This is a genomic window from Shewanella phaeophyticola (assembly GCF_025398315.1).
Lineage (GTDB): Bacteria > Pseudomonadota > Gammaproteobacteria > Enterobacterales > Shewanellaceae > Shewanella > Shewanella phaeophyticola.
Map to the genome: position 1 here is coordinate 807,400 of NZ_JAODOQ010000001.1, position 57,671 is coordinate 865,070.

General features: G+C 41.4%; 38 protein-coding genes and 10 pseudogenes (2 of these 48 only partly in view). 26 read left to right on the forward strand and 22 right to left on the reverse strand.

Annotated features, from left to right (window positions below; translation table 11 throughout):
* The 5 genes and pseudogenes from N4T56_RS22910 to N4T56_RS03850 form a co-directional block, all read left to right on the forward strand.
* Positions 1-1,119: pseudogene (locus N4T56_RS22910) on the forward strand (CHASE domain-containing protein) (its annotated part extends 414 nt beyond the left edge of the window); the annotation flags it as partial.
* Entirely contained in the window at positions 1,108-1,566 is a 459-nt protein-coding gene (locus N4T56_RS22915; protein WP_449329054.1) for a PAS domain S-box protein, read from the forward strand. The pseudogene N4T56_RS22910 and the gene N4T56_RS22915, both read left to right, overlap by 12 nt.
* Positions 1,509-3,185: an ATP-binding protein gene (locus N4T56_RS03840; protein WP_261732290.1), complete on the forward strand. Its 1,677-nt coding sequence runs from the start codon at positions 1,509-1,511 to the stop codon at positions 3,183-3,185. Before N4T56_RS22915 ends, N4T56_RS03840 begins: the two co-directional genes overlap by 58 nt.
* Positions 3,166-4,212, forward strand: a complete 1,047-nt coding sequence (locus N4T56_RS03845; RefSeq protein ID WP_261732291.1) for a response regulator — start codon at positions 3,166-3,168, stop codon at positions 4,210-4,212. The genes N4T56_RS03840 and N4T56_RS03845 overlap by 20 nt, the downstream gene beginning before the upstream one ends.
* A gap of 3 nt (positions 4,213-4,215) precedes the next feature.
* Positions 4,216-5,175, forward strand: a complete 960-nt coding sequence (locus tag N4T56_RS03850; RefSeq protein WP_261732292.1) for a diguanylate cyclase — start codon at positions 4,216-4,218, stop codon at positions 5,173-5,175.
* A gap of 32 nt (positions 5,176-5,207) precedes the next feature.
* Here the strand turns inward: N4T56_RS03850 and N4T56_RS03855 are convergent, their stop codons facing one another.
* Both N4T56_RS03855 and N4T56_RS03860 read right to left on the reverse strand, forming a co-directional pair.
* Positions 5,208-5,525 carry a DUF3187 family protein gene (locus N4T56_RS03855; protein ID WP_261732293.1) on the reverse strand — a complete coding sequence of 106 codons (318 nt, stop codon included), beginning with the start codon at positions 5,523-5,525 and terminating at the stop codon, positions 5,208-5,210.
* Positions 5,503-6,060: a DUF3187 family protein gene (locus tag N4T56_RS03860; protein ID WP_261732294.1), complete on the reverse strand. Its 558-nt coding sequence runs from the start codon at positions 6,058-6,060 to the stop codon at positions 5,503-5,505. Before N4T56_RS03860 ends, N4T56_RS03855 begins: the two co-directional genes overlap by 23 nt.
* A 698-nt stretch (positions 6,061-6,758) precedes the next feature.
* Between N4T56_RS03860 and N4T56_RS03865 the strand changes: the two genes are divergently transcribed.
* The gene (locus N4T56_RS03865; RefSeq protein WP_261732295.1) at positions 6,759-7,097 is read left to right on the forward strand and encodes a hypothetical protein; all 339 of its coding nucleotides are present in this window, start codon (positions 6,759-6,761) and stop codon (positions 7,095-7,097) included.
* 38 nt (positions 7,098-7,135) lie between these two features.
* Here the strand turns inward: N4T56_RS03865 and N4T56_RS03870 are convergent, their stop codons facing one another.
* The 3 genes from N4T56_RS03870 to N4T56_RS03880 form a co-directional block, all read right to left on the reverse strand.
* The gene (locus tag N4T56_RS03870) at positions 7,136-7,447 is read right to left on the reverse strand and encodes an EscU/YscU/HrcU family type III secretion system export apparatus switch protein (RefSeq protein ID WP_261732296.1); all 312 of its coding nucleotides are present in this window, start codon (positions 7,445-7,447) and stop codon (positions 7,136-7,138) included.
* Positions 7,448-7,452: 5 nt separating this feature from the next.
* A complete protein-coding gene (locus N4T56_RS03875; RefSeq protein ID WP_261732297.1) occupies positions 7,453-8,256 on the reverse strand; it encodes a hypothetical protein in 804 nt (267 codons plus the stop codon).
* A 101-nt stretch (positions 8,257-8,357) separates the two neighbouring features.
* On the reverse strand, positions 8,358-9,803 hold the full coding sequence (locus tag N4T56_RS03880; protein WP_261732298.1) for a hypothetical protein: 1,446 nt from the start codon (positions 9,801-9,803) through the stop codon (positions 8,358-8,360).
* A 368-nt stretch (positions 9,804-10,171) separates the two neighbouring features.
* Here N4T56_RS03880 and N4T56_RS03885 point away from each other — a divergent pair.
* A pseudogene (locus N4T56_RS03885) lies at positions 10,172-10,905 on the forward strand (MlaA family lipoprotein).
* Positions 10,906-10,948: 43 nt separating this feature from the next.
* Entirely contained in the window at positions 10,949-12,070 is a 1,122-nt protein-coding gene (locus tag N4T56_RS03890; RefSeq protein WP_261732299.1) for a response regulator, read from the forward strand.
* Positions 12,071-12,176: 106 nt separating this feature from the next.
* Here N4T56_RS03890 and N4T56_RS03895 read toward each other — a convergent pair whose 3' ends face one another.
* Positions 12,177-13,685 (reverse strand): peptide MFS transporter, encoded by a 1,509-nt coding sequence (locus tag N4T56_RS03895; RefSeq protein WP_261732300.1) that lies wholly within the window; start codon positions 13,683-13,685, stop codon positions 12,177-12,179.
* A gap of 530 nt (positions 13,686-14,215) precedes the next feature.
* Here N4T56_RS03895 and N4T56_RS03900 point away from each other — a divergent pair.
* The 5 genes from N4T56_RS03900 to N4T56_RS03920 all read left to right on the forward strand — a co-directional run bounded on the left by N4T56_RS03900 (position 14,216) and on the right by N4T56_RS03920 (position 18,032).
* Positions 14,216-14,863, forward strand: coding sequence for an OmpA family protein (locus tag N4T56_RS03900; RefSeq protein ID WP_261732301.1), 648 nt, complete (start codon positions 14,216-14,218; stop codon positions 14,861-14,863).
* Between the two features lie 25 nt (positions 14,864-14,888).
* The gene (locus N4T56_RS03905) at positions 14,889-15,722 is read left to right on the forward strand and encodes a mechanosensitive ion channel family protein (protein WP_261732302.1); all 834 of its coding nucleotides are present in this window, start codon (positions 14,889-14,891) and stop codon (positions 15,720-15,722) included.
* Between the two features lie 65 nt (positions 15,723-15,787).
* Positions 15,788-16,378, forward strand: a complete 591-nt coding sequence (gene tpx, locus N4T56_RS03910) for a thiol peroxidase (protein WP_390904003.1) — start codon at positions 15,788-15,790, stop codon at positions 16,376-16,378.
* Positions 16,379-16,426: 48 nt separating this feature from the next.
* On the forward strand, positions 16,427-17,437 hold the full coding sequence (gene ltaE / locus N4T56_RS03915; RefSeq protein ID WP_261732303.1) for a low-specificity L-threonine aldolase: 1,011 nt from the start codon (positions 16,427-16,429) through the stop codon (positions 17,435-17,437).
* A 226-nt stretch (positions 17,438-17,663) separates the two neighbouring features.
* A complete protein-coding gene (locus tag N4T56_RS03920) occupies positions 17,664-18,032 on the forward strand; it encodes an acyl-CoA thioesterase (RefSeq protein WP_188918998.1) in 369 nt (122 codons plus the stop codon).
* Between the two features lie 89 nt (positions 18,033-18,121).
* On the opposite strand, the gene N4T56_RS03925 is transcribed toward N4T56_RS03920, so the two are convergent.
* Both N4T56_RS03925 and yiaY read right to left on the reverse strand, forming a co-directional pair.
* On the reverse strand, positions 18,122-18,487 hold the full coding sequence (locus N4T56_RS03925; RefSeq protein WP_188918996.1) for a cytoplasmic protein: 366 nt from the start codon (positions 18,485-18,487) through the stop codon (positions 18,122-18,124).
* A gap of 226 nt (positions 18,488-18,713) precedes the next feature.
* Positions 18,714-19,862 carry an L-threonine dehydrogenase gene (gene yiaY, locus N4T56_RS03930; protein WP_261732304.1) on the reverse strand — a complete coding sequence of 383 codons (1,149 nt, stop codon included), beginning with the start codon at positions 19,860-19,862 and terminating at the stop codon, positions 18,714-18,716.
* A 578-nt stretch (positions 19,863-20,440) separates the two neighbouring features.
* Here yiaY and N4T56_RS03935 point away from each other — a divergent pair.
* The 3 genes and pseudogenes from N4T56_RS03935 (at position 20,441) to N4T56_RS03950 (ending at position 25,967) form a co-directional block, all read left to right on the forward strand.
* Positions 20,441-23,505, forward strand: a pseudogene (locus N4T56_RS03935) (EAL domain-containing protein).
* 119 nt (positions 23,506-23,624) lie between these two features.
* Positions 23,625-24,896 carry a DEAD/DEAH box helicase gene (locus N4T56_RS03940; protein WP_261732305.1) on the forward strand — a complete coding sequence of 424 codons (1,272 nt, stop codon included), beginning with the start codon at positions 23,625-23,627 and terminating at the stop codon, positions 24,894-24,896.
* A pseudogene (locus N4T56_RS03950) lies at positions 24,893-25,967 on the forward strand (CobW family GTP-binding protein). The gene N4T56_RS03940 and the pseudogene N4T56_RS03950 overlap by 4 nt, the downstream one beginning before the upstream one ends.
* A 118-nt stretch (positions 25,968-26,085) precedes the next feature.
* On the opposite strand, the pseudogene N4T56_RS03955 reads toward N4T56_RS03950, so the two are convergent.
* From N4T56_RS03955 to nadK, 3 genes and pseudogenes are all read right to left on the reverse strand, one after another.
* Positions 26,086-28,892 (reverse strand): annotated as a pseudogene (locus N4T56_RS03955) (FAD-binding and (Fe-S)-binding domain-containing protein).
* Positions 28,893-29,038: 146 nt separating this feature from the next.
* A complete protein-coding gene (locus N4T56_RS03960) occupies positions 29,039-30,691 on the reverse strand; it encodes an L-lactate permease (protein WP_261732308.1) in 1,653 nt (550 codons plus the stop codon).
* A gap of 328 nt (positions 30,692-31,019) precedes the next feature.
* Positions 31,020-31,898, reverse strand: coding sequence for an NAD(+) kinase (gene nadK / locus N4T56_RS03965; RefSeq protein WP_261732309.1), 879 nt, complete (start codon positions 31,896-31,898; stop codon positions 31,020-31,022).
* A gap of 163 nt (positions 31,899-32,061) precedes the next feature.
* Between nadK and grpE the strand changes: the two genes are divergently transcribed.
* The gene (gene grpE / locus N4T56_RS03970; protein WP_188925219.1) at positions 32,062-32,667 is read left to right on the forward strand and encodes a nucleotide exchange factor GrpE; all 606 of its coding nucleotides are present in this window, start codon (positions 32,062-32,064) and stop codon (positions 32,665-32,667) included.
* A 75-nt stretch (positions 32,668-32,742) separates the two neighbouring features.
* Here the strand turns inward: grpE and dxs are convergent.
* The 3 genes and pseudogenes from dxs to xseB form a co-directional block, all read right to left on the reverse strand.
* A pseudogene (dxs, locus tag N4T56_RS03975) lies at positions 32,743-34,608 on the reverse strand (1-deoxy-D-xylulose-5-phosphate synthase).
* 22 nt (positions 34,609-34,630) lie between these two features.
* Complete coding sequence (ispA, locus tag N4T56_RS03980) at positions 34,631-35,512, reverse strand: (2E,6E)-farnesyl diphosphate synthase (protein ID WP_261732310.1); 882 nt, start codon at positions 35,510-35,512, stop codon at positions 34,631-34,633.
* Between the two features lie 36 nt (positions 35,513-35,548).
* On the reverse strand, positions 35,549-35,785 hold the full coding sequence (gene xseB, locus N4T56_RS03985; RefSeq protein ID WP_261732311.1) for an exodeoxyribonuclease VII small subunit: 237 nt from the start codon (positions 35,783-35,785) through the stop codon (positions 35,549-35,551).
* Between the two features lie 368 nt (positions 35,786-36,153).
* Here xseB and pomA point away from each other — a divergent pair, with 368 nt between their 5' ends.
* From pomA to thiI, 3 genes are all read left to right on the forward strand, one after another.
* Positions 36,154-36,921, forward strand: coding sequence for a flagellar motor protein PomA (gene pomA / locus N4T56_RS03990; RefSeq protein ID WP_261732312.1), 768 nt, complete (start codon positions 36,154-36,156; stop codon positions 36,919-36,921).
* 3 nt (positions 36,922-36,924) lie between these two features.
* Complete coding sequence (locus N4T56_RS03995; RefSeq protein ID WP_261732313.1) at positions 36,925-37,851, forward strand: flagellar motor protein MotB; 927 nt, start codon at positions 36,925-36,927, stop codon at positions 37,849-37,851.
* 346 nt (positions 37,852-38,197) lie between these two features.
* Positions 38,198-39,652: a tRNA uracil 4-sulfurtransferase ThiI gene (gene thiI / locus N4T56_RS04000; RefSeq protein ID WP_261732314.1), complete on the forward strand. Its 1,455-nt coding sequence runs from the start codon at positions 38,198-38,200 to the stop codon at positions 39,650-39,652.
* A 115-nt stretch (positions 39,653-39,767) separates the two neighbouring features.
* Here thiI and N4T56_RS04005 read toward each other — a convergent pair whose 3' ends face one another.
* Positions 39,768-39,992 carry a hypothetical protein gene (locus N4T56_RS04005; protein ID WP_261732315.1) on the reverse strand — a complete coding sequence of 75 codons (225 nt, stop codon included), beginning with the start codon at positions 39,990-39,992 and terminating at the stop codon, positions 39,768-39,770.
* Positions 39,993-40,170: 178 nt separating this feature from the next.
* Between N4T56_RS04005 and N4T56_RS04010 the strand changes: the two genes are divergently transcribed.
* The 4 genes and pseudogenes from N4T56_RS04010 (at position 40,171) to rlmM (ending at position 43,362) form a co-directional block, all read left to right on the forward strand.
* A complete protein-coding gene (locus tag N4T56_RS04010) occupies positions 40,171-41,082 on the forward strand; it encodes a transcriptional regulator GcvA (protein WP_261732316.1) in 912 nt (303 codons plus the stop codon).
* Positions 41,063-41,776 carry an alpha/beta fold hydrolase gene (locus N4T56_RS04015; RefSeq protein ID WP_261732317.1) on the forward strand — a complete coding sequence of 238 codons (714 nt, stop codon included), beginning with the start codon at positions 41,063-41,065 and terminating at the stop codon, positions 41,774-41,776. Before N4T56_RS04010 ends, N4T56_RS04015 begins: the two co-directional genes overlap by 20 nt.
* A gap of 21 nt (positions 41,777-41,797) precedes the next feature.
* Positions 41,798-42,176, forward strand: a pseudogene (locus N4T56_RS04020) (DUF423 domain-containing protein).
* A gap of 97 nt (positions 42,177-42,273) precedes the next feature.
* Positions 42,274-43,362, forward strand: a pseudogene (rlmM, locus tag N4T56_RS04025) (23S rRNA (cytidine(2498)-2'-O)-methyltransferase RlmM).
* A gap of 293 nt (positions 43,363-43,655) precedes the next feature.
* On the opposite strand, the gene N4T56_RS04030 reads toward rlmM, so the two are convergent.
* A complete protein-coding gene (locus N4T56_RS04030) occupies positions 43,656-44,666 on the reverse strand; it encodes an isocitrate dehydrogenase (RefSeq protein WP_261732318.1) in 1,011 nt (336 codons plus the stop codon).
* 380 nt (positions 44,667-45,046) lie between these two features.
* Between N4T56_RS04030 and N4T56_RS04035 the strand changes: the two genes are divergently transcribed.
* Positions 45,047-47,863: a S9 family peptidase gene (locus N4T56_RS04035; protein ID WP_261732319.1), complete on the forward strand. Its 2,817-nt coding sequence runs from the start codon at positions 45,047-45,049 to the stop codon at positions 47,861-47,863.
* 177 nt (positions 47,864-48,040) lie between these two features.
* Here the strand turns inward: N4T56_RS04035 and xni are convergent, their stop codons facing one another.
* The 4 genes and pseudogenes from xni to N4T56_RS04055 form a co-directional block, all read right to left on the reverse strand.
* Entirely contained in the window at positions 48,041-48,808 is a 768-nt protein-coding gene (xni, locus tag N4T56_RS04040) for a flap endonuclease Xni (RefSeq protein ID WP_261732320.1), read from the reverse strand.
* Positions 48,808-50,167: pseudogene (gene ppnN, locus N4T56_RS04045) on the reverse strand (nucleotide 5'-monophosphate nucleosidase PpnN). The gene xni and the pseudogene ppnN overlap by 1 nt, the downstream one beginning before the upstream one ends.
* 62 nt (positions 50,168-50,229) lie before the next feature.
* Positions 50,230-51,786 carry a diguanylate cyclase domain-containing protein gene (locus tag N4T56_RS04050; protein WP_261732321.1) on the reverse strand — a complete coding sequence of 519 codons (1,557 nt, stop codon included), beginning with the start codon at positions 51,784-51,786 and terminating at the stop codon, positions 50,230-50,232.
* A 166-nt stretch (positions 51,787-51,952) separates the two neighbouring features.
* The gene (locus tag N4T56_RS04055; protein WP_261732322.1) at positions 51,953-54,118 is read right to left on the reverse strand and encodes a tetratricopeptide repeat protein; all 2,166 of its coding nucleotides are present in this window, start codon (positions 54,116-54,118) and stop codon (positions 51,953-51,955) included.
* 202 nt (positions 54,119-54,320) lie between these two features.
* Between N4T56_RS04055 and N4T56_RS04060 the strand changes: the two are divergent.
* Positions 54,321-56,167: pseudogene (locus N4T56_RS04060) on the forward strand (M61 family metallopeptidase).
* A 364-nt stretch (positions 56,168-56,531) separates the two neighbouring features.
* Here N4T56_RS04060 and N4T56_RS04065 read toward each other — a convergent pair.
* Positions 56,532-57,089, reverse strand: a complete 558-nt coding sequence (locus tag N4T56_RS04065) for a glutathione S-transferase family protein (protein ID WP_261732323.1) — start codon at positions 57,087-57,089, stop codon at positions 56,532-56,534.
* A protein-coding gene (rdgC, locus tag N4T56_RS04070) for a recombination-associated protein RdgC (protein WP_261732324.1) crosses the window boundary here: on the reverse strand, positions 57,086-57,671 show its 3' portion. 338 nt of this gene lie beyond the right edge of the window; the window shows 586 of its 924 coding nt (coding positions 339-924); its start codon lies beyond the right edge, outside the window — the gene reads right to left on this strand; the stop codon is at positions 57,086-57,088. The genes N4T56_RS04065 and rdgC overlap by 4 nt, the downstream gene beginning before the upstream one ends.

The window sequence follows — 57,671 nt, forward strand, 5'->3', positions numbered from 1 at the left end:
TTAAGAGAGGCCAACGCATTTGGTTGGAGTTATGCTCCTTTAGTGGCCAACGAAGTTTTTGACGAACTGCCTTTGTCGCGAGATTCGACAAAGTTAATCATTAAAGATATTACTCATTTTGATGAGCATGTCGCTTTTTACGAGACACACTTAGATGATGCGAGTCCATTATCAAAATATAATGTTACTGTAGAGCGAGAAGTGTTTGGGCGTAAGTGGCAAATTACGCTCGCTGCTTACCCTAATTTTGTTAGCGGTTTACAGTTAACATCACCTAATATCGTGTTTTCTTACGGACTGATTTTTAGCTTATTATTAGGGGCTTTTATTGGTTATTACACTTATACCGCCAACAAAAGAAAAATTACATTAGCTGACAATGAGCGACGCGCCAATATTGTAGAGCACTCACTTGATGCGATTATTAGCTATGATTGTGATGGGATGATTACGGGATGGAACCAGGGCGCTGAAACCATATTTGGTTATACTCAAGCAGAGGTTCTAGGCTTAAAAAAACAAGCGTTTATTACCCCTGATGATTGTATCGACACTGAACAGACGTTATTTGATAAAGTGTTAGATGGTGAGTCGTTGCTTAATTATATTGGCTTTCATAAGCGTAAAGGTGATGTGTTGTTATCAACCACCATGACATCTTTAGCGATTTATAATGAATACGGCGTGATTGTAGGTGTTAGTCAAACTATCCGTGATATTACTGCAAAGCAAAATGCTGAAAAACAAATTTTAAGCTTAAATGCCAATCTAGAGCGTAAAGTCAGTGAGCGAACCCAAGCACTGGCAAAAGCCTTGTCTGAAAACAAAACTCTGCTTGAAAATATTAACCAGCAATTACTGTATTCTGAAACTGACAAAGATGGGGTGATTTTATCGGTAAATGACTATTTCTGTATTGCTTCTGGTTATTCTCGTGAACATATGATTGGCCAAAAACATTCTATTATTAAGTCAGATCAACATGATGATGCTTTTTGGCGGCAAATGTGGCTAACCATCACGGCAGGGAAAACCTGGCACAATGAAGTGTGTAATCTTGATAAGCAAGGTCAGCCTATTTGGTTCGATACGGTTATTGCACCCATCATGAGCTCCGAAGGTGAATTAGAACGTTGTATTGCTCTTAGGATCGACATTACCGAGCGTAAACAAGCCCAAATTGAAAATAATAAATTAACGTCATTGTTAACAAACGTACTTGATGCAGCATCTGAAATAGCCATCATCTCAACGGACAATAATGGCATTATCACTATTTTCAACCGAGGTGCTGAGTTATTGCTTGGTTACAGCGCGGCTGAAATTGTCGGTAAAGTCAGTCCTGCCATTTTACATTTACCCGCTGAAATCCGTGCAAGAGCTAAGGAGTTAAGCGAAGAGTTTGGTGAAGAAATTGGTTCATTTGATGTGTTTGTCTATAAAGCAAGGAATGTTGGCCAGAAACCCGCAATTGGACTTATATTCGTAAGGATTTCTCGCAGTGTCAGGTGTCTATTTCAGTTTCGGCTATGCGCAATGACGATGGCGAGCTCGTCGGTTATTTAGGTGTCGCAGTGAATATCGACACTATGCTTAAGCAACAAGAAGAATTAGTTTCAGCCAGTAACCAGTTGGTTAAGGCTGCTGAAGTGGCTGAATTAGGCATCTGGAATTACGACGTCATCAATGATGAGTTGCAATGGAATGATCGTATGTTTGCTATATACGATTATCCGATCTCGCTCAAAGAGCAAGGCTTATATTACCGCCATTGGCGTGAGCGAGTGCACCCTGATGATATCAAAATGGCAGAATTAGCTTTACAGCATGCCATTGACACTCGAACAACCTATGAGCCCACATTTAGAATTGTGACAAGTACCAATGAAATTCGCTATATACAAGCGGGTGCTCAGGTGAGTTACGATAAAACTGGCCAAGCAATTCGTGTGGTGGGGATAAACCGTGATGTCACAGAGCAACGTGAGCTTGAGCAGACTTTACGTTTAGCCAAAAAGGCTGCTGATGCGGCCAGTGCCGCCAAATCTGAATTTTTAGCCAATATGAGTCATGAGATCCGCACCCCCATGAATGCGGTGCTAGGTATGTTGCAGCTGGTACAGCATTCAGACCTCACGAGACAGCAGCATGATTATGTAAGCAAAGCAGAAATGGCCGCTAAGTCGTTGTTGGGGTTACTCAATGATATTTTAGACTTTTCCAAAATCGATGCGGGCAAGCTTGAGCTTGATTTACATCCTTTTCAGTTAGAAACCTTAATGCGCGAATTAGCCGTGATGCTCGCGACGAATGTGCATAATAAAAATATCGAAGTTATTTTTGACCTTGATCCAACCATTCCCTACCTCATTGAAGGTGATGAACAACGTTTGCGCCAGGTGTTGCTCAACCTTGCCGGTAATGCAATTAAATTCACCTCTGAAGGTCATGTCATTGTGAGTGTGCTTTGCCATAAGATTGAACAAAATCAAGTTAACATGACTTTGTCGATATCTGACACGGGTATTGGTATATCTGAAGAGCAAAGTAATAAAATTTTTCAAGGGTTTATGCAAGCAGAGTCGTCCACCTCAAGGCGATTCGGCGGTACAGGCTTGGGTTTAGCCATTACGAAAAGCTTGGTTGACCTAATGGGCTCTGATTTGCAATTAACTAGCCATGTAGGTCAAGGTAGTCGTTTTTGGTTTGAGCTGACTCTTAACATTGTCGAGATGAACAATACCTTGTTTTCTATCGACTTACAGGGTAAAAATATTCTGATTGTTGACGACAGTAAAATGAGTCGTAAAATTATCTCCAAAACCTTAGTTGCTCATGGGGCTTACGTAAATGAAGCAGGAAACAGCAAGCAAGCTATTAATTTGATAGAGCAAAGCATCAATGCGACCCATCAATATGATGTGATTATTATGGATTGGCGTATGCCAGGGATGAATGGCTTAGATACAACGCAGTATATTCAACAAATGTTTGATGAGGGCGATGCCCCCGCAATCATCATGCTTACCGCTTATGGTTCGGAAGTGTTGAAACAATCTAAACAGTATCGTCAGCAACCATTTGTGAGCATGTTATCTAAACCTGTTACGGCTAATTTAATGCTTGAGGCGGTACAACAAGCCATAAATGGGGTGTATACACCGCTTGTATCCTCACACTATTGAACATTTAGCATTAGAGTCTGTTAGGGTGTTGGTTGTTGAGGATAACCAATTAAATCGCCAAGTTATTGATGAGTTATTGCGCTTGCAAGGTGCGTTGGTGACACTCGCAAAAGGTGGTGTTGAAGGGGTTGAATGGGTCACACAGTCTGATAAGTCATTTGATATTGTGATTATGGATATGCAAATGCCTGACATAGACGGTTTAGAAGCGACGCGCCTTATCCGTGCTGATGGCCGTTTTAATGATTTACCGATTTTAGCCATGACGGCTAATGCTTCTTTAGCCGATAAAGCGTTATGTTTAGAAGCCGGTATGAACGAACATATCGGTAAACCTATTGACATGACATTATTACTGCCTTGTATGTTGGCGCTGTTAGGCCGAGGTCCAACGACATCAGAGCCAGTGGAGCAGAGGTTATTGTCAGGTTCTCATACCCATAAAGATGATGTACTCGAAAATCCTGAGTCAATATTGCGTCGATTCGGTGGCGAGAGAGCCTTTTTTATTGATGTGAAACACCATTTTGCGATTGAAATGTCTCAACAATTCGTTTTGCTTACTCAAGCGTTTGAGCAAGGTGATAACAACGCCATCAGCACTATTGCTCATACCATAAAAGGCACTGCAAGTAACATTGGTGCAAAGAGACTGGCTGCTTTTGCAGAACAATTAGAGCGTTCGATCAAAAATACTGATAGTGTTGATGCTAGTGATTATTTGAGTCAAATACAGCGACACATAAACGATAGCTTGCATATGTTAGATACTTTGTTTCCTGATGAGGTCATTTCCACAAATGAGGTGGATAAATCACAATATTTGCCGATAGAGAGTATAGACGCTGATAAAAAGGTTAGACTGATGGCATTATTAATAGAACAGAACCTTGATGCAATTGACTATCTTGAAAGTATGTTGATCAATGTTGCTGTTGATAAGCAGTGGTTAAGGTTAAGCAGCCAGGTAAGTCAATTGGAATTTTTAGACGCTATTGATACCTTAACGTCGATTATGAAGGAGTAATGCGTGTTCATTGATGAGTATGTTTTGGGGGCTCCCCCTGAGAAATGTAAGATTTTGCTTGTTGATGATCAGGTCGTCAACATCAAGATTTTACATCAACTATTACAAGATGACTATGATATATACATGGCTCGCGATGGTCATCAAGCCATAGATATGTGTAACAAAGTGAAGCCAGATCTTGTGTTATTAGACATTGAAATGCCTGTTTTAAATGGTTTTGATGTGTGCGCGCATTTAAAAAATGATCCTAATACTCAGGATATAGCGGTAATTTTCATTTCGGGTCACTTTGATGAAGATAAAGAGGTGAAAGGTTTTAAGCTTGGTGCGGTTGATTTTATTCACAAACCAATAAACCCTGTTATTACCAAAGCGCGAGTTAAAAATCAGATTAAGTTGAAATCACAGTCTGATTTATTACGCTCTATTGCGTTGCTAGATGGATTAACGGGGGTTGCAAACCGACGTAACTTTGAACAGGTGTTGCCCGTTACCTGGCTACAATGTTGCCGTGAGCAACAACCCGTAACGATGATTTTATTAGATATTGATTTCTTTAAGTCATTTAATGATACCTACGGCCATACCGAAGGTGATGCTTGCTTACGGCAAGTGGCACAAAAAATTCATGATACGGTTAACCGTCCCTACGATTTCGTTGCCCGCTTCGGCGGAGAAGAGTTTGTGTGTATTTTGCCTAATACCGATTTGGTTGGTGGGACTTATGTGGCTCAACAAATTGTTGACAGTATTGTGTCACTTAAAATAGCCCATGAAAGCTCACAAGTATCGAGTTATGTCACCATTAGTGCGGGGGTTGCGACGATAGTGCCTACTCGTGACGTGACGGCAAATATGCTTATTGAGGCGGCTGACAAACAACTTTATTTAGCAAAAAAACGTGGCAGAAACAGAGTACTCGGTGCACAAGTTTCAACGGCAGAGTTAGCCACGGTTTAGTGGTTATCACAGGGTAAAATATTGCCCTGTGATTAAAATTTATGGCGATAACCTAGTGTATAGGCAATATCTGCACTGTTATCCATGTTTGCAAAGTTCTCAACCAGAGTGAATTCAATCGCACTGGTGTTTAAGTAGTAACGGTAGCCGAGTAAAGCTTCATGAGACGCATCTGAGAAGTTTTCATCCCAGCTTACCAACCCTGCATATCTGTGTATTTCTGCTAACCAACCGTGGCGTCCACTGCGATATTCATAGCCAATTGCAATCGTGGTGAAACGGTCGTCATAACTATTGGTTGATATTGACTCGGTGTCTTCAATAAAGCTAACTCCCAAGCTTGAGTTCACATGATGTGGAGCCATTTTTGTAGCTGTAGTTTATTTGAATGCTTTGCGCAAACGAATCTTCAGCAAATGAGTCACTATCGACAGCTTTGAAATAGAGACTCGCGCCAACAGATAATCCATGATGATCACTTTGTACTAACTGGTAACCTAAGTATGCCGTTAAGGCGTTTTCGAGGGTTTCCCCGCTTAAATCATCAATGTGAATATCATATTCATCTGACCGAATTTGGTTTTGATGCTTGGCTTGATCTTGACGACCATTTTGATCAAACCCAAAAGCGTCATGAAACCACATCGTCAGTGAATCTAAATGGTTATCTGCACTAAATCCCCATCGGTAATTGACATCGAGCATTAGCGCATCAGACATCTGCCATTTAACGCCACCCGTGACCGTATTTTGATAGTAATCAGCCAGCAGTACATCTGACTCAGACCACATGCTCCCGATATTGGCCGTGATATACCATTCTTTCTGGCCATTGGGTAATGAAAATCCTGAGCGCAATAGTGGTGTGTGGTTTATTGATTGCATAGGGGATTGAGCATAAACCCTTAATGGTAGCCGTAATCGTCAAAGTCTACCATCTGAGCTTGAACCGCAGGAACGACTGCTAAACCTGAAAGTGTAACTAACAAATAGGCTTTTATTGACATCATCTCTCTCATTTAATTACGTGAAATCTTGTCCAGCTTTAACACTGTTATTGATTAAGTGAAGCTATATTGTCACGGGTAAAAGTCAGCAAAATTAAACGGCACATTATGATTGCGTACAATATAAATTTGAACGTTTAAAAATGAACTAAATATTCCGATTAATTATATCAAGCATTAACTCAATCACATAATTGCTGATGTTAATTTGTTCGATGGATCTAATTACATCGTATGTAAATATCACTTAGATATTGTAAATTATTGATTGTGGCTTAAAAACAAGCTATAAGTTTTGTCATCCGCACAGTTCTTTTGCGTTCACTTATATTATTGATACTGTGACGATTTGAAATGGACGAAATACTTATAAATGGAATTTATAATGGATTGTATTACCCGGTACTTTTGTGGTGTCTTTGCTGTTAGCTCAAATGCTGATGCTCTTACCGCTGAACTGAACCCTCAACATCTTGTGATAAATAGGTGGTTGGCTCGGTCTGTTACTCTTAATGGTCGGCTCGTTTTTACTAAAGCGAACATTGTCTGTGTTCACCACAGGTTAACGGAGTACTGATGGACTTTATTTTGTTGTTAGGTTTGCTGGTAATTGTCATACCTCTGCAAATGCTGCTTGATATCATTATTGAAAATAATACTGATTTTGAATATAAAAGCGGTGATTACGTGTTGGCGTTTACCCCGTTATTGACGTTTTTTTACCCTGAACATTACCTCTACAGCTTTATCTCACTGGCCTTTATTGTGCTATATGGTATTTCATTACGATTTTACGCCTCATTTAATGAGTGGCTTGCATTTGACCAAGACCGTTTGGCGGAACTCTGTTTAAGTGGCCTAGGTTTGGGTGGACTGTTTATTGTCGTTAAGTTTAGCTATCAATTTTTGTTGTAATCATTAATGTAAGTCATTTATGTTTGTTGAGCGTGTTGCTATGCCTGAGCAACTATTTTTTGATGAAGATTACTCCACTGCTCTGGGAATTTACCGTCTAGCATATAAACAAATGCAATTAACTCAGCAATGAGTAAATAAAGTTCTTTTGGGATTTCTTCACCAAGTTCGAGTAATTGTAAAAACTCGCTTAAATGTGGGTCTTGATGAATGTGAATCCCTACACTTTTAGCGATGGCAATGATTTCATCAGCGACTAAATCCTTTCCTGTTGCGGTAATCTTTGGCGCACTAATGCCGTCGAAACTGAGTGCGACTGCTTGTTGTGTTTTTTTCGATTCATCACTCATGGGGTTTATGCCCTCGTTTTAACCAGATAATGGTCGCCAGGTAATAATGTGGCAGGAATGTGGGTTAACTGAGAGCTAAATGTCCCAGGTGTCAGGCCTATTTGGCTAATTTTTGTTGCCAGTGCACCATTAAATTTATCGACTCTTTCTAGCAGAGATTGGCTGTTGCCTTTAAATTGAATATCTAATTTATCTGCTTTCTTTTGAGCACAAATAAGCAATGAACCCTGTGCTAGATTAAATTTTAACTGTAATTTCCAACCGCCTTTCTCTTGGTCTTGCTCGCTGTCTTGTTCAAACTTGCCTTCAAACTGTTCATCACGCTGATTGATTGTATAAGGTAATGCAAAATACCAGGTCATCGCTTGATTTTGATCTGTGCTCGCTTGTTGGTACATTGCAATACTATTGGCAAGTTGAGCCATCGAATCGGCGCCACTGAGTTTATCAAGCGCACCAAGCAAGCCGGAGTTTCCAGTTAATTTAGCGAGGGTGCGTTGTTGTAATTGGGCTAAGTGATCTTGTAATTTTGCACTGAGCCCTGAGCTGTTTGATTGGGCTTTCACGCCAAGTAACAGTTGAAATAATGTTGTGATGGCGCCGCCAGAATAAAGAGGAGAGCTTGCAGAGTTTGAAGGCAGAATTGACTGCGCGAGGTTTAAACTTGCAAGGCTGTGGAGTTCATGGCTCAGTAATTTGGGATCGCTTAATGCACTTAATGGATGAGGGCTCATCTGCGGTAAATGCTTTAATAATTCAGTGGCCAAGCTATTGGGCAGTTGTAAATTTTGCTGTTGTCTTATTGGCATTGCTCCCGCTTTAGATAAGGCTTTATTCAGCACCTCTATTGGCTGAGGGTCTTTGTTTACTGTTTGCTTAGATTGAGCAGTGTCATCATTGACAGTGGTATTTACCTGGGTAGCATTGTGTTGCGTTGTTTGGGGGGCTGAGCTGCTGATGTTGCTTGAGTGTTCTGAGTCGTTTGTGTTACCTGAGTTGCTGATGTTGCTTGAGTGTTCTGAGTCGTTTGTGTTACCTGAGTTGCTGATGTTGCTTGAGTGTTCTGAGTCGTTTGTGTTACCTGAGCTGCTGATGTTGCTTGAATATTCTGCGTCGCAGGCGTACTTGATGATGGTATGGAAGCACTTGTAAGATTTGCTGTTAACTGTTGCCCTGGTACTTTTTGAGTATGATTAGCGACATCAAGAGGTGCTTGATGTTGAACACCTTGTTGCACATTGCCATTATTCGTTTTTATGCCGCTTGATGGTGTGGTAACGGCCGTCGATAAATTCATCGGTATGTCTTTTGTTGTGTTCCCCTCCAGACTAGTAACCCCAATGCCCAGCCCTGTGTTAGGGCGACTACTCAATGTATTTGTCATCATACTTGCGCTGTTACGACTGCCTTGTTGAGCTGAATTAACCACATCGCTTGTACCCGAACTGCCTGTAGCAGGCTTACTTTGATTAACAGTCGTTTTTGGGGTACTAGTGCTTGGTAACGGGGTCGCTTCAAGTTTTTTTATAAATTGACTAAGAATTTGTGCCGGCTCATTTTTAGTTAAAACAACATTGTTTGCTTGTAAATTGGGCATGACCGCTGCTTGTTTGACTAAGTCTACGTTAACTTTTGCTACAACGGGGGTCAGTGCGAGCTGTAACTGTTGCTGATTAACAACCACTTTAGCAAGGTATTGGCCTTCACTAAGGACAACAGTTTGGGGCAGCTTAATGCTTGGACCATCGGTAAAGGTTAATAGTCCTTGAGAAACTTGCGCTGTCGGTAGTGTGTAGCCTTGTGGCCGAGAGGCTAATGATGTGAGCTGTTGAGTTGACACCCCATTTTGTTGGGCAAGTTCCGTTAACGATGTCGGTAACGTTAAGTTAATACTCTGCGCCAATAACACCAGTTGCGTTGAAATAACACTAACAGTTGGCTGGTTTGTTGTCACTGCGGGGGCAAACTGTTGTGAGGAGTTAGTGGGTTGAGTCGTATTCGACTCTTGAGTAAAGGCAAGGTTAGCTGCTTTTGTCACTGCTTTTACTTGCTCACTGGTCATTACTACTTGAGCGGTTTGTTGTAATAATTTTTGTAATTCAGCGGTCTTTGTCAGTTGATACTGTTGATTTTGAATGGTGATATCAAGATCAGTCGACACCGTAGTTTTTGGTTGTTGTAGCTTTACGGGTAATAATACAGCGTCAAGGTCTGACGTTGCTTTTGGGGTTGTGGTGCTTGCCGTGACTGTTTGCTTTTGTTGAATATCAGGTGACACTTGTTGACTCGCATTCGCCGCTTTTTGCGTTGCAGAGTTGGGTGTGGTTGTTGCTGTGTTTGTCGGTGGCACCGCCATATAAATCCTATTAAGCGAACATTTGGCACAATAATCAAATTAGCACTGAATTTATTTTCATTTACAAATTTTTGATTGATATTGTCAACAGTCTAAGTATCCTTAGCGCTCTTGTTGCCTTTTATTGGGGTAATTGAATTCATGTCGTATGAATCATTGCTGGTAATAAGACAAAGCTAACCCGCTATTGAGATAACAAACTATAAGGCTGCGCCTTGCTCTAGCTGGTTAAATTATATCGACTTGAACAGAAATTGCTTTAATAAAAAGACAAAATTAGCAGTTTATTGAGCAGGCTCTTTTGTCATTTTTAAGAGAGTGTTATGAAGTATAAATGGATATTACTTCAGGCGTTTGTTGTGTTAGGTATGCCTGCGTATGCCCAAGATGATGCGCCTCAAGTTACCCAAGAATCATCGCCCGCAATTGAAATCACTTATAACGATCCTCGAGATCCGTTTGAGGGATTTAACCGCACTATGTGGGATTTCAACTATTTGTATGTTGATCAATATATTTTAAGACCCGTTGCTCACGGCTATAAAGATTATGTGCCACACCCCATTAAAACGGGCATTAATAATTTTGTATATAACCTAGAAGAACCTAGCGCACTGATTAACAATACCTTGCAAGGTAAGTGGATGTGGGCTGCCAATGCGGGAGGGCGTTTTACGGTTAACACCACGATTGGTTTGCTCGGTGTTATTGATGTAGCCGATATGATGGGAATGCACCGTAAACAAGACGCCTTTAATGAAGTGTTAGGGTATTACGGCGTTCCGAATGGATCCGTATTTTATGGCACCGTTTTATAGCTTTTTGTGACAAGAGAAATCGCATCAGACTGGGTGGATAGTCTATACTTTCCTTTATCCGAGTTAACTTTTTGGCAATCAGTATTGAAATGGGCCTTAAAGGCTTGCACTCTCGTGCTGAAGCAATTGACCAAGAAAGGTTATTAGACAATGCTCTCGATCCATACGCATTTGTAAAAGACGCATATTTACAGCATATGGATTACAAAGTGTATGATGGCGACATGCCTGTTAATCAAGAAAACGATGAGTTACTTGACGAATACCTTGATGAGCTAGATTAGCAGGGGCTATATAACCCCTCAGACACTTCTGCGGGGTTGTAGTATGGCGTTAACTGATGTCGAAATCCTTTTTGTTGAAGATGATCCTATATTTCGTCATGTCGTTGCAGATTTTTTGCAAGGGCAGGGAGCTAAAGTCCACCTCGCTCATGACGGTAGAGAGGGTATCGCACTTTTTTCTCAAACAACGTTTGATATTGTTATTGCTGACTTAGGTTTACCTGAGCTCGGTGGTTTGCCTATGCTGAGGCAAATGCAAGATATCAATCCCGCCGTGCCCTCTATTGTGATTTCTGCTAATGATGTTATGGCTGATGTTGTCGAAGCATTACGTATTGGTGCTAGCGATTATTTAACCAAACCTGTTGCCGATTTGTTCATTATTGAGCAAGCCATCATTCAAGCGATGTTAACCGCAGCGACACCAATGAATGCCAGTAGCCAAAATCATTTGCATGAAATGAATGAACTGTCTTACCTGGAGTTAACCGATAACCTACATCTACTTGAACAAAATGCTCAAGCCGCTAAGAGTGTACAGCAACAGCTTTTTCCAGCGTCTCACATCCTTTATCCTAGGGCTGTTATTGATTACAGCTTATTTAAAAATAATGATGTAAGTGCCTATTTTATTGATTCAACTATGGTTGGCGACAGTCATTTAGTCATGTACATGGCGCATTTTCACCCTGAAGATAACAGCGCAGCTTTTGGCTGTGTATTACTTAAAAGTTTCATCAATCAAAAGCTTAAGCTGTTTCGTAACGGCTTGAGTACCACGCTAATTGAACCTGATAATATGCTGAGCTATTTAAATAAGCGTATGGTCAGGTCAGGTTTACATATTCTCACAGATATCATCTATGTTTGTGTCGACCTGCAACAGTACACTGTGTCTGTGGGTCAGGCAGGCAATGGCTTACGTTGTTACTTACGACATGACAATCATTTAATGCCGTTAGTGTTACCCAGCACATTGCAATTGGGCGATGTGAATTGGCATCAAGCTGGCGTGCAAAGACGAACTTTGTTGATGGATGAAAAGCTGTGCATTGGTACCTATCATCAACAGCATAAGCAACAGTTACTGGAAAACCGTTTTACAGGGTTGGTTTATCAAACCGATATTAATGCGGGTGGGTTTATGCAGCTATCTTGTCATTGATTGGGGATATTTCTTAACATGATAAAAAAATCCCCTCCAAGTTAACTTGGAGGGGATTTTTATTGTGATGATATGTTGCTAAGGCATCACTTTTTTGTCGATTTTATTAACGCTTAATCGCTTCATGTTCAGCGGTAACTGCAATTTCTTCTTCTAATGCTTGTTCTTCAGTGTCAAGTTTGCTTTCTGCGCCGTGCATCCAGTCAACCAATTTATCTGACATTAAGTACAAGATAATTGCAGATATAGTCGCGGTTATCGCGATACCCGCAAAGATAGCCATTGCGTTTGCTAATTGCTCTTCAACTGCGCCGCCATGACCAATTAATGAACCGACTAAACCACCAATTTTGTTTGCAGCGGCAATGAATAGGAACCAAGCTCCCATCATTAATGAAGCAATACGCAGTGGAGCAAGCTTAGTCACCATTGATAAACCAATGGGTGATAAACACAGCTCACCCATTGTATGGAAGAAGTAAGCTCCCACTAACCACCACATGCTTGATTTAACAGAAGCGTCGCCGCCCATTTCTATTACAGCGCCCATCATGAATAAGAAGCCAACAGCTAATAGGAATAAACCTAAAGCAAACTTAATTGGCGAGTTAGGTTCATTTTTACCTAGTTTAATCCAAATAGAGGCGATCACTGGGGCGAATACAACAATGAAAATAGCATTCAGTGATTGGAAGTAAGTTGTTGGGACTTCCCATGAGCCAATCATACGATCTGTGAAGTTGTTGGTGAACAAGTTCATTAAACCACCGGCTTGTTCAAAACCAGCCCAGAAGATAATGGTGAACAGGCCCATAACCATAATCACTTTAATACGGTCACGTTCAACTTTGGTTAATGGTTCTTTACGCACTTCGCCTTTAGCTTCGTTCTTGCTTTGCTCAAGTTTAGCCGCCGGAACAGTACCGATATCGCCAAGCAGTTTTTGTGCGAAGATAAATTGAATGATTAACGAGAGAATCATACCAACACCAGCACAGAAGAAACCTGCTTGCCAGTTGTTGATAAATACGCTTTGTCCATCGATCACAACTTCATGGCCGAATGATGTGTATGCCCAGGCAACAATAAAGCCTGAAAGAGCTGCACCTACGTTAATACCCATGTAGAAAATAGTAAAGGCACCGTCACGACGATGATCACCAGCGGGATATAAATCACCAACCATAGTTGAGATATTTGGTTTAAATAGGCCGTTACCTAAAATTAAGGTACCTAAACCAATATAAAATATGGTGGTTTCTAAACCAGGCATCCAGCTATGTGGAGCGGCTAAGGTAAATTGACCAGCGGCCATTAAGAAGCCACCGATATAAATCGCTTTACGTTGACCTAAAACGTTATCAGCTAACCATCCACCAATGAGTGGGGTTAAATATACAAGACCCGTAAATGTACCATATAAAGATAATGCATCAGCTTCAGTCCAGCCTAAGCCGCCTCCAGCTTGGTCACTTTGTACTTTATCGACTAAATAAAGTACCAAGATTGCACGCATAGCGTAGTAACTAAAACGTTCCCATAATTCCGTTGTAAACAGTAAGAACAGCCCTTTAGGGTGTCCAAACATCGTTCCTTGTGGTTTTGCTTCACTCATTAAGTCTTCCACCTTAAGCTTGTGATTGCCTGTGCGAAAATGTCGACACAGAAATAGTTTGTTTGCATTAATCGTCTAGCAGTCCCCTTAAAATTGCCTCTCGATAAAAGAGAATAATTAAAGAAACACACCGTTTAGCGACTTTATTGGTTAATTTTTATAAGAAATAATGTCATTTTGATGCTAAAAGCTGACCAAACACCAAAAAGCTAACCTTATATACCCTTTTAGGGGCGTTAAAGTCAATGTTAATGGGGGGAACAGAGAGATTGAGCGTGTTATAAATTGTTTCAGAGTAAAAAATAAAAACACTTGCTTGTTAATGACTTGTACGAAATTAAAACAATTAAGTTACGTGTGTAAGTGCGGTTTTTACGTTTATGGTCGATAATCTTATGATGTTTTATGGCTTTGGCATTACACTTACTTTGCAAGGTATTGATTATTAAGTATTGTCTTTTAATTCCAGCGAGAAACCGTTAATATACGCCTTATTAACATATCTCGATGCTATGTCGAAGGGGGCTTTAATGATTATTGTTCGAACTTTGACATTGATCTTGTTTGGCTGTTTTATTTCCAGCGTATTGGCTTGGGTTGATAGCGACTTTGATGGTGTGCCTGATAAAAAGGATGCCTGCAAAGATACGCCTGCCAATACCGTGGTTATGGCTAACGGCTGTATTGATACTGACATTATCATCGTTGATGAAGATGCCGAAGACGACGATGAGTTTGACGAAGCAGAAGTCGGCGCCACCATTACCAATAATGCTGCGTTAATTGCCGAGCAGTGTCGTCAACAACCCGATGTGAGTGTCGCGGTAGATTGTTTCGGTTCAATTCTTCAACCTGTCTACTTTGATTTTGATAAATCCAATGTATTACTGACTCAGCGACCTACTTTAGTTAGGGTGCAGCAATATATCGAACTGCATCCTCAGGTGAGTGTTCGGTTAGAAGGGCATACGGATAACATTGGTAGTGATACAGTTAACATGGCGTTGTCGCTAAAAAGAGCGGAAACAATTAAACAATTATTGATTAATGATTATCAGTTTCTTCCAACATCCATTGAGGTTGTTGGTATGAGTAACAAAAAACCGGCAGCGGATAACGCCACAGTAGAAGGGCGTCAGCGCAATCGGAGAGTTGAGTTTATCATTTCGGCAGAATAATTCTGCTTATTTAAGGGAGAGAAAAATGGAACACCTAGAAGGTTTAGACGGACTAATAGAGAAAGCACCAGAGTTCTTTATGACATATGGTCTAAAAGCGTTAGCTGCAATTGTTATCTTTATTATTGGTAAATATCTTGCAGGCGTTGCAAAACGTTTAACCATTAAAGTGTTAAATAACCGTAAGGTTGATGCAACGGTAGTGTCTTTTGTTGCTAACTTAGCTTGGGCATTAGTATTTATATTTACCATTATTGCCACGCTGGGTCAGGTTGGTGTACAAACCGCATCACTTGTTGCCGTTATCGGTGCTGCAGGTTTAGCTGTTGGTTTAGCATTACAAGGTTCTTTATCGAACTTTGCATCAGGCGTGTTGATGGTGTTATTCCGTCCATGTCGTGTTGGCGATTTTATTGAAGCTGCAGGTACTGCAGGTGTCGTTGATGAAATTACTATTTTCTCAACACGCTTACGTACAGGCGACAACAAAATCATTATCGCGCCAAACTCTGCCATCATGAACGGTACCATCACTAACTATTCTGCATTAGAAAAGCGTCGTATCGATTTAACTATTGGTGTGTCTTACACAGCTGATATTGCGACAACCAAGAAAGTTATCGCTGATGTGTTAGATAACAACCAATCAGTATTAAAAGATCCAGGTTACACAATTGGCTTAGCTGAACTTGCTGATTCATCAATTAATTTTGTGGTTCGTCCTTGGGTTAGCACGGGTGACTACTGGCCAACACGTTTTGAATTACTTGAGCAAATCAAAAATGCACTCGATGCAGCTGAAATCGAAATCCCATTTCCACAAATGGATTTACATGTAAAAGAAGTTCCAGCAAAATAATTTGCGGGCGCGATGTTTACTAACAAAAAAACCAGCATTTGCTGGTTTTTTTATCAGGAGTTTTTATGAAACTAATTTCTCGTTTAACTATAACGACAGTATTATCTGCTTTTGTGATGGGCTCGTTGGCCTTTGCCGGCGATAAAACCATGATTACAATGGGCGGAACTCCCGTTGCCCTTGAAGGGAACATACCGAGTATAAATAGCCCTGCGCCATTGTTTAAAGTGGTCGATGAAAAATTTAACCCAGTGAGTTTAAGTGACTTTAAAGGCAAGACAGTGCTGATTAGTGCCGTTCCGAGTTTAGATACTGGTGTGTGTGCATTACAAACCAAACGTTTTAATAAAGAGTTTACTCACTTTGGCGCTGATGTCGTGATGTTAACCGTAAGTGAAGACTTACCTTTTGCTCAAAAACGTTTTTGCCAAACTGAAAATGTAGACAAAATTAAAGTCTTGTCTGACTCTGTTTGGCGTGACTTTGGTGAAAAATACGGTTTGTTAATTAAAGATCGTGGTTTATTAGCGCGATCGATTTTTATTATTGATGCCCAGGGGATTTTAAAATATCACGAACTGGTTGCTGAAGTGAGTGAACACCCTAATTATGACGCAGCATTAACCGCACTTGCAGACATTGCCGCTGGTCAATAATGTTTTCGTCGGCTACCAATACTAGCCTTTAATAGAATAGAGTAATCCATGATTGATTTTCGAAGTGATACCGTCACTAAACCGACTCAAGCGATGCGCGCAGCAATGGCACAAGCTGAAGTGGGTGATGATGTATACGGTGATGACCCTACCGTTAACAGCTTGCAAGAGATGGCCGCAGACATGTTTGGCTTTGATTGTGCATTATTTGTCAGCTCTGGTACTCAAGCTAATTTGCTCGCCCTAATGGCTCACTGTGAACGAGGTGACGAGTATCTGTGTGGTCAGCAAGCCCATAATTATAAATTTGAAGGGGGTGGAGCAGCCGTTTTAGGCAGTATTCAGCCCCAACCACTGAATAACCAAACTGATGGCAGCATTTTACTCAGTGACATAGAAGCCGCGATTAAACCTGATGATGTGCATTTTGCTCGTACTCGGTTATTGAGCTTAGAGAACACCATCGGCGGTAAAGTGCTGCCCCAGGACTATTTGGCAGCGGCACAGAGCTTGGCTTTTAATCGAGGCCTGAAAATACACCTCGATGGTGCACGAGTCGCTAACGCTGCAGTTGCTCAAGGCATTAATATGAGTGACATTACCCAGTACTTTGACTCGGTATCTATTTGTTTGTCAAAAGGGTTATGTGCGCCGATAGGCTCGATTTTACTGGGTGATGAGCGATTGATTGCTAAGGCGACTCGTTGGCGTAAAATGCTAGGAGGAGGGATGCGTCAAGCCGGCATTATCGCAGCGGCGGCAAAATTAGCCCTGACAGATCAAGTGGAACGTTTAGCCGAAGATCACTATAACGCTAAGCTTTTAGCGCAAATGTTAGTTGAAATACCAGAACTTGCAGTAGATGAAAGTTTAGTGCAAACCAACATGGTGTTTGCCACTTTGTCTGAACATATTAACCCCAAATTGTTGGCGCGAACGCTTGCTAATAAAGGCATATTGCTGAGCCCGAGCCATCAATTACGCTTAGTGACTCACAATGACATTAGCACGCCAGACATTAGTACTTTTGTTACTGCATTGAAGCAAGCTATTCGTTAGCTAAGTTAAGTGAATAGCGTTTAAGTAATACACAGTCGGTAACCCGGTCTGTGTATTTTTTTGGTGCGAAGTTGCATTTAATTTGAGCAATATAAATGCATCATTCATATCTGTATTTTTATTTTATTGATTTTAAACAATAAAAATATTTGGCCTGATCGTTGCTACTCATTATGAGGTATATGCCTAGAGGGCATTAATTAATGGATTAACACGCGAGGTCCTTATGAAATATTTTACACGTCATATCGTTATGCCTATTCATCTTAATAGTAGTCAAACTCTATGTTGCGGTCAGCTATTAAGCTGGGTAAATGAAGAAGCGACTATTTTTGCTAGTTGCCAAATGCGCAGTCAGTTTCATATTGCTAAAGTGATTTCAGAAATTAACTTCATGGCGCCAGCCCATGTTGGCGATATTGTTGAATTTGGTTTTGAATTAGTCAGCTTAGGGCAGAGTTCGGTGACGGTGCGTTGTAAAATCCGCAATAAAGTGAATCACGCGCCAATTGCTTTTATTGATAAAATGGTGTTTGTGAATATCAATGAAAATGGTTTACCTATTCCACATGGTATGCGAGCGAATGCTGCTTAAGTGGAAAAAAAGGAGCAAATAAACGGAATTATTTGCTCCTTAAGAAATGTCCTAGTGATACAACAATATAACTAGGTTAAAAAATGGGTTTATTCAACTTTAGCGATACGGTGTTGGTAGTCTTCAATTAAATGATTCATGATTTCATTGGGTGATGCATCTTGACAACATTGGTCAAGCAGGATTTTAAACGTGACTAAAGCGTGGCCATCATTTTTTAAGCGGCTGCTTTGCATTGCAAAATAAGCTTCTTCATTGTCAGCTTTTCTGACCACAAATTGATCGAGTTCAAACGATTTTGTGCCAGAAATATTATGCCATTTGGTGATACGATCTAACGCGATTTCACATGATTGATTCACTTCGATATGGTTGAGCCATGTTGCGGGTTGTTCATTTTCTTTATAGTGCGGGCATCGAACGGTGTAATTATATACATGAGTGATTGCTGTCATTATTTACCTACCTATTCGCTATCTAAGTGATTTCATCATAGTCTTTATTTTTTGTTTTGGTCAATGCTTATTTCGAGAACTTAGATCTATGCATCACTTTTTGCTGAATTATAAATAAGCTATTGTCATCATTAGATATTTGCTTTAAAAGTCGACAATTCATAATGGATAAAAATAACGCTCGCAGCATGCTGCGAGCGTTAAAAAGTAAAGCTAAATTTAACCTTTATAATGCGTTAGTAAAAATTTGACTAATTTCGTCATGGGTTGCTTGTTTAGGATTGGTAAAACCACAAGCATCTTTTAATGCATTATCTGCAAGCGTTGGAATATCTTCCGCTTTTACGCCGAGTTCGGTTAAGTTAGCCGGAATATTTACTGCCACCGATAAGGCTTTTATTGCCTCGATAGCCGCTTGTGCGCCTTGTTCTGCAGTCATTGAGCTCACATCAACGCCCATAGCTTTAGCGACATCACTTAAACGCTCTGGTACCACTTGTGCATTGTAAGTTTGTACATGAGGTAACAATAATGCGTTACAGACGCCATGCGGTAAATCATAAAAGCCACCCAATTGATGTGCCATAGCATGCACATAACCGAGGCTGGCATTGTTAAAGGCCATACCCGCTAAAAACTGAGCGTAAGCCATGTTTTCTCTAGCGTTAATGTCATCACCCCTAGTAACCGCATTTACGAGGTTGGCTTTTATTAACTCAATGGCTTTGACGGCGCAAGCATCGGTAATCGGGTTTGCTGCAATAGACACATAAGCTTCAATTGCATGAGTTAGTGCGTCCATTCCGGTCGCGGCGGTAAGTGCTGCTGGCTTTTCTAGCATTAACTCTGGATCGTTCACTGATAAAATAGGTGTGGTGTTTTTGTCAACAATCGCCATTTTGATGTGTCTGGTTTCGTCGGTAATAATACAAAAGCGCGTCATTTCGCTGGCTGTGCCTGCGGTAGTATTAATGGCCACTAATGGCATCTGTGGTTTGGTTGATACATCGACACCTTCGTAGTCTTTAATTTGACCGCCATTGGTTGCCACTAACGCTATCCCTTTAGCGCAATCGTGCGGCGAGCCGCCACCTAATGAAATAATAAAATCACATTGGTTATTGGTGAGTAATTCTAGTCCCGTGGTGACATTGCCAATTGTTGGGTTAGGTTGAACACCATCAAAAATAACGACCTCAATACCTTGGGTATTCAGTTTGTCTTGTACTCTTGCCACTAGGCCAATACTGACTAATGGTTTGTCGGTCACGATTAATGCTTTAGTAAATCCAAGTGCTTTAATGTCGTTTATTGCTTCATCGACACTGCCTTGACCAAGAATATTGACACTTGGAATAAAGAATTTAGTCGCCATAAGTTGTACCCCTTTATATTAATTTTAAATCTTATTTGTAGTAAAAATACCAACATGGTCCGATGTGTTTTGTGATTTGACGCTAAATATTGATTGGTGGCGCATTAAATATGTGTTCTTTTACTACATTGATCATGATTTTAGTCGAACTGTGATCTTGTGATATATGCGCTTGCGTATAAAATTAACGCTTAAGTGTTATATTGTTACTAACATGGTGTTCTTGCTAAAATTGATGGGGTAAATTTGTGGCTTAATCGCTTTTTTGATGGCGATGTATTTTTCATATTTCTGATGCTGTTTGAGTGCACATACACACATAAGACGAAAGGCATTAAATATCGATATTTAAGCCGCCCGTAGGCGCTATACCAAATAATAAAGATGTTAGCATTGAATCGTGAGAGGTTTTGTCGTTAACCCATTGGTAAATATTCATTATTTTTAATTTATTTATCTGGCATCATGCGGTATAACTAACGCTAGAATTATGGCTATGATTTGATTCTGCTACACTAAATACAGACTGCTAGGATGCATTAAGCTTGATAGGCTTGCGTAAGGGAATTGTCTAGATGATCAATCTGAATATTTTTTTGTCATTTTGTGAAAATGCCGGGCTATTATTAGCGTTGGTATACTTGTATTCGCTTTTCCCATCATATCAACGTCAATCTCACCTCGCATTATGGCAACTCGGTATGGGAACACTAATAGGCATTATTGGCGTTATTATCATGATGACGCCATTAGTGTTCGAGCAAGGCTTGTTATTTGATACTCGCTCAGTGCTATTGTGCCTATCTGGCCTATTTTTTGGTTTGGTGCCCACCTTAATTGCCGCTAGTTGCATGGCTTTTTACCGTTATAATTTAGCCGGTACTGGGATGCTTGTTGGCATCACGATGTTATGTTTCAGTGGTTTATTTGGCTTGATCTGGCGTTATTTTGTCAAACACAAACTGGATGATATTAGCTACTTGAGCTTTTATTTAGTTGGGTTAGCACTCCACTTTCTGTTGTTATTATCTCTTTTTTTACTGCCTATTGAACTTGGTATCGACGCCATAAAGGTTGTTGCCATTCCCATTTTGATTATTTTTCCAATTTTGACAATGGTGATTGGTCGCTTGTTTAGTTCTGTCGTGTTTCGTGAACGCGATATGCAAGTGAGGTTACAAGAGGACTTTTGTTTAATAGTCAATTTGATATTGGCAACATAGGTATTTCAATTACCTCAAAAGCTAAATATTGGCTCAAAGTAAACCCCTATTTATGTGAAATGTTCGGTTATAGTGAGAGTGAGTTGAAAACCCTGACTTGGGCAGAGTTAACTTATCCTGATGACTTAAATAAAGATTTGTTGCTTTATGACAAAATGGTCAAAGGAGAATTAGACGAATATGAAATAGATAAGCGATTTGTCGCGAAAGACGGGTCGATTGTTTATACCCATGTCACGGTTGTGTGCCGACGTAATACTGAAAATAATGGATTTTTAGTGATTGCCGGTTTTTTAGATATTACGCAGCATAAATTAGCAGAAAGTGCGTTATTACAAAGTAAAGAACAACTGGATTTGGTACTTGACAGTAGTGAACTTGGGGTATGGGATTGGGATGTTGTTCAACATACAATGAAGACTAATCGTTATAGTGCCGACATTTTGTGTTGTTCTACTAAGGCATTAAATGATCATCCTAAAATGTGGCTCGCGGCAATTAAACCGCATGATAAATTTAAGTTTTTACGCTCTATTTGCGATATTCGTTTAGGGCATACGGTTAATCAACGCATTGAATATCAATTGACTAATTTACAGGGCGAAACGCGTTGGATATTACAAACTGGCAAAGTGGTTGCTGTTAATGATAAAGGTCAGCCATTGCGAGTGTGTGGTACGGTCAGTGATATCACTGATATTAAACAATTCGAAGAGTCATTAAGTGTTGCTGCATCAGTGTATCAAAACTCCAGTGAGGCGATGAGCGTATTCACTTCACAAGGAATTATTATTGATTCTAATCCTGCGTTTTCAATGATCACAGGTTTTCACCGAGATGAAATCCAAGGGCAACACCTACGTATTTTTCAATCTGAATTACAACCTAAAAAGTTTTACGATAGGCTTGATAAACAACTCAATCAATTAGGTCGTTGGCAAGGTGAAGTATGGATGAGGCGCAAAAATGGCGAAAACTACCTCATCTTATTAACCATTAATGCCATCAGTAAAACCAAAGCACATAAAGCTAGGTTTGTAGCATTGTTTTCTGACATCACCGAGAAAAAACAAACAGAAGAGTTAATCTGGCGCCAAGCTAATTATGATGCATTAACGGGATTACCAAATCGTAGAATGCTAATGGCGTTTTTGAGTAAAGAAGTGCTGCATAGTGATAGGCAACATAACCATTTTGCATTGATGTTTTTAGATTTGGATTATTTTAAAGAAATTAATGACACGCTTGGCCATGATATGGGTGATGTATTGTTGTTAGAAACCGCTGAACGTTTAAAAGATTGTATACGTGAATCAGATGTAGTGGCACGTTTGGGTGGCGACGAATTTACGATAGTGTTAACCAATTTAGATGATAACCATGGTGTAGATCGTGTTGCTGGGCAGATCCTTAAACGGTTAGCAGAGCCTTACATTTTAGGCGAGCAAACGGCCTATATTAGTGGCAGTATTGGGATCACTTTATTCCCTGATGATGCCACCACAACTGAAGCGCTTCTTAAAAATGCTGATCAAGCCATGTATTCAGCTAAAACCCATGGGCGAAATCGATTTAACTATTTTACGCCTGAGATGCAAAATGATGCTCAAAAACGTATGGTACTGGTACAAGAGTTAAAAAATGCCATTATCCAGCAACAATTCGAATTGTATTATCAACCCATTGTGGATTTGACCACAGATAAAGTGGTAAAAGCAGAAGCCCTTATACGTTGGAAGCACCCTACAATGGGGTTTGTGCCGCCCGCTGATTTTATTCCCATTGCAGAAGAAACCGGAATGATTATTGAGATCGGTAATTGGGTATTTAACCAAGCAGTCAAACAATCTGCTCGATGGGCAGAAATATTTAATGCCGATATTCAAATCAGCATTAATAAATCGCCGGTACAGTTTAAAGATGAAACCACAGATGTTCAGGATTGGTTATTACAAATGGATGAACTGCATGTTAATCCACATCATATTTGTATCGAAATTACCGAAGGCTTGCTACTCGACAAAGAGCAAAATGTAGAGTCGAAACTATTGGCCTATCGTGATGCTGGGCTTGAGGTCGCTTTAGATGATTTTGGTACCGGTTACTCATCGCTTTCTTATTTACGAAAATTTAATATCGATTACCTCAAGATTGATAAATCTTTTGTGAATAACCTAATGCCAGACAGTAACGATTTAAGCCTATGTGAAGCGATGATAGTAATGGCGCATAAATTGGGCATGAAAGTGATTGCTGAGGGCATAGAAACTGAAGAGCAGCGAGCGTTGCTTGAGTTGGCGGGTTGCGATTATGGTCAAGGGTACTGGTTTTCACATGCTTTATGCCATGAAGAGTTTGAACAAAACTATTTACAACAACGCACAGAGCCTATTCAGATAAATCAATTTACAGCCAGATAGCATTATCCATTTTAGTCAATTTTGATTGGAACATACTCAACAGTCCCTAATTGAAATAGTTAATACGCCCGAAGATTAGTATACAATAGCGGACTATTTCATTGTCTATTGAGTTTGTTATGTCATTTACTTCGCTAGGATTATCGCCATTGTTATTGGATGCGATCAATCAATCAGGTTATCACTCTGCCACCCCAGTTCAACAAACGGTGATCCCACTAGCGCTCAATGGGCAAGATGTGTTGGCCAGTGCCGAAACCGGTACCGGTAAAACGGCGGCATTTGCGTTGCCGTTGTTACACCATTTGTTGCAGCAGCCGGTAGAAGCGTTGAGCCCAGCAGTAAGATTGCGGGTGCTAATCATGACTCCCACTCGTGAGTTGGCTATTCAAATAGAACAAAACCTCGTGAAATACGCCCAGTTCACTGAACTTTCAAGTTTGGCAATCTATGGCGGCGCAAGCATTAATCCTCAGCGTAAAGCATTAGAGCAGGGTGTTGATGTGTTAGTGGCTACACCAGGTCGTTTGTTTGACATTATTGGCCAACATGAATTGGATTTATCTTCAGTGACCCATTTAGTCATTGACGAAGCTGATCGCATGCTCGATTTAGGTTTTGTTAAAGACATTGAAAAAGTGAAGCGTTTAATCGCTAAACAACATCATACAATGATGTTTTCTGCGACCTTCTCTGACGATGTGAAAAGCTTGGCAGCTAACATGCTTAACCAACCTGAATATGTGCACGTTGAAACCCAAACCACAGCGGCTAATGTTAGCCAGCAAGTGTATAAAGTTGATGTGCGCCGTAAAGCTGAATTATTGTCAGAATTGATTGGTAAACACAATTGGCAACAAGTCATGGTGTTTACTAGCCGCAAAGAAACGGCAGAGCATTTATACCGCGAATTGTCATTAGACGGTATTAAGTCGGCGGTCTTCCACGGTGATAAAAGCCAAGGAGCACGCAATCGCGCGTTAGAAGAATTTAAAGCAGGGCAGTTACGTGTGCTAATTGCGACTGATTTGGCGGCAAGAGGCTTAGACATTCAAGCCTTACCACGGGTGATTAATTTTGAGCTGCCTGAAGAGTGTGAAGATTACGTACACCGCGTTGGTCGTACAGGCCGTGCAGGGTTGACTGGTGAAGCGATATCGTTAGTGAGCCCGCAAGAGCTTGAGTTATTAGCTGAAATTGAGCACCTAATTGGGCAAACATTAGTGACGGTTACGCCACAAGGTTATGAAGAAGGTGCACCATTACCTGCTCGGTATCGCGATGTGAGCCCAGAAAAACCGAAAAAAGCGTTTAAACATAAACGTGGTAAACCGTCACAAGGTGAGGCAAAGCCTACTCGCAAAGGTAAATACGCGAAAACCAAAAAATGATCACTAAACCGATAAAAACGAATATTATTACTGGCTTTTTGGGTGTGGGCAAAACCACAGTCATTAAGCAGTTATTGGCCAATAAACCAGCTCATGAAAAGTGGGCGGTGCTGGTCAATGAGTTTGGCGAGATTGGCATTGATGGCGGTTTGTTGCATACGCAAGCAACACCAGGCATAACCATCAAAGAAGTGCCTGGCGGTTGTTTATGCTGCGCAGCAGGCGTGCCTACACAAGTGGCCATTACGCAGCTGATCCAGCAAGCAAAACCAGATAGATTATTGATTGAACCTACAGGGTTGAAGTCACCCTGCGGAGATCGTTAAGCTTTTACAAGCAGAACATTTTCAACACGTTATCAAGGTGCAAACGAGTTTATGTGTCGTTGATGCCCGTAAAGTCAGTGACGAGCGCTATAACCGCCACGAGATTTTTATTCAGCAGTTACAGGTGGCTGATATTGTGATGGCCAATAAAGCCCAATATTATGCTGAGCAAGATAAGCAGGCTTTGACAGGCTATATGACAAAGCTTAATCGCGCCGATACGTCGGTTATTTACAATAACAGCCAACTTATCCAACTTGAGCAATTGCAGTACATTTACACGCAACTGGATAAATCAACTGCTCAACGTCACAAGCAACCATTACCAACCCTCAAACCTAAAAGCATGCTGAGTCCTGGTGCTGAGCAATGGTTTTTGCCCAGTGCGCCATCAACCCATACCGATGATGAGTTTCAACAACAACTTGCGCAGCAGGGTTATGTTTTCAAAACTAACCAAGGCGAAGGCTGTGTCAGTTACGGTTGGATTATTGATAGTCAGCGTTGTTTAAGCTTTGAATCGTTTATGCAGTGGATTGAGTCGGTAAAAGAGTTAAAGGTACTGAGATTAAAAGCCATTGTTATTACACTTGATGGCGTATTAACCGTCAATATGGTTGATGGTCATTTGAACCTAGGTGAGCATGATGATGCACTTGATTCGCGGATTGAAATCATTAGTGACAAGCAACTCGATGCAGATGTTTTGCAACAACAGCTTTTAGAGTGTATTGAGGTGATTTAGCCGTAACACTTAACGTTGAAGAATATATTTACATTCTGCAATAAAAATGGGCATTGATGTTATATCAATGCCCATTGTGTTTTATGCCCTTAAACAGGCATAAATAACCTTGCAACCCTTAACGAGTACACTCTTCTAAAAGGTAAGCTAAGTGACGGTACGAAATACCACTATGTTGGGTTAAGCCCACTTCACACATTCTGTTTGCGTAGTAACCTTCTTTGGTTTCTGCTGGAATGAGTTTTTTGATATTACGTAATGCACTGGCGTTAATTTCTGGCTTATATAAGCCTTTTTCACCGGCATAACCGCAACAAGTAATCCCTGCTGGCAATACCACATGGTTGGCACATGCATCAGCAATGGCTTGTTGTTTAGGCTCTAGCTTCATCTTACGGGCGCTACAGCCTTGGTGTAAGGTGACGTTAGATTTTTTGGTAATCGTCATGTTAGGCAGTAAGTTATCGTGCATAAACTCGACTAGGTCGGTAATGGCCACTTTAGGGTTGCCTGTTAATGTACGGTAAGTACAAGACAAGGCATCAACCACGACAGGGACTTTACCATTGTCAGACATCTTACTTAGCGCATCAATGAGCTCATCACGCTTGGCGTCGGCATTTTTAAAGTCGCCTTTTGATTCCCACATTTGGCCACAGCATAAATGACGCGTATTGTCTGGAATAATCACGTTATAACCTGCACGCTCTAACAAGGTAATAACCACTTCTGGCAGGGTACGGTTGTCAGGATCTTTTGGTGTAGGATCAAAGGTTCTGCCACCACAAGCTGGGAAGTACAACACAGTTTGTTGGTTAGGTTTATGTGCCGATGGCTTGGCTACTTTACCGCCTTTAGGGAAGTCAGGGTTCCAATAAGGCACTTCTTTGGTGATCATTCGGCCAGCATTCATGAGTGAGTTAGTTACGGTGTCACCGGTCACTTTATGAAGGATGCCTAAGATATCAAAACCAGTACTGATGACTTGGTTAACCGCGCCAAAATGTTTTGCCTGGAAGTCGAGTACTTTTTGTTCTGTTGTGGTGATGTATGGAGTACGTAATTTACGCACTAACTGACCCATGCTGTTATCAACAGGGCAGGCAATTGTACATAACTGACACGCAGCACAGGTATCAACAACATCGTATTTGGCACTGGCACGCATTTCAGCAGCGGCTTGCTTATCGCCAGATTGCTCTAAACGTTCAATTTCACGTAACACGGCAATACGTTGACGTGGCGAGAAGTTAAGCGCTGATGTTGGGCAGGTCTTTTCACAGAAACCACACTCAATACACTTGTCGACAAAATCATCGACAATTGGACATGGTTTGATATTTTTAACGTGCACTTGGGCATCATCATTTAATATCACACCTGGGTTTAATAAACCGCTAGGGTCAAAAATCTGCTTAATCTGTTTCATGAGGGTATATGCATCGCTACCCCATTCCATTTCAACAAATGGCGCTACCGCACGGCCTGTACCATGCTCAGCTTTCATTGAACCGTCATACTTGTCGATGACCATTTCTGCCACATCTTGCATAAAGGCATGGAAACGGTCGATATCACCTTGTGATGCGAAAGTCGGCGTGATGATAAAGTGGAAGTTACCCGCAAGTGCGTGGCCGTAAATAACCCCTTCAGGATAGCCGTGCTTATGGAATAGCGCGGTTAAATCAGCCGCTGCATTTGCTAAATGTTCAAGTTCAAATGCCACGTCTTCAATAATGACTGAGGTGCCTTTAGGGCGCGCGCCACCAATAATAGGGAACAAGCCTGAACGCACTGACTTCAGTATTGACCAAATACTGCTGGATCTTTACTGAACTCAATTGGGCGCTCAGTTTTAATGTGGGCAATTTTTTCAATAACGTCACTAGTATAGCTATCCAGTGTTTGTGAATCATTGGCGCGAGATTCAATCAACAGGATGGCTGCACCTTCAGGTAGCTCACTTAACCATTCTGGCATCCCCGTTTTACCGGTTACTGACTTAATTGACGCCCAGTCGAGTAATTCTGCCGCAGCAACACTGTCACCCTTAATTAATGGGATAGCACTGGCTGCATCTTCCATGTTGAAAAATACTGCCATGGCAGAGGCTTTAAATTGCGCTTCTTCAACGGTGTGGTAAGTGATTTCATTAACGAAGGCTAAGGTACCTTCAGAGCCCACAATCAAGTGGTTAATGATGTCGAATGGGTCAGTAAAGTCGACCAAAGAGTTGATGCTGTAACCCGTAGTATTTTTAATCGAGAACTTTTTACGAATACGTGCCGCTAACGTTGGGTTATTTTGAGTTAACTCAGCTAAGTCTGTTAACGCTGCTAATAACATGGCATGCGATTGACTGAATGCGGCTTTTGAGTGAGGGCAACCTGTGTCTAATTCAGTGCCATCGACTAGCATTAATTTTGCCGACTTGATGGTTTGGTAACTGTTTTGTGCTGTACCACAGCACATGCCTGATGCGTTGTTGGCAACCATGCCGCCAATCTGTGCAGAGGCGAGGGTAGCTGGGTCTGGGCCTATCTTTTTGTTAAATGGTTTCAATGCCGCGTTAGCGTCAGAACCAATAACTGCAGCACCTAACGCAATAGATGATTTATCTTCGCTAATGTCAATAGTTCTAAAGCCATCATGACCTAGTATTAATAAAATACCTTCGCCAATAGCTTGACCAGATAAACTTGTACCTGCTGCGCGAAATGTCACTGGCACATTATGTGCTCTAGCAACATTAAGGGTGATTTTGACTTGTTCTACGGTATCAGCGTGGACAACAATTTCTGGTACGATACGGAAGTAACTCGCATCCGTAGACCAGGCAAAGCGACGTACAGGATCATTTGAGACAGCATCGCTTCCCAATTGAGACGTTAAAATATCCATTACTACTTGATAGTTAATAGTCATAACTTGCTCTCTTAACACTCTAATATTTAGCAGGCTATGTTTGCCAGCTATCGTTAATCTCAATTGTAGAAGCTGCAATAAACTTTTTCTGATTATTGCAGCTTCAAATGCATTGAGTTGTCATACTCTACAGCAATTAGCGTGGATTAAAATCCACCCCAAATCACTGCGATAGTGCCAGCTACCATGGCATAGCCAAGGGCGATAGGCATTGTTTTACGAATAATTTCAGATTCACGTCCAGCCATACCTACAACAGTTGCAGCAGCTACTACGTTCATCACACACATCATGTTACCAGCGTTAGCGCCAATACCTTGAAGTGCTAATGCTAAAGCATGGTTCATGCCGATATTGTCGGCTACAGAATACTGTAAACCAGAGAACATCATGTTTGAGAAGGTGGCAGAACCAGACAAGAATGCACCGAAAATCCCCACAACCGGTGATACCCATGCCCAAACAGCTCCCATGCTACTAGCCAATAAGTCAGCTAGCGCAACTGGCATAGACGCGAGGCCTGCACCATTTTCACCAGAGTTTAGGAAGATTTTAACCATTGGCACTGACGCGCCTAATGAAATAATCGTCGGTAACATAGATTTGCACGATACAGTGAAAGACTGCTGCATTGCTTTTGGTTTCATTTTAAATAATACAAAACCGAATAAACAGACTGCGACGAAGAAGATGCCGGGTGCATAAAAGGTGGCAAAGCCCGCTTTTAACTCAGTACCAAGTAATCCTGTCCAGCTAATGTTGAAACTCGTTAACCAGCTCTTGAAAGGACCAATAACACGAGACAGAACTAATAGCGCTGCCATAATGATATATGGAGACCAAGCTGCAATTTGAGAAAATTTAACAGGGGTTTGATCAACCGCTAACTCTTCTTCAGATTTGTTGTCATTTTCACTAAAGTCGCACCAAGGTTGTGAAGGCAGTAACCAGCCTTTTTTAGCCACAGGAATGACTAACGCCATACCAACTAACGCACCAATAACAGATGGAAACTCTGGGCCAGCGAAGAAGTTAATTAACCATGCTGGAATCGTAAATGCAAAACCTGCAAAAATGGCAAACTTCCAAATTTGTAGGCCTTCTTTAATTGATTTGTTACGACCAAAGAAACCGGTTAATACACAAACCATGACGAGTGGAATGAGCGTACCGGTAATTAAATCGATGGTGATCATGTGCTTAGCAATAAACTGTGCATAACCGACAAAGGTGCCGCCATGTTCAGCAAATTGACCCGCAGCCATGTTAACGCCACCTTCAGTTAAGCCTTGCTCCATACCAAATAATACGGGTAAGCCAATTGCGCCAAATGATACTGCTGTTGAGTCACCTATCAATGCAACTACTGCAGCTGCAATAGGTGGCACGCCTAGTAACACTAACAACGGCGCCCCAATTGCCGCTGGTGTACCAAAGCCTGCAGAACCTTCGATAAATGAGCCAAATAACCAACATATAATGACAACTTGCACTCGCGCGTCGGCGCTAATGTTGGTAAAACCTGAGCGGATGGTGTCCATTGCGCCAGAATATTTAAGGGTATTTAACAAAAACACCGCGCCAAAAATAATGGTAAGCGGTGTTAATGCGGATAAAAGTCCTTCTACAACTGAAGCTGCGAGCAGCGTAGTGTCCATTTGCCAAATAAAGACTGCAGCCAGACCTGTTGCAATCGCTGATATTGGCATAGCTTTGGATGCCGGTAAGCGCATGAGTACTAAAAATATCATTACGCTTATAATGGGCGTTAAGCTTGCTAGTAACTGTAAAAATGTCATGTATACCTCTGTATCACTAATAGTGGGTATTAAATTGTTATTATTTGTTAGCTTTTTGCTAACTAGGGCGTAATAGACGTTATTTAAGTGTTAAAAGTGTTGATCGAGATCATCGAATACACCGGAAACACATCTCGCGAGTAGAAGTGAGATCTACCTCTAATAGCTGTATTTTTAATGTTTGTTTTAGATCACATTTTAGCTTGTGAGGTAAACACAAAATTAAAGCCACTCGATTTAGCGAGTGGCTTAAGATAACGTTATTTAGTGCTTGGTAATGTGAAGGGTTTCACGCGAGAGAGATGCAAGGTGTGAGCTCTATCAAAGGTTAGAAAAGTTTACTGCCCCAACCTAATTTATTTCGAAGAACATGAAAGTAGTTATGCCCTTTAGGATGAATTAATCGTAAGCGTTCATTAGAGCGACGAATAAAAATTTCATCACCTGGTAAAACGGCTAAATGCACATGACCATCGCAGCTGACTTCAAGATTTTCCCCATTGTTAGGCGACACAACTAATTTTATATTACTGCAAGCATCGACCACAATCGGTCGGCATGACAGCGTATGCGGAAACATAGGTACTAAAATAAGTGCTTGTAAATTAGGGGTTAAAATCGATCCTCCTGCCGATAAAGAATAGGCAGTCGATCCAGTAGGGGTTGAGACAATCATGCCATCAGCACGTTGGCTGTACATAAATTGCTCATCGATATACACCTCAAATTGGATCATGTGCGCAATTTTACCCGGGTGCAAAACCGCCTCATTGACAGCAGTGTTGCTGGAGGTGATTTTACCATGACGATGAACTTCCGCTTCGAGTAAGAAACGATGTTCAGTTTCAAACTCACCGTCTAAGACTTTAGACAATGCATTTTCAAAGTTGTCGGGAGGCAGGTCGGTTAAAAAGCCAAGATTACCTCGGTTTACGCCTATAACGGCCACATCAAAACGTGCCAGTACACGTGCAGCACCCAGCATATTACCGTCGCCACCCACCACGATGGCAAGGTCACAATGCTCGCCCATTTCGGGCAAGTCCATCGAACAGATATCGCTACCAAGCTCAGCGGATACACGTTCCTCTACAATCACATTAAAGCCCTGAACACTGAGCCAGTGATGCAAACGTCTCAGGGTTTGGTTGATCCCTTGGTGATGTGGTTTGCCGATAAGTCCGATTGTGTTGAACAATTTAGTCATATTCGTGTTTGTTCTGCCTTTAGGCCTTGAAACATAAGAATTGATCCCCATAATATACACAAACTTATTAAAAGTGTGATAATTGCTGTCAATTAATCAGCAGTTGGCCACTTTATTTTTGTATTAATATATCCAATATTGCATTTTTTTAGCTGGAGTGAAAATGAGCAACGAATCGAACAACGCACCGCAAGATCAAGTGGAAGATGTGGTAACACCTGAAGTCGTGGCTGATGAAGCGAGTTTGATGGATGAATTGACCCAAGCCAATTTTCGCATTGAAGAACTAGAGCAGCAATTAGCAGAAAGCCAAGCTGCACTTGAAGAGCGTAAAGATGTTGAAATGCGCGCAGCAGCAGAAACGCAAAATATCCGTACTCGTGCAGCAAAAGATGTTGAACAAGCGCGTAAGTTTGCGTTAGAAAAGTTCACCAATGAATTATTGCCAGTGATTGATAATATGGAGCGTGCGCTACAGGGAACAGATCCTGAAGACGAAGCGACTAAAGCCATTTATGAAGGCGTTGAGTTAACCATGAAAGGTTTCTTAACATCGGTAGAAAAATTTGGTGTCACCCAAGTTAACCCACTAGGCGATGCATTTAACCCTGACCATCACCAAGCTATTGGTATGCAACCAAGTGCTGAGTATCCTGCTAACACGGTTATGATGGTGATGCAAAAAGGTTACTTGCTTAACGACCGTTTGTTACGTCCTGCCATGGTAATGGTATCTCAAGGCGGTAATAGCGTAGACGTTGAAGCATAAATTCAACTCAAATAATAGATACAAAAAAGGACTGAATTTTCAGTCCTTTTTTATGCTTTAAATTATCGTAAACCTTTAAGCAATAAAGGCCTGGATTTGCGCCAAAATACCTGGAGCGTCCAGTTGCAGTTCAGCGGTAATTTCATCTGGTGAGCCATGCTTAATGAACTCATCTGGTAAACCAATCAATAATACCGGTTTTACAATCCGCATCCTTTGTAGTGTTTCTAATACGCTAGAGCCTGCACCACCTAAAACGGCGTTTTCTTCTACTGAGACGATAATATCGTGGCTATTTGCAAGCTCTGCCAGTAAGTCGACATCCAAAGGCTTCACAAAACGCATATCTGCAACAGTAGCGTCAATTTGTTCAGCAGCTTCTAGTGCTGCAGCTAACGTGGTACCAAAGTTAACAATGACTATCTTTTTACCTTGACGTTTTATTAGCCCTTTACCTATCGGTAAGGCTGTCATCTGTTCGACTTGCTCGGCACCAGTTGCGCTCCCTCTTGGGTAACGTACAGCAGTGGACCGTCTTGATAACAATATCCGGTATACAGCATTTGGCGACATTCATTTTCGTCAGATGGCGCCATAATTACCATATTGGGGATACAGCGCATAAAGCTTAAGTCAAAAGCGCCTTGGTGAGTCTGGCCGTCTGCGCCCACAATGCCACCACGGTCAATGGCAAATAATACGGGTAAACGTTGCAAGGCAACATCATGAATTAATTGATCATAACCGCGTTGTAAAAAGGTTGAATAGATCGCAACGACGGGTTTTAGTCCTTCACAGGCAAATCCGGCGCCCAATGTTACAGCATGCTGTTCGGCGATGGCTGCATCAAAATACTGTTTCGGGAAACGCTGCGAAAACTCAACCATACCCGAGCCTTCACGCATTGCTGGCGTTATCGCCATCAGCTTGTCATCTTGGGCTGCGACATCGCATAGCCATTTGCCAAAAACTTGCGAGAACGTTGGTAAACCTGGCTTAGTTGCCGGTTTTTTAAATTGGCTAGGGTCAAATTTAGGCACCGCATGCCAACCAATGGGGTCTTTTTCTGCGGGCTCATAACCACGACCTTTCTTGGTCATGATATGCAGCATTTGTGCAGCCTTTTAAATTACGCATATTACGCAGAGTTTCAACTAATGAATCCACGTCGTGGCCATCAATAGTAGCCAATGTAATTAAAACCTAACTCTTCAAATAATGTGGCTGGAACAACCATGCCTTTTAAGTGTTCTTCGGTGCGCTTGGCCATTTCTTTAATGACGGGCATGCCTTTGAGCACTTTTTTGCTGTTTTCGCGGATAGTGGTGTAAAAACGCCCTGACATCAATTGAGCTAAATGGTTGTTTAGTGCGCCGACGTTTTCAGAAATCGACATTTCATTGTCGTTCAACACAACCAGCATGTCTTTGTGTAAATCACCTGCGTGGTTCATGGCTTCAAACACCATACCACCCGTCATGGCACCATCGCCGATGACCGCAACCACTTTACGACCTTCGGCTTCTTTTTCTGCGGCAACAGCCATGGCTAAAGCTGCACTGACAGACGTACCAGAGTGACCCACACTAAAGGTGTCGTATTGGCTTTCTTCACGCCATGGGAAAGGGTGCAAACCATTTTTTTGTCTAATGGTGTGCATACGCTCACGACGATCCGTTAAAATTTTATGTGGATATGCTTGATGACCAACGTCCCAAATTAATCGATCAACTGGGGTGTTGTAGACATAATGAAGGCCACAGTTAATTCAACTGTGCCTAAGCCAGACGCAAAATGTCCGCTGGAAATACCAACAGACTGAAGTAAGAATTGTCTAAGTTCATCAGACACTTGTGGAAGAAGACCTTGCGGTAGCTTCCGTAATTCTTCTGGCGTATTAGCTTGTGCTAGTACTGGGAATTTAGAAATATCGAAACTCATAGCGAGATATTCTGACTCTTTATTATAATCTTCGCTCAATAATGTAGCGGGCGAAGTCTGCAATTAACTGGCTATTGTATGGCAATTTAGTCAGCGCTGATAGTGCATCTTGTATTAGTTGTTCCGCACAGGCCTTTGCACCATCAAGACCTAACAGTTTCGGGAAGGTGCTTTTATTGGATTGCTCATCACTTCCTTGAGGTTTCCCAAGCTCTTCCGTGCTTGCGGTTATATCTAAAATATCGTCCTGAACTTGAAACGCTAAGCCTAAGGCTTGGGCGTATTGCATCATCAGTTGATATTGTTCTGCGGGGGCATTGGCTGCAATTAACGCCATTTCTACGGCACAGCTGATTAATGCCCCGGTTTTTTTATTGTGTAATTCGGTTAAGCGTTGTAAATCAATACTGTGATTAGTGGCGCTTAGATCAATGGCCTGACCACCACACATGCCTTGATAACCCGCGGCTTTTGCTAATACTCTCACCATAGCAAGTTGTTGAGTCGGGGTTAAATCATCACTGATTGACGTCATGATTTCAAATGCTAATGTTTGCAGTGCATCGCCCGCTAAAATCGCTGTGGCTTCATCAAATGCGATGTGAACCGTAGGTTGGCCGCGGCGCAGTGCATCATTGTCCATAGCGGGTAAATCGTCATGAATTAATGAATAAGCATGTATGCATTCAATGGCAGCAGCAGCTTTGTCTAGAGCATTAACATTAACACTGAACATGTTACCTACAGCGTAAACTAAAAAAGGGCGAATGCGTTTGCCGCCCAATAATGCGCCGTGCAACATTGCCGCTTTTAAATTAGGGGCTGCATCATCGAGCTGATTTAAATGCTGTTCAAGAATGGCATCAACTCGTTTTTGGTAAGTTTTGATTGCTTCAGCTAACACGTATTAAGACCTATGCTTCAATATTACGAATTGAGATTATTCTGCGTCAACGGTAAATGGTGCGAGTTCGACATCATTTTCATTTAATAAGATAGACACTTTTTGCTGAGCTTGTTCAAGCTTAGTTTGGCTTTGACGAACCAAATTAATACCACGCTCAAATTGTTTTAGCGCGTCATCAAGTGACACTTCACCTTGCTCTAAGTGAGCGACAATGGTTTCGAGCTCAGATAAAGATTGCTCAAAACTGAGATTTTCTGGTTTTTTAGCCACGATTAATTTTCCTTTCTTTGCGCGTGTGACAAGGTATATCAGCCCAGCGTATCGGTCAAATACAGTCGTCGGTTATTTGCTCAACAGCACGCTTTGTTATTGAATTTTTTTTAGAAACAATAAAATCGAGCTAAACTTGAGCCGACTTTGTCCGATAAAGAGTTAAGATTTTAAATTGTTAACGAAAATGATTTCTTGAAACACGTATTACTGATTATCATAATGACTTGAGAAACTTTTGCAGCAATGCAAAACGATTCACCTTATGATTGCATCATACGATTGATATAACATATCGAATTTACCGTGCGAAGCCGTTTTTAATAGAGCACAAAAAGCAGAGTCATCACTGCGATTGAGGAGAGGTTGTGGATTTAGCTACCCTGATAGGTATTATTGGTGCTTTTGCATTTATTATTGGCGCCATGGTGACCAGTGGCGGTATTGGTTTATTTATCGATGTACCTTCTGTATTGATCGTAATCATGGGCTCTTTATTTGTTGTCATGATGAAGTTCAACCTAAAGCAATTTTTAGGGTCGATAAAAATCGGCATGAAAGCTTTCATGTTTAAAATTGATAAACCTGAAGATTTAATTGAGCAGTCTGTCACTATGGCTGACGCTGCCCGTAAAGGTGGTTTTTTGGCGTTAGAAGAAGCAGTGATCACCAATACCTTTATGCAAAAAGCGGTTGATATGTTGGTTGATGGTCACGATGGTGACGTGGTACGTAATGCCCTTGAAAAAGATATCTCGTTAACCGAAGAACGTCACAAAATGGGGATTAGCATTTTTAAAGCCATGGGTGATGTTGCGCCTGCGATGGGGATGATTGGTACACTTGTGGGCTTAGTGGCCATGCTGTCAAACATGGATGACCCTAAATCGATTGATCCCTCTATGGCTGTTGCCTTGTTAACCACACTTTATGGCGCGATCATTGCAAACATGATTGCAATCCCGATGGCCGATAAACTGTCACTGCGCATGGGCGAAGAACTGCTTAATCGTAACTTAATTATGGATGCGGTTCTGGCAATACAAGACGGGCAAAACCCGCGAGTGATTGAAGGCTTTTTAAAGAATTACCTCGCTGAAAAACAACGTGTAATTGATACAACGGACGGAGAATAACTCATGGCTAAGGCCAAGTGTGATTGTCCACCTGCAGGCGCCCCTATGTGGTTAGCAACCTTTGCTGACTTGATGTCATTGCTGATGTGCTTCTTCGTATTGTTGTTAGCATTCTCTGAAATGGACGTCATGAAGTTTAAGCAAATTGCTGGCTCGATGAAATATGCGTTTGGTGTACAAAACAAAGTAGAAGTGAAAGATATTCCGAAAGGAACCTCTGTCATTGCGCTTGAGTTTCGCCCGGGCAGACCTGATCCCACCCCGATTGAAATCATTAACCAACAAACCAATGAAATGACTCAGCCAACCATTGAGTATCAGGCCGGTGAAGAAGACAGCGCGGGTGGTACCCAAAAACAATCTGGTGAGCAACGAGGTGGTAATGCGGCTGCAACGGCGCAGCAAGAAGCGGAAGCCGTAAAAAAAGCAGCAGCCTCAGCGCAAGAAAATATTAACGAACAAGTTAAAAAGATGGCCGAAAAGCTCAACGAAGAAATTGTTGATGGCGCCATTGAAATTGAATCTCTTGGGCAACAAATTATTATTCGAATTCGTGAAAAAGGCTCGTTTGCGTCGGGTTCGGGGTTCTTACAGCCTAAGTTTAAGCCTATTGTGCGCTCTATTGGCGCATTATTAAAAGATGTGCCCGGTATTGTGACCGTGTCAGGTCATACTGATGGCGCGCACATTAGCAATGAACTTTACAGTTCCAACTGGGAGCTCTCAAGTCAGCGTGCTGTTGCGGTTGCTGACGAGTTACGTAGAGTGCCAGGGTTTGATGAAACCCGCATGAAAGTAGTGGGAGAGGCTTCTAACAGGCCATTAGTGCCTAATGACACTAATGAAAACCGTACGCGTAATCGCCGTGTCGAGATTTCAATTGAGCAAGGTAAAGCGAAAGAGTCAAACGAGATAACGGTGTCTGACTAAGCTTAATTACTTATAAGTTGTTCACTTTTAGTCGTGATACCCAAAGCGCAACCTGATAAGGTTGCGCTTTTTGTTATCAAAATGTTTTGTGAATGGTGTGACCTGCACAAAATGAATGATTAGAAAGTGAATATGTTTGGTTAATAGGCATCATTTGGTATAATCCGCGAATTATTGCTTACCATTTGGTGCCGATTTATCCATAAATCTGTATATTCTAAATCTGTAAGCTGTTTTTCAATTTTATAATCAACGTATTACAACTCTTTGAGTTAGCCATGCTAAGTACTGACTCGGTGCTTGCTAAGTGCTGTGCTATTGAATTTGTTATGCCTGCGGACGCCCCATGAAGTTTATTGTTAAGCTATACCCTGAAATTATGATGAAGAGTAAGTCGGTAAGACTGCGATTTACCAAAATGCTCGAAACCAATATTCGTAATGTACTGAAAAAAGTCGATGAAGATGCCAAAGTACAGCGTTTATACGATCGAATTTTAGTGAAAGTGCCAGACAATAAACCTGAGCTTGTCGATGCGTTTGCCACGCGTTTAAGCTGCATTCCCGGTATTGCTCATGTGGTACAAGTGAGTGAATACGCTTTTGATTCGGTCGATCATATTTATCAACAAGTGTTACCTAAATACCGCGATGAGCTCGCCGGTAAAACGTTTTGTGTCCGTGTAAAACGTTCGGGGAAGCATGACTTTAACTCTATCGATGTGGAACGCTATGTAGGCGGTGGTTTAAATCAGCATACTGACGCATTAGGGGTAAAGCTTAAAAATCCAGACGTCACTGTGAACCTTGAAATCGACCAAGACAAGTTATACATGGTCGAGCGTCGTATTGAGGGCTTAGGCGGTTTCCCTATGGCGACTCAAGAAGACGTTTTATCACTGATTTCGGGTGGTTTTGACTCTGGTGTGTCGAGCTTCCAGTTTATTAAAAAGGGTGCCCGTACCCATTATTGTTTCTTTAACCTTGGTGGTGCTCAGCACGAGATTGGGGTTAAGCAAGTGGCGTTTCATTTATGGCAAAAGTACGGCGAATCTCACAAGGTCCGTTTTGTTTCTGTACCGTTTGAGCCTGTGGTTCAGGAGATCCTCGAGCGGATTGATAACGGACAAATGGGTGTTGTGCTTAAGCGTATGATGATGCGTGCTGCCACGCGTATTGCTGATAAGTTTGGGATTCAAGCCTTGGTTACGGGTGAGAGTTTAGGCCAAGTATCTAGCCAAACCTTAACCAATTTAAACGTGATTGACCGCTGTACAGATTTACTGATTTTGCGTCCACTTATTGCGATGGACAAGCAAGATATTATTAATCAAAGTCGTGTGATTGGCACTGAAGATTTTGCCAAGTCAATTCCAGAGTATTGTGGCGTTATTTCACAAAAGCCAACTGTGAAAGCCGTGTTGTCTAAAGTTGAAAAAGAAGAGCTTAAATTCTCTGAAGACTTAATTGACCGTGTTGTTGATGCGGCCGTGGTGATGGACATTCGGGATATTGAAGCTGAAATGAATAAACAGGTCACTGAAACAGAAACCGTTAAAGATGTTGCGTCAGGCGAGATTGTCATTGATGTTCGTGCGCCAGAAGAAGAAGAGCGTGCGCCATTAGAAATGGATAACGTGATGGTGAAAACTATTCCATTTTTTAAACTTGCGACTCAGTTTGCTGATTTAGATAACAGCAAAACCTATTTACTTTACTGCGACCGTGGTGTCATGAGTAAACTACAAGCGTTGTATTTAATTGAGCAAGGCTACACTAACGTTAAAGTGTATCGCCCATAAGCATCTGTAAGCATCAGGCTAACTCACAATTAATGTTGTTGGCTAACCTATGATTTACAGCCACAAAAAAACCGCATTTAATGCGGTTTTTTTGTGGCTGTTTACTGAATTGCGATTAGTTTGCTTGGGTTGCTTCAGAAGTTTTTTGTGCTTCTTCATTGTCTGCAACTAAAATGCTGTTAACATCGTCATTGATATCAACTTTCATCGCTTCAATGCTTTGTGATAACTCTGCATGTAAATCGGCCATATCAATCGCGTCAACTTCGGTCGCTTGCGCCGCAGATAAACCGATGAACGTTGTTAAGGTAATAGCAAAAACAGTTTTTAAGTTGAACATAAGGGGTAGCCTCCAGGCCAATCATTCACATTTGCCGGACTATCCCGATTCCCTCGTAGAGATTGTCCAACTGTATTTTCAATGCTGCTAATTTAACCAAACACAGTGTTCTTTACAAACGACAAAAAATAACGATAATCATTAGAAAATCTAATCAATAAACGAGAGATTGATCACTATGTCTAGACGATTGCCCCCGCTAAATGCAGTGAAAGCATTTGAGGCTGCAGCAAGACATCTGAGCTTTACCCGCGCCGCAGAAGAGTTGTTCGTGACTCAGGCGGCGGTAAGTCATCAGATTAAAGCGTTAGAAGATTTTTTAGGGCTAAAATTGTTTCGACGCAAGAATCGATCATTATTGTTAACAGAAGAAGGTCAAAGCTACTTTCTCGACATTAAAGATATATTTATTGAGCTAGGTGAAGCAACAAATCGCTTACTTGCTCGTAGTGCAGTGGGCTCGTTAACCGTGAGTATGTCACCCAGTTTTGCCATTCAATGGTTAGTGCCCAGGTTAGCTAAATTCAGTGAAAAAAATCCTGACATTGACGTTCGAATTAAAGCTGTTGACAGTGACACTAATTCATTAACTGACGACGTTGATGTGGCGATTTATTATGGGCAAGGAAACTGGCCTGGTTTGCGCGCTGATAAATTACGTAACGAAGTGCTGATCCCAGTATGCTCGCCATTATTGCTGAATGGCTCTAAACCATTAACTCAACCCAGTGATTTAAAGTTTCATACTTTGCTGCACGATGCGAATCGTCAAGACTGGCAAGCGTGGTTTAGGCAATGCGGTGTGACTGATATTAATGTTAATCAAGAGTCTATCTTCAGCCATTCATCACTGGTGCTGCAAGCGGCGGCACACGGTCAGGGTGTTGCATTAGGTTACAGTGTATTGGCAAGGCCTGATATTAAAGCAGGGCGCTTGATTTGCCCGTTTTCTGAAGTGCTGGTGAGTAAAGATGCTTATTACTTGGTGTGCCAACAAAATCATTCTGAAATAGGTAAGATATCGGCGTTTAGAGAATGGATGGTCGATATGTTTGCAGAGGAGTCCCGCAGTGAACTGCTTACCGGATAATCATATAACATTCGCCAAGGACTTTATTTTACAAGGCCTCAAAAGTGACACCTTGATTATTTTTGCGCATGGTGCAGGTGCCAATATGCATCATGAGTTTATGGTCAATATGAGTGATAAACTGGTTAATGCGGGTTTTCAAGTATATCGATTTAACTTTTTATATATGCAAGCCAACATGCAAGATGGAAAGCGTCGTCCCCCTGATCGTGCGCCTAAATTACTCAATCATTTTGAACAGGTGTTGCTCGATGTTGCAGACAAAATAAAGCAAGGGTTGATAAATCCTAAACGAATTGTCGTAATGGGTAAGTCTATGGGTGGACGAATGTCGGCGATTTTAACCAGCACTGAGCACGTATTTTTATCGGCTCAAGCTAAAGACGTTGCAGCTAACATTTGTGCTGTAGTGTGCCTCGGTTATCCCTTTGTTCCGTTAAAAGGTGGCGAGCCGCGTCTATCACCGATACACACTAACCCATTACCAATACTAATCGTTCAAGGTGAGCGAGATAAGTTTGGTGGGCGTGAGCAAGTGCTTTCTTGGTCATTGTCAGAAAATACCTCCATATGTTGGATAGGTGATGGCGACCATAGTTTACAACCGCGAAAGTCTTCGGGTTATACATTAGAAGGTAATTTACAGCAGGCCTGCGATAGTATCTGCCAATTTATAGGTTCAAAGATTGCTTAAGCATTCAATAAGGTGAGTGAAATGAACAAAGGATTATTATTACTGGCAACTCTGAGTGGTTTTTTAGCGGTGTCACTGGGTGCATTCGGGGCCCATGGGCTTAAATCGATTGCCCCACCAGAGCTTGTTAGTATCTTTAAACTTGGGGTCGACTATCAGTTTTATCACACCTTTGCACTTATTGCGCTAGCCTTCTCTGGCCATTGGATAACCTCAAAACTACTTAATTGGGCAGCTTATAGTTTTGTTGCCGGAATAGTGTTGTTTTCAGGCTCGCTCTATTTGTATGCCTTTACGGGGCCAAATGGATTGACCCATTACACCGTTAGGTGGTTTGTGTTTTCTGATTGGATGGTCGTTATTTGCTATCGCCATTTGGCAATCAAAAGCAGCGAAATAATACCGCGGCTAAATTCTCCTTCCTTGTGATTTTTTGGGTATAATAGCGGTATTATTGTCTCGCTATTAATGCGATCATCCTTACGCTAAGGCTCCAAATGAAAAACCTATTTCTATTTTGTCGTTCAGGTTACGAAAAAGACTGTGCGGCAGAAATTCAACAACGTGCTGCAGAGCTTAATGTCGGTGGTTTTGTTAAAACCAACGTAAATGATGCTTATGTTATTTATCAATGTTTTGAAGAGGATGGTGCGGATACTTTAGCTAAAGAGTTGGCGCTAAGTTCGCTCATTTTTACCCGTCAAATGTTTGCTGCGGGTGAGATGCTGTCTGATTTGCCAGAGCAAGATCGTGTCAGTCCAATTGTTGCCACGTTATCAGAGCTGTCTAAGTGTGGTGAATTACGGGTTGAAACACCTGACACCAATGAAGCCAAAGAGCTGTCGGCCTTTTGCCGTAAATTTACTGTCCCACTGCGTCAAGGCTTAAAAAAGAGTGGCGCATTGCTTGGCGCTGAAAACGATCGCCGTCCTATTATTCATGTGTGTTTTATTGGCATCAGGTAAAGCCTATGCGGGTTATTCACTGAGTAACAATAGCTCTCCTCACTTTATGGGTATTCCACGCTTAAAAATGGCTGCAGATGCGCCGAGTCGCTCAAGTCTAAAACTTGATGAAGCATTTGGGGTGTTTTTAACCAAAGAAGAGCAAGAAACTCGCTGTCGCAGTGGTTTAAATTCAGTTGACTTAGGTGCCTGCCCAGGCGGCTGGACTTATCAATTAGTGCGCCGCGGTATGATGGTGGCAGCAATTGATAACGATCCAATGACCCTAAACTAATGGAAACAGGCCAGGTTAAGCATTACCGCGCCGACGGCTTTCGTTTTGAGCCACCGCGAAAAAACATTTATTGGTTAGTGTGTGACATGGTTGAAAAACCAGCGCGTGTTGCTGAGTTAATGGAAGCCTGGGCGATTAACGGTTGGTTTAAAGAGGCTATCTTTAACCTTAAATTACCGATGAAGAGCCGCTATAAAGAAGTGAGCACCATTTTAGAAACCATGAACACCATTTTAACTGAGAACGAAATTGACTTTAAAATGCAGTGTAAGCACCTGTATCACGACCGTGATGAAGTGACTGTGCATTTGTGGTTGTTCCCTGAAAAGGGCGTGAGTTACGCTTAATTATCCCAATATCGATTAATATTAAAAGCCCGCAGATAATCATTACCAGCGGGCTTTTTGTTAGGCTTGAAGCTTGTAGAATAAAGAAGTGACTAACTTAACCTCAACTCTGGTTTAGAGATGAATAAATGACTTTGATTCTAACAATAATTCCATACGATACATTCAAACTTGAAATTTGCGCTGATAACTAGGCAAATTTACGCGTCAATAGCGAGTCTATTGCAAGTAAATTTAACAACGTTATCGGTGCAAAGAGCTGTTTGAAATACATTTATTATCCAGAGCTGAGGTTAACCTAAACGGTCAAGTACCGCCTGGGTAAAGTCGGTGGTACCGTGAGTGCCGCCTAAATCGCGCGTCGTGCGGTCGCCTTCTTCAATGACAGCAGAAACGGCATTGCGGATCATCTCAGCTTTGTCTGACATGCCTAAATACTCAAGCATTTGAATTGACGCTAAAATGACTGACGTTGGGTTTGCCAAGTTTTTGCCTGCAATGTCTGGGGCACTGCCATGTACTGCTTCAAAAATAGCGGCGTCACGACCAATATTGGCACCCGGTGCCATGCCTAACCCGCCGACTAAACCAGCACAAAGATCAGATAAAATATCACCAAATAAGTTGGTGGTTACAATCACATCGAAGTTTTCTGGGTTCATGACTAATTTCATGCAAGCTGCATCAACAATCATTTCTTCTGTGGTGATGTCTGGATAACGCTGGCTCACTTCACGGGCGACTTTCAAGAATAAACCTGAAGTCGATTTCATGATGTTGGCTTTATGAACAATCGTGATTTTTTTACGGTTTTCTTTACGGGCTAACTCATAGGCAAACGTGGTAATTTGTTCTGCACCTTGGCGAGTAATAATACTGGTAGCTTCGGCAGTTTGGCCGTCGTCTGACACTTTTTGTCCTAAACCAGAATACATACCTTCGGTGTTTTCACGAACCGTAATGATGTCGATATTTTCGTAACGAGCCTGAGTACCTTTAAAAGAATTAACCGGGCGCACGTTAGCGTATAAGCTGAATGTTTTACGAAGACTGACGTTAATTGAAGTAAAACCTTCGCCTACTGGTGTCGTTAATGGATCCTTTAAGGCAATACGGTTTTTTTCGATTAGGTCTAACGTACGTTGTGGTAATAACTCACCGTGCTTTTCTAACGCCGTTAACCCAGCATCTGCAAATTCGTATTCAAAGTCACATCCTGCTTTGTCGAGGATTTTTAAAGCTGAATCGATGATGCTAGGTCCAATCCCATCACCTGGGATTACGGTAATTGTACGTTTTGGCATGAATAGTCCTTCCACGGTTGTGGTTACTGCAAGTGTTGAACCGCAAGCAAGATTACGGTCAGACGACGATAACATCCGTCGTTTTTCTGCGGCGTATTTTACCGACTTTTAACGTTTATTTACAGAAAATAGTGAGTGTTATCACATTATTTCCGTTATTTTTAAGTCAATCCTAATCCGATTGTTTTACTATGACTGTCAGTCCGTTCGACATCGGTTTAGTTTACGCTTACTCAAGTGGTAAGGTGAAAATTGATGTCGAATAGCTTATTCGGTGTGATGCTTTTATATAGACGACTTTGGTCGTATGCAGCTCAATGCGAAATAGCCTCGCTATTGATCAAACAGATAATCCATCATGATAATAATTAGAGGAAACTGTGAAGGTATTTAACTTAATTCCACTGGCATTGTGCCTGAGTGTGAGTGCGTTCGGTGTCGCAGCGCCCAATGCATTAACCATTGACGATATTATGCATTTTGAAACCCTGCAACAGCCGGTTATTTCAGATAATGGCAAGGTGATAGCTGTAGAAGCTAAGCCTGACCGTGGTGATAGTCGTGCATTAGTGCGTTTTAGTGACAACAGTAAACACTATCAAATTGACCGAGCTAGCAATGTTAAGGTCAGTGCAGACGGACGCTTTGTATTAGCCACCTTGCAAGCACCTTTGTTTGAGCGTGAAACAAAAAAAAGCGATGACTTACCTCAATCGGTCGTGTTATTAGCCACTGAAAGCGGAAACCAACAACAGTTTGAGCATGTTGATACTGCTGTATTTAGTGACGATGGTGGCTATTTGCTGGTTAAGCATAAGCCTGATGATAAAAAAGCTCAGTCGGATGAGTCTGAAAAAGATGAGCCTGCAAAAGAAAGTCAAGACAAAAAACAAGATGATGACCAAGAGGTTGACCAAGAGGTTGATAAAGCCGATCTTGGCACTCAAGTCACTCTGGTTAAGCTTGACACTAATCAGCAGTTAACATTAGACAATGTGAGTCAATTTGCTTTTGATAAAGCCGGTGGTTTGTTAGCGGTATTACAAAATGACCCGCAAGAAGCATTACACCAATTAACCCTAGTCAAATTAGACACACTAACCAGTGAGACAGTATTTACCAGTGAGAGCGAGCAACTTGAAGCGCTTGCCATTAGTGATGATGGCCACTTTGTGGCTTTGACTAAAGGCGATGCATCAGTTGCACGTTACGGTCGTGAACATAGCCTTTTAGTGCTTGATATTAACACCAGTAAGCAGCAATTGTTTACTGGCAATAACGCCTGGCGATATAACCAACATTCGAGCTTACAGTTTTCGAGAGACAATCAACGTTTATTTGTTGGCAGAGTCCCTAGCGTAGCTCAGCAAGCTGAGTTAGCTCAGTACGAACAAGCTGAAGATGTGTTTAACCCTGAGATCATAACGGCGAGCAAGCAATTGCGTGTTTGGCATGGTGAAGATCCTAAGATTAAACCACAAGAAGTTAAAGAGTACGCTAAAGAGTTAACACGTACTTACCTTGCGGTGTTGCATCTTGATTCAAATAAAATGCTGCAATTGGCCGACCAAGCAGTACCTGATGTGACTTATGGCGAGCAAGCTGATTATTTACTGGCAAGCTCAGATGTGCCGTATCAAAAAATGATCACCTGGGCTGGTTTTTACCGCGATGTGTATCTAGTTAATTTGAATACAGGCAATAAGCAGCAAATATTGGTACAGCAACCCAGTGATGCCATGCCTACCTTGTCGCCAAACGCAAAGTTCCTCGCTTATTATCAGCAGGGCAGTGTGTATTTACGTGATATTTCATCGGGACGCACTGTTAACCTTACACAGAACATCTCTACTCCATTTGCCGATGAAGACCATGATTATCCAAGCGCTGCGCCGGGATACGGTTTTGGCCTTTGGCTTGCTGATGACTCTGGTATTACGTTTTACGATAAATACGACATGTGGCAATTTAATACCACATCACATAAAGGCTTTATGCTCACCAGTGGTGAAGGGCGTAAGCAAAAGATCCAATTTAGAGTCGTTGGGTTGGCTAAACAAAACCGTTTACCAGCGACCATTAATCAAGGTCAAAAAGTCATATTACAAGGTTATAGCCATACCACTAAAGCTGACGCATTTTATGCTGCAACAGTGGGGCAATCTGCTGTGAAGCGTGTAACCGATAGTGACAGTAAATTAACCTTATTAGCCCGTGCTAACGAAGCCGATACAGTGGTGTTCTCAAAGCAACGCTATGATTTGTATCCAGACTTATACAGTGCAGATGTGAATAGCGTGCAAACGGCCACTCAATTAACCTCACTTGATGCTCAACGTAATGACTTTGCCTGGGGTAACGCTGAGCTTGTACATTGGCATGATGGCGATGGTGTTAAAATGGATGGCGTGCTCATTAAACCGAGCAATTATCAGGAAGGTAAAGCGTATCCAACCATGGTGTACTTTTATCGCTTTATGAGTGACAGATTACATGCATTTCCTGATATGAAGCTCAACCATCGTCCTAATTTTGCCTGGTATGCAGACAATGGTTATGCCATCTTTTTACCTGATATTCGCTTTGAAGTCGGTTACCCAGGGATTTCATCGGTAAAAGCGTTAACGGCGGGTGTGCAAAAACTCATTGAAATGGGCGTAGCAGATCCCAATGCAGTGGGTATTCAAGGCCATTCGTGGGGCGGTTATCAAAGTGCTTATGCCGTCACCCAAACCAATATCTTTAAAGCGATCGTGACAGGGGCGCCGGTATCAAATATGACCAGTGCATATAGTGGTATTCGTCATGGTTCTGGTTTGGCTCGTCAATTCCAATACGAAACCGGCCAGAGCCGAATTGGTGGCAGTTTATTTGCAGCACCGCAAAAATACATTGAAAACTCACCGGTCTTTTATGCAGATCGCATTCAAACGCCCATGATGATTATGTTTGGTGATAAAGACGATGCTGTGCCTTGGGAGCAGGGGGTTGAATTGTATTTAGCGATGCGCCGAGCAGGTAAAGATGTGGTGTTTTTACAATATCAAGATGAACCGCACCACTTGAAAAAGTACCCAAATAAGCTCGATTACAGCATTAAAATGAAACAATATTTTGATCATTATTTAAAAGGCGAACCAGCGCCGCAATGGTTAACGCAAGGTGAAGCATACCAAGAGTACAAAAAGGCCGTTTAGGGGTTAATGGATAAGCTGTCTAGGTAAGATATTAACAGGCCACAGTATGATGATTACTGTGGCCTTTTTTATACAAGCTACGGTAGCTTTGGCTTTACGTTCTCGCTCTTTGAAAGGGAACAGGTATTACTTCATCAACACTTTAATCAAAACCGCGGCCAGTATGCTGACACCTAATTAATGCGGATGAGTATTAACCCTAAATTGCTTTAGATTTACATTGAGCGGAATATCGGTTTGCAGTTGCGCAAGCTTATAGCTTATTCGCGCCATCTCTTTACCTTCAGCAAGCTTTTGTGCCTGTTTTGCGCCTAGGTTATCGAGTGAGCGATATAAATTAGCTAAGGTTCTAAATTTATTGAGTAAGTCAGCTGCCGATTTAGGCCCAATACCCGCAATGCCAGGGATTTTATTGCCTGTGTCGCCCGCCAATGCAATAAAGTCGAGCAGTTGATACTGTTCAACCCCGAGCTTTTTTTCATATTGTTGAATGTCGAATGTTTGCTGGTTAAAGTGATCCCATAATGTGAGATGTTTACTCGGCAATTGGCTAAACCCTTTGTCTGTTGAGACGATGATAACTTCACCATTATTGTTGATGACTTTAGTGGCGATAGTGGCAATCACATCATCAGCTTCAGACTGGGCATCAAATGAATGAATATCATGTTCAGCTAAGGTGGCTTTTATCTGTGTTAACCCATCGCTTAACGCAGCAGGCATTGGCTTGCGACCTTTTTTATAATCTTGGTAAAGGGTTTTGCGCCAGGATGTTTCATTACCATCCCACACCACTATGACGTGTGTAGGGTGGTGCTGCTTAAGCATTTTTTGCGATGCAGCCAGCGAACGTTGTTGTACACTTGTTATGTCATTTTCATCCGGTAACGCCGCATGAATGCGGCGAACAAGGTTTAATCCATCTATAATCAGCAGTTTATTCATTAGTTTTTTATTATGTTGTAGCAGGGCTCATAGGCACTGCCTGGTAATTTCATTCGTTGTTGTTTAACAAACGCCGTTAACAGGTTATCCATCATATGCATGAGTTGTACATCACCTTGGATGTTAAATCGTCCATGTTGCTGAATAAGCTTTATGGTGTCACTTTTAACATTGCCGGCCACAATGCCAGAAAATGCTTTGCGTAAGTTAGCTGCGAGTTCGGCTTTATTGTCTTGAAAGTATAAATTCAAATTTGCCATAACTTCATGGGTTGGATCAAAGGGTAATTGAAATTCTGGTTCAATTTTTAGTGACCATTGATATTGGTAAGCATCGCTTTTGTTTTTTCTAAAGGTTTTTACTTTACTCATTCCTTGTTTCATTATTTGACCGACTTTAACTGGGTCATCAATAATGATTTGGTATTTCCGTTGAGCCTCTTTACCTAACGTTGCACCAATGAAGGCATCAATTTCGGTAAAATATTCAGTACTTTCAACTGGGCCTGTCAACACTAATGGGTATGGCGTATCGCGATTTTCCTGATGCAGCAAAATGCCTAGAAAGTAGAGTAACTCTTCAGCTGTGCCAGCGCCACCAGGAAATATCACAATGCCGTGGCCAAGGCGTACAAAGGCTTCAAGACGCTTTTCTATGTCGGGTAAAATCACTAATTCATTAACAATTTGATTTGGCGGCTCGGCGGCAATAATACTGGGCTCTGTTAAACCAATATATCGGGCGGTGTGTACTCGCTGTTTGGCATGGCCAATCGTCGCCCCTTTCATGAGGTCTTCCATTGCACCGGATTGCACAACCGGTGCAAATATCAAGGCCACGTAATCCCAATTGATACCCCACATCGCGGGTGTATTGATACTCCACTGGGTTGATGCTGTGTCCACCCCAACACACCACGACATTGGGGTCTTTCATGGGGGAAATGGCCTGCGCATTCCGTAAAATATCAAATACCACATTGGTAATGTGGTTGGCATTGGTTAAATCGATGTGTTTTAAATTTTCGTATTTATTGCTGATGTAAATAATGTCGCGCAGCACGGCAAATAAGTGCTCTTGAATACCCACAATGATTTCACCATCGACAAACGCTTGCATTGGTGGGTTGATTAATTCAATTTGAATGCCACGTTCGCGCTGTAAAATATTGATATTAAATGATTCATAGCGGCTAAACAGCTCTTCTGAACTGTCACTAATTAAACCTGAGGCGAGTACTGCGAGGGAACAATTGCGGTATAATTGGTAGAGGTCACTTTTGGCCCCTTGTCTTAAACGCTCGACTTCTAATTGGGACAGTTGATCTAAGCTACCACGTGGACTAATTTTTACGATCATACGCAACTCCTTTGGATCCGAGTATTTGATACCGAGCCCAAAGCAGATGCGTCTGGGTTGGCTTAGATATCAATAACGACTCGGTCTCTGCCGTTATTTTTTGCTTGGTATAAGGCTGCGTCGGCTCTTTCGAATGCTTCTTCGAGCGTCTCGTTTTCCATAACTTGAGCAGCGCCTATCGATAATGTAACTGTAATTCTCTGATTTTTAAACTTAAATGGAATGTTTTTGATTTTTTCTCTCACACGATTAAGCATTAATGAAATATGCTCATCGGTGATGCCCGGTAAAAGCAAAACAAACTCTTCACCGCCATATCTCGCCACAAACTCACTGTCTCGCAGTGAATTTTTTAGTGCCATCGCAATAACTTGTAATGTTTTATCCCCGGTACTGTGACCAAAGTTGTCATTGATAGTTTTAAAGTGATCAATATCGGTTACCGCAATCCACAGTGGCGATTTAAAACGCATATGGTTACGGTATTCTTGCTCCATTCTGTCTTCTAGCGCAGTGCGATTAGCAAGTTGAGTGAGTGGGTCAAGCAAGTTGAGCTTTTGGTGTTCAAATAGCTTTTCTTTATAGCTATTGGCTTCGTTGCTCATTGCATTGAGTTCTTTACGCATTGACTCGATTGATTTACGTAAAATCGCCTGTTCACGTTGCTCTAGTGCTTCTTTACGCGATAAGGCGTCACGCAAAGACGATAGCTGAATGGTCAGCTGGGTTTTAAGTTCTGTAATGTTATCAATATCGATAACCATCTCATCAGCATTGTTGACGCGCAAGTTAATTTCTTTGTTTAATTGACCTTTAAGTTGCTCACTTCGCTGGCTATTATTATAGGTGCTGTTTACCACGTCGCGTACAATGGTTAATGCATCGTTTAGGGCAAATAGAAAATCTTGTGAAGCTGTTTTCTCACGCGCGATGTTATCTAGCAATAGGCTGAGGATGGTCTGGTAAGACTCCAGTAACGTATTAACACTGATGTCTGAAAGCAATACTTCTTTAAGGACTAAGATTTGATCGCGTTGATCTTTTCTAAACTCGACTTCGGCTATTTTTGCGGCCAATTCTTTAGCTAGTTGTATGTGCTGTGGCAATATGTCGTAGCTGTCTGTGTCGGCGAACTCTTGCTTTAAAATCTCTTCGTAAAATGAAACAAGCTTTTCTACTTTGGGAATGTATTCCCATACGGTATGAAAGGGTTTGTTGAGTTCTTGTTTAAAGTAGGTGATTTCTTTTTTGAGTTTGTCTGGTACGGCATTGACCCGTTGGATCTGACGGATCACTCGAGTCAACCCTACACGGCTGTCTTCTAAGCGAGACATGGTATGGCTGTACTGCGATTTTAACAGACGTTCAATATCGACTAATTCAGGTAAGGCTTCATCAACTTGATCAAAACTTTGCATATGATGACGCAATTTAGCCAGCTTATTGTCGAGCTCCAAATTTTGTCCTTTACAGGCAAGACTTAGGTGACTGATAAACTGGATCAGCGTTTTTAGTTTGTCATTACGATCTGTGTTGATGTCTTCAAGCGCAATTTTGGCTGCATGAAGCTTTTGTTTCATCAACGATATTTGTGAAATCGTAGTCTCAGACTCTTTCATTATTGCATTGCCTACTCATGATTCGCTTGCGATTGGCAAGCAATTGCCACAATCCTAATGCCGGATCTCTATGGAACATGTATTATAGCGATAATATCTCAATAATGTTGTGCAACAAATCTAATAGTCGATAAATAATAATAATTTACATGTAAGTGCTACTTTATTAAACAATTAACATTTTAGGCCAATTGATGTCTAAACTGTTGCGATTACTTTCGGCGCGAATAATTCCTCTATTTAACGCTTGAGTTAAGTTCAGGTAAAGTGGCGGCATAAAAATAGCGGCTGGGGCAAAATTGAGTGGCCTTAATGATACATAAGCAGGTTTTTCAGTTATATCCATTGCTGCTGCTAATGCATATTGTAATGTTTCAAAATGTAACTCTGCACTAATATTAACATCCGGATTACCTAATAAGGGGAGGTTAATATGGCCAATGCTGGCTTGATGTATATTTTGTAACTGTGCGAAGTTAGGGATGTTGTTTTTTACGTCTTTCAATTGTTCAAGGCAAGTTAACAATGCCTTATATATAAAGTCGGCGTCATGTTGTTGATTAAAGTAACAGGCAAACACACCTGAACGTATTACAAAAACATCAGTGCCTAAATGTTGGCTTAATTGTTTCATAAACGAATGCATTAATGCCACTGACTCCGTTAAGCCAAGCTGCATATCAATATTATTTAATTCGTTAATACTGATAAGAGCCAAGGTCTTTGGTTCAGATTGTTCCATTGTTGCCAGTGTTTGGATAAACGCCCGATAGCCAGGTGATTGAGACAAAGGCTCAAGGTGATTAATGATTTGCGAGTCTTGGTGTTGTTTGGTTTTGGATTTCAAGTTGCGATATAAAAAGACCACTGTGATTAAGGCTGCACCAATTAAAATCAATAATAACATAATGATCAATTGGTTGCGTTTATTTTTAGCCGATTGCAGCGCTAACTTATTGTTAAGTAATGTTAATTCGAATTTTAGTTTTTGTTCTGTTAATTCTGACTGGCCATTGCTGGCTTGCTTTTTGTCTTCAACCGACTGAGTTAACGCGATAATGTTTTCAACACTATCGATTGCCGCGTTAAGATCATTAATGCTTCGGTACGCTTTTGATAAGTATCCTAACGCTTCGATTTGAACATCAATCAATTTTTTTTGTTTAGCTAATTCAATGGCTTTATTGGCATGGTCGATGGTTTCTGGCCATAATTGTTGATCGGCACTCACTTGAGCAAACAGTAATTCATTATGGATCAAGTAATGGTTGGTTTTATGAGCTCTAAAAATATCATTGGCCTGCTTTAAGGCACTGATTGCAGCAGGGTAGTTTTTGAGTTTCGAATAGACTTCACCGACATTATGAAAGTTGAGACCGACGGCAATATTGTTACCTACACGTTCATTCACTTGCTGTGAATTTAAATAGTAATCTATTGCTTTACTCCATTTTTCTTGAGCGGCATAAATCATCGCAATCACATTTAATGTTTCTGCTAGGTAGCTTTCATTACCTAATCTTTGCAATATTTCTGTTGCATCATGAGCATATTTTAATGCGTCGTCCCATTGTTCTAAATCGCGATACGTTCTTGCTAAATTGAGTAATGTTTGTGATTTTAACGAAAGGTAATTAAGGCCATTGGCTAAACGAAATGCTTCAGTGAAATGTAACAGTGATTTGCTCATGTCACCGCTACGATTATAATATTTACCTAATGCGGCTTCCGATTCAGCAATAAAATAATCGTTGTGAAGTTGATAAGCAATTTCACGGTATTGATTTAAATGCGACAATGCTGGCGCGGGTTGCAATAACATCATTTGCAGACTGGCCAGGTGTTCATGAAGGGTGTATTTAAATAAGGTCGCTTCAAGGCTTACGTCTGAGTTTATTTTATTAAAAGCCTCCATGTATTCAGCCACAACTGATTGGTATTGCTTGTCTCTTCTGGCTTTAAGTCTTGCTTTGAGCATAGTAACCATTGCTTGCTCAAAGGCTGTAGCGTCAATGGAATCAAGTTGTTTTATCAAGAGTTCGGCATCTTCATATTTGCTAGAAGATTGCAAATTGGCTTCTAAAGTTAAGCGAGCTAACACTTCTAGATTACGGTGTAATTCATCAGGTTTATAACCTAAATCATCTGCGATTTTGGTAAATTCTTGTGGCGTTGTAAACGATAAGGGAAACTCTGTTACCTTCGCGAGTTTGGCGTATAGCTTAGTCGGGTTTTCTCTAAATTCGATTTCTTGTTGTTGAAGATCTTTAGCTATCACGACTTGGCAAAAAATGAAGGGCAATAACACAAATAAAATAGCGAGTCGTAGCATAGCCGCAAAAATCCTTAATATTGTTCATAAAAGTAACCGAATGGGTATAGGTAAATGCGTGTGAACTCAATAGATGTTTAACTACGTATTGGCACTTTTTGTAATCAATCGTAAATGGCCACTTTGTAAATTAGCATAGATTGTTATAATTGTTCGGAATTTAAAATAAAAACAAATAGAATCATACCAGAAGGAACTTAGAGTGAAACCCACTTCTCTAGCTATTTTAACCTCAAGCACGCTTTTTTCGATGTGTTTTTCTATCCCTTCATTTGCTGACGTTGATTACCATATCGATATTAACCAACCAGTGCATCATTTAGCGCAAGTTAGTGTGTCTTTTCCTAAAACAACGTCTTCGCAATTAACCGTCAACCTACCTGTGTGGCGAACGGGTCGTTATCAGGTTTTACCGATTGCTGATGGCGTGAGATTATTTAACGCCGAAGATGCTAACGGAAAGGCTTTACCATGGACGCGCACCGCCAGTGGCGAATGGACGATTGATTTAACCAAACCAACAGCGGTTAGTATTACCTATCAGTTACACGCCAATGAGCTTGCAGACCGCTTACGTCATATCGATGACAGCCATGCGTATTTAGATGCCAGTGGCGTTTTTATGTATAGCCCTGAATTTCGTCAACAACCTGTCAACGTTGATTTAAGCGTACCCAAAGGCTGGAAAAGTTTTTCTGGAATGGACAAAGGTGCTACAGCCCATTCATTTAAAGCGGCTAACTATGATGTATTAGTCGACTCGCCAATTGAAACTGGCATTAATCAACATTTCAATTTTGAGGCCAATGGCCGCGATTATGATGTGGTTTTCTGGGGGAAGGCAATTATGATACCCAGCAAATTTTAACGGATTTAGCTAAAATCAGTGGTCAAGCGTCGATGATTTGGGACGGTTATCCGTTTGAACGTTACGTGTATATGGTGCATGCCACAAATGGTGCTCGCGGCGCGACTGAGCACCTTAATTCTACGGTTATTCAGTTACCACGCTTTAATTTTCGTGAACGTGAAGATTATTTACGCTTTATTAGTACGGCATCTCATGAGTTTATCCATACCTGGAATGTCAAAGCCTATCGTCCAGAAGGGCTAGTGCCGTATGACTATCAAAACGAAAATATGAGTGAGCTATTGTGGGTTGCAGAAGGTTCAACCAGTTATTTTCAAAACCAATTATTGCTCCGTGCTGGAGTTATCACCGCCAAAGAGTTCTTCAAAGATTTAAGTCAGAGAGTCGTGTTAAATCAGCAAAATCCTGGGCGTGATACTCAATCTGTTGCAGAGGCCAGTTTAGGCCAATGGAGTAGCACCTGGGGGGATTATGCAGTAAACCACAGCGTTAATATTTATTCAGAAGGCTATTTAGCCTCAATGGCATTGGATTTTAGTGTCATACAGGAAAGTGAGTTAGCGCATTCATATCGCGATGTACATAAAGCGTTATATCAGAATTTTAAAATTCCGATGGGTTATAACGTTGAAGATGTACAAAATATTTTAACAACACTTACCGGTAAAGATTATCAACCCTGGTGGCAAGAGTTCGTTAACCAACCTTTTAGTTTGGACTTTGATCAACTGTTATCTCAAGCGGGTTTAATCACAACCTATGGCGATAAGCCTAAATCCAAAGTGGATACAGGCATGGGCTTATCCGGATTACATAACGATTTAATACTGGCAACAGTGGCTAAAAATGGCTCCAGCTTGGCAAGCTGGATTAAGTGCGGGAGATGAGCTCGTTGCTGTCAATGGATTGAAAGTTACGGCAGACGGATTTACGAAACGTTTTGATGATTTTAACCCTGGCGATAAGGTTAAAGTAACCGTATTTAGCAATGACAGGTTAAAGGAGGTTAATATTCTATTGGCTGAGCAACCAAAGGGCACATTGTCGATTACTGCTGTTGAGCAACCAAGTGCAGCGCAAAAAGCTTTTTTAAAGCTTGGCTTGGAATTGATTGGCCGTTTGATTCCGAAGGTAAGTGGATTAAGAGTGATGAAGCTTATACCATTAATCCGCATTAGAATTTGCTCTTTTAGTGAAAATGATCAGTGAGGTATTCGAGGCAGTCTTTTGAAGACATAATCGTTCTCGGCAACTGCTCCTGCGTTGCTCTACCTCCTGCATCCATGCAGTCGTACGTTAAGAAAGGCTAACAAAGAAGACCACGCTGATAAATTCGCCCTTCGGGGCTGTGCCCCCCATTACTGCTTCAAATGACTTTGATGTAGAGGACGACACCTACAGCCATTTTCATTGTACTGGTAGCCTAGTGACATAACCTAAAATAGATCATATTCTAATAAGGGTTGGTATTAGTTAGCTTAGTGTTCATAATAAAAAGCCCTGTTATTTCAGGGCTTTTTTAATTGCTCAAGTTCAGTTTGATTAAGCTGGAGGGGCTGTTTCACTAAAAAAGGGTTCTCGCTCAATTGCCGCTAAAAACAGTTTCAATCTTGGGTAGCTGTCGATATTGATACGTTGTCGAAATACGGCCCAACTTAAATAACAGCCTAACCGTATTTGAACATCATCATAAGGACCATGAAGTGGTAGTTTGAGCTGTTCTAACGCGATTAAAATCGACTCTACTCGCTGTGCCTGTCTGAGCGTATATTCATACTGTTCGATGTCGACCCCATCTCGCGCTAAGAAAAACAAGTTGATTGTGCTATCGAGAGCAGTGTTAACTAAGCAATACTGGTCGAGTTCAACCGCGCTTTCAATAAAAGGCTTGTCAGACTTCTGGCGAATATAACGCAATATGGCACTAGAATCGTTCAGTGTTAACTCACCATCTTGTAAAAATGGCACCCGTTTTGTTGGCGATTTTGTGGCGCTGGCAGCTTGATCTGTTTCGATAAATTCATGATCGAGGGTTGATTCAAGTAATGCAATGCGGCAATGGCGCACAAATGGCGAAGTATAACTACCGTATAGCTTCATATGATGTCCTTATACACTTTGTTCAAGTGGCCAAAGGCTTGATTAAGCGCATTAATAAATGCAACTAGCTCGCTGCCCATTAAGGCAAAGTCAGCATCTAATCGCGCGATAGGATCTTCGGTACCCACCTCATCATTACCTGCTCTAAACTCTTCTGAAAACTTAATCCGTTTGACGCTGGCATCAGATTGCATCACAAATGCAATAGATTGAGCAAAATGTAAGGCTAATTTATGCACTTGTTTGCCTGTAGCAATATGAGCTAGCACTTCATCTTCCTGGAGCACTTGCTGTTTAAAGCGTACGATACCGCCTTCATCAGATTCAGACTTCAGTTCAGCTTCATCTTGCATTTCAAACGGGGCTGGCGCTTCGCCTGCTTGCAACCATTGCGTTAAAGTCAATTCGATAGGCGTTGCGTAGCTTAATGGGATCACCGGTAAGCTACCGATGGCTTTACGTAATAAGGCTAATAACTCTTCCGCTTTAGTCGCACTTGAGCTGTCGACTAAGATCATTTCCAGTTCAGGCATGATCAATGCCCGAGTTTGGCTGCGACGCGAGAAAGCGCGAGGAAGGAGA

Bases quoted from the DNA above. Each gene is read 5' to 3' on its own strand.
- nadK (WP_261732309.1), bottom strand. From the start codon at position 31,898: ATGACTAAATTGTTCAACACAATCGGACTTATCGGCAAACCACATCAC.
- N4T56_RS03875 (WP_261732297.1), bottom strand. From the start codon at position 8,256: ATGCCAATAAGACAACAGCAAAATTTACAACTGCCCAATAGCTTGGCC.
- N4T56_RS03960 (WP_261732308.1), bottom strand. From the start codon at position 30,691: ATGACATTTTTACAGTTACTAGCAAGCTTAACGCCCATTATAAGCGTA.
- yiaY (WP_261732304.1), bottom strand. From the start codon at position 19,862: ATGGCGACTAAATTCTTTATTCCAAGTGTCAATATTCTTGGTCAAGGC.
- N4T56_RS03925 (WP_188918996.1), bottom strand. From the start codon at position 18,487: ATGACAGCAATCACTCATGTATATAATTACACCGTTCGATGCCCGCAC.
- N4T56_RS03860 (WP_261732294.1), bottom strand. From the start codon at position 6,060: ATGCAATCAATAAACCACACACCACTATTGCGCTCAGGATTTTCATTA.
- N4T56_RS04055 (WP_261732322.1), bottom strand. From the start codon at position 54,118: ATGCTACGACTCGCTATTTTATTTGTGTTATTGCCCTTCATTTTTTGC.
- grpE (WP_188925219.1), top strand. From the start codon at position 32,062: ATGAGCAACGAATCGAACAACGCACCGCAAGATCAAGTGGAAGATGTG.
- N4T56_RS03940 (WP_261732305.1), top strand. From the start codon at position 23,625: ATGTCATTTACTTCGCTAGGATTATCGCCATTGTTATTGGATGCGATC.
- N4T56_RS03895 (WP_261732300.1), bottom strand. From the start codon at position 13,685: ATGAGTGAAGCAAAACCACAAGGAACGATGTTTGGACACCCTAAAGGG.
- N4T56_RS04030 (WP_261732318.1), bottom strand. From the start codon at position 44,666: ATGCCAAAACGTACAATTACCGTAATCCCAGGTGATGGGATTGGACCT.
- xni (WP_261732320.1), bottom strand. From the start codon at position 48,808: ATGAATAAACTGCTGATTATAGATGGATTAAACCTTGTTCGCCGCATT.
- tpx (WP_390904003.1), top strand. From the start codon at position 15,788: ATGAAACTAATTTCTCGTTTAACTATAACGACAGTATTATCTGCTTTT.
- N4T56_RS04050 (WP_261732321.1), bottom strand. From the start codon at position 51,786: ATGAAAGAGTCTGAGACTACGATTTCACAAATATCGTTGATGAAACAA.
- N4T56_RS04010 (WP_261732316.1), top strand. From the start codon at position 40,171: ATGTCTAGACGATTGCCCCCGCTAAATGCAGTGAAAGCATTTGAGGCT.
- N4T56_RS04005 (WP_261732315.1), bottom strand. From the start codon at position 39,992: ATGTTCAACTTAAAAACTGTTTTTGCTATTACCTTAACAACGTTCATC.
- N4T56_RS22915 (WP_449329054.1), top strand. From the start codon at position 1,108: ATGAGCTCCGAAGGTGAATTAGAACGTTGTATTGCTCTTAGGATCGAC.
- N4T56_RS03880 (WP_261732298.1), bottom strand. From the start codon at position 9,803: ATGGCGGTGCCACCGACAAACACAGCAACAACCACACCCAACTCTGCA.
- ltaE (WP_261732303.1), top strand. From the start codon at position 16,427: ATGATTGATTTTCGAAGTGATACCGTCACTAAACCGACTCAAGCGATG.
- N4T56_RS04065 (WP_261732323.1), bottom strand. From the start codon at position 57,089: ATGAAGCTATACGGTAGTTATACTTCGCCATTTGTGCGCCATTGCCGC.
- N4T56_RS03995 (WP_261732313.1), top strand. From the start codon at position 36,925: ATGGCTAAGGCCAAGTGTGATTGTCCACCTGCAGGCGCCCCTATGTGG.
- thiI (WP_261732314.1), top strand. From the start codon at position 38,198: ATGAAGTTTATTGTTAAGCTATACCCTGAAATTATGATGAAGAGTAAG.
- N4T56_RS03905 (WP_261732302.1), top strand. From the start codon at position 14,889: ATGGAACACCTAGAAGGTTTAGACGGACTAATAGAGAAAGCACCAGAG.
- N4T56_RS03920 (WP_188918998.1), top strand. From the start codon at position 17,664: ATGAAATATTTTACACGTCATATCGTTATGCCTATTCATCTTAATAGT.
- N4T56_RS03865 (WP_261732295.1), top strand. From the start codon at position 6,759: ATGGACTTTATTTTGTTGTTAGGTTTGCTGGTAATTGTCATACCTCTG.
- N4T56_RS03900 (WP_261732301.1), top strand. From the start codon at position 14,216: ATGATTATTGTTCGAACTTTGACATTGATCTTGTTTGGCTGTTTTATT.
- N4T56_RS03870 (WP_261732296.1), bottom strand. From the start codon at position 7,447: ATGAGTGATGAATCGAAAAAAACACAACAAGCAGTCGCACTCAGTTTC.
- N4T56_RS03890 (WP_261732299.1), top strand. From the start codon at position 10,949: ATGGCGTTAACTGATGTCGAAATCCTTTTTGTTGAAGATGATCCTATA.